This is a genomic window from Nocardia albiluteola, from assembly GCF_018860155.1.
Taxonomy (GTDB): domain Bacteria; phylum Actinomycetota; class Actinomycetes; order Mycobacteriales; family Mycobacteriaceae; genus Nocardia; species Nocardia albiluteola.
The window spans coordinates 111,831-166,167 of sequence record NZ_JAHKNI010000008.1; the positions used below are offsets into that span (position 1 = coordinate 111,831).

The following is a 54,337-nucleotide window of genomic DNA, read 5'->3' on the forward strand; positions in this document are numbered from 1 at the left end:
ACTCGCGCGTCGCGTCGGTCTCACCCCGGGATCGGTGTCGCGCATGATCGATCGGCTCGACGCGGCCGGCTGCATCACGCGAGTCAGCGATCCCGGGGATCGGCGTCGCGTATTGATCGAAACGACCGCCGAGAGCCTGACGCGCATCGCGGCCTACTTCGAAGGGCTGGCCGCTCGCACCCACGAGGACCTCGAGGTCTTCGGTACCGAGGAGCTCGGCTCACTGCTGCGATTCGTCGAACGATCCGAACGCAGCACCCTCGACGAGGTTACCCACCTACGCGACAACCCAGCCAAGCAAAACCCCCAGGAAACCACATGACAGTACGCATGGACCCGACCAAGAGCCAGCGGACAGGACACGCAGGACTCGCTTGGCACGCCCCGAATCTCGCCGGTGCCGAGACACTGGCGCTGAGCAGCCCGGATTTCGAACATGAACACGCAATCGCGACCGTGCACGCCGCGACACGGGTCGGCGGTGAGAATCTCTCACCCGCCCTGACGTGGTCGCCGGTCCCAGCGGACACGGCGCAGTTACTGCTGGTTGTCGAGGATCCCGACGCCCCCACACCCATGCCCTTCGTTCACTGCCTCGCGTTGCTCGACGCCTCGACTAACAGCCTGGCCGTCGGTGGCCTCGACGTCGCTGGCCCCGCCGAGGGCGTACGGGTTCTGCGGTCGGGTATCGGCAGCGGCTACTTCGGCATGGCGCCGCCGAAAAGCCATGGCCCACATCGATATGTATTCCAGCTGTTCGCGCTCGGTACTCCCCTCGCCGAGCGAGCGCACGGCGCCACGCTCGACTCCGCCAAGCCGCGCGACGTCCTCACCACTACCGGTCACGTCCTCGCCCGTGGTCGCCTCGACGGCTTCTACGGACGCAACTGACATGTGCCGGCGAACCAAGAACACGGTGAAGGTGAACCGCGCCAAGTCGAGGAGGCGCGCAATGACCGACTGTTGGCCCTCAACGCCAGTGCAGGTCTCCGATCAACGCCGTCTCCGCACCCCCGTCGGCAAAGATGACCTGACCGGTCACGAATCGGTTGTCCGCGCCGGCGAGCCAGCAGATGAGCTCGCCGACCCATTCCGGGCGCCCGGGAAAGCCGCCGAACGGTTGCGGCGCTGCGGTTTCCATGGCGGTGCGGGTGTCTTCGTTCGCGAGGATCCAAGCGGCCGCGGGTGTGTCGACGACGCCGGGCGCGACAGCGTTGAGGGCGATGCCGGCTCCCGCCCACAGGGGTGTCGGGGCAACCCTGCGTACCCAACGATTCAGCGCACGTTTGGCGATGCCGTAAGCACCTGCGGTGCCGCCGATGGATGGGTCCGCGACGACGTAGGCGACGGCGGCGGCTTCGTCGCCGTCGAGGCATGCTTGCACCACGCGCTCATCCGCGGGCGCCAGCGACGAGGTCGAGGACACGACCACGGCTCGGGGCGCCGCACTCTTCGCCAGCAGTGGCCGTAACCCTTCCAGCGTCGAGACAGCGCCGAAGTAGTTCGTCTCGAGGAGACCGGTCTTGCCGCCCCCGGCCACGGCGAGCACTGCGTCGATGGGCCCGCACTCGGCTACCTGGTCGATCAGCGCTTGCCGGCCCTCCGGGGTGGACAAGTCGGCCTCGATATCGGCGTCGCCGAGGTCGCAGCCGATGACCTTGGCGCCACGCTCGCGCAGCATCGTCGCGGTCGCCGCACCGATGCCCGAGGCGGAGCCGGTCACGACATACGTGCGCCCGGCAACCTCTGTGTACGTCATTGCTGTTCCTTCCGTGTGCAGGCCGATTACGCCTTCGCGTCAGGGCCGTTCACTCGTCGCGCGGTCGAAGAGTTCGACCAGTTCGGTTCCACAGAGGTCGGGGTCGAGACCAGCGGAAAGGAGCGGGACCACACTGTCGATGGAGGCTCGTAGCGCCGCTGCCATGACCTGCGGATCGAAAGCGCGGAAGCCTCCGGTGCGCTGGCCCTGCTCGAACAGACGGGCCAGCCGGTTCAGCGATTCGGTGTGGTGGCGCTCCCAGACGCCGTGACCGCCGTTGAGAAGGATCTGCTGGAGCGCCCGCACCTGCGGCAGGTTATCGGCGATGAACGCCACGTTCGCCCGGATGACGGCGGCGAGCAGTTCACGGGCGCCGGTCGCGGCCGCCAGGGTGGTCCGCGTGTGAGTGTCGGCGTCGGCGACGATCTGATCGGCGATGGCCGCGAACAACTCGTCCTTGCTGGAGAAGTGATAGGTGATCAGCCGCTTGCTGCTGAGCCCAGCCCTGTTGCAGATGGCCTCGAAGGTGGTGGCCTGGTAGCCGAGCTCGCCCAGCAGAGCGACCGCGGCACAGGTGATCTGTTGTCTGCGGGCCGCGGTCGCCGCCCGATGGATGGTCATGACGACTGCGCCTCCTTGCCGACCTCGGCGCAGCTGGCGGGCCGATCGCCCGGTGGCTCAACGAGGCGGGAAACTTCGTTATCCATATGGATAACATTATCCGCGCGGATAATATTACACAACAGAGCCCGGCCGCCGACGTCGAGGAATTCGAGATTGGTACCTGCGTACCAGCGACCCTAGTATTCAACGAGATTCGTTGTAGATACGTTGCGTTATGTAACGCCAAACGTAAACGTATTTCGAAGGCGGTCAATGGGGGGATTCTTCGATCCTGACCGCCGATAACGTTCACTTATCGGGGGTCAGCACGGAACGAATCGAATTGAGTCCCACCAAGATTCGTTTCGTGTTAATTCGTTCGATATGACGAAACCAACGCTACGATTTCCCGGTGACGACGATGTGCAACTACCCGGGCTGCTCCCGAACGATCACCCGCGGCGGCGGGCCCGGACGGCCCTCGGAATACTGCGACCACCCCGAGCACACCCGCTGGCGGGCCTGGCGGGAGCGCCAGCGCCTGCAACAGGAGGAAGCCCAGACCCCGGCCGCGAACGTCACTGTGACGCAACAGGGTCCGGTCACCGTCGCGCGGCTGCGCGCCGATGAACTGCTCACCCAGTTCCGTACGCTGGCCGAGCAGCTCGGCGGCACGCTCACCACCGCGGTCGCCGAACTGTCCACCCTCGCCGATCCGTCCGTCGCCGAGGCGCAGGTCCAGGCCGTGCAGGCCGAGGCCGCGCGCCGGATCGCCGAGGCCGATGTGGCCGCCGTCGCCGCCGAACAGGCCCGCCGCGAGGCCGAGCAGGCCCGGGCGGCGGCCGAATCTGCTGCCGAGGATGCTGCCGCGGCCGCCGAGAATGCCGAGGCCCGCATCGCCGAGGCCCTCGCCACGCGCGACGACGCGCTCGCTGAGGTCCAGCGCATCACCACCCGGGCCGCCGACGACGTATTCGCCGCGCGCACCGACGCCGAAGCTCAGATCCGCACCGCACGCCGCGAGGCGGCGCAGGATGTCGAGCGCGCTCGCGAACAGGCTGGCGAGGAGATCGCGTTGGCCCGACAGAATGCCGCCGCCGAGGCCGAGCGCACCAAACGCGAGGCCGCCCAGCAGATCACGGCCGCCGCCGCAGAGCGCGATCTGGCGGTGCAGCGCGCCGCCGACGCCGACCGCGCCATCGACCGCGCCGAGGCCGCGGTCGCCGACCGCAACCAGGCCCTCGCCGAATCCCGTGACGACCTCACCCGCACCCGCGCCGAAATCACCGCCGCCCGCGCCGAACTGGCCGACCTCCGCCGCGCCGCGGCCGCCGACCTCGCGACCCTGCGGGCCGGACACGCTACCGCCCTGGCCGCCGCCCACCAGGAATCCGCCGACCGCCTCGCCACCCTCGACGACGCCCGCGCCCAAACCCTCGCCCGCGCAGAACGCGCAGAACGCCTCGCCGACGAGCTGCTTGCCCAGGCCCGCCCCGGCGCCGCGGTTGCCGAGTGATCCCACCGCTGTACCACCAGCTGGTGCTGCTACGCACGCCCGCACAGCCGGAGCTTGCGGAGCGGGCGGCGAACGCCGCGGTGCTGGCGGCACAGGGCGGCGCGTTCGGGGGCTAGGCGGTCCGCGCTTCAGGCCCCGGGCCGAGGATCCAGCAACGGACGGATCAGTTCCGCTCCCTTATGGCTGAGCCAGTCGCGGAAGCTCAGCAATCCCGCGTGCAGTGCACGTAGTTCATCGATATCGATGTCGGGGACGCTGCCGTCGCCGCTGTTGATCAATTCGTAGCCGCGGGCGAATCGCTCATTGATGCGGCGCAGCTCCTCGATCGGGCGTTGGATGTAGGGGACCGACCGCCCGACGGCGGCGCCGACCTGAGCGGCGACCTCGGGCGGCGTCAGTGCGTCACCGACCAGTTCCAGTGTCCGGCCACGATAGTCAGCCGGACTCCGCAACGCGAGTGCGGCGAATGCGCCGATGTCGTCGAGCGCGATGAACTGCTGGCGCACATGGGCAGCGGCGGCGGTGCGCAGCGCGCCGTCTCTGATCCCGACCGTGGCGGACTGCGTGATCAGGTTCTCCATGAAGGAGCTCGGCCGCAGCACCGTGGCCGAGACGCCCGACGCGGCGATGTATTGCTCGATCTCCCATTTGGCCGGCTGCCCGCCCCGGTCGGCACCCAGCCCCGAGCTGTAGACAAGATGCGCCACACCGTATTTCAGCGCGGCATCGGTAATGTCCTTGCCCGCCTTCACCTCGTCCTGTTCCGGGGCCAGCCCCCCGGGGTGCACGCTGTACACCCCGTAGACGCCATCGATGCAGCGCTCGATCGTCGCGGGTTCCTCCAGCGAGCCCTCGATCACCTCCGCACCCGCGGCCGCCAGCGCCTGAGCCCTGACGCTGTCCGGACGGCGAGTCAACGCCCGCACCCGCCATCCGTCGGCGAGCAAGCGGTCCGCGACGGCCCCGCCCTGCTGCCCGGTCGCGCCGGTAACGAAAACAACCTGATCCATGCGTCCTCCGTGGTCGATCTGCGGGTAATCGGGCAGGCAGGCCGCGATAACCGGAGAGGTTTCTCCCCTTACGGACTATACGGAGAACTCTCTCCATTTTGCAACGCGCGGCCGCTACGATCGAGGAATGGATGACAACCCCGGGCCGGTCGCCAAGCCGCTGCGCGCGGACGCGCGCCGCAACCGCGATCAGGTGCTGGCCGTCGCTCGGGAGATGCTGGCGACCGACGGCTCGTCGGTGTCCTTCGACGAGATCGCGCGCCGCGCCGGGGTCGGTGTCGGCACCGTGTACCGGCATTTCCCCACGCGCAACGCACTGTTCGAGGCAGTCGTTCTCGGCCGCGTCGAGAAGTTCGCCGAGCGAGCACGCACGCTTTCGGCGGCCGGTACCGCACCGGCGGAGGCATTCGGCGGGTACTTCGCCCATCTCGTTGGCGAGGTCGCCCTCAACCAGGCACTGTGCGAAGCGGTCGACGGCGGTGACAACACAGCCATCACGATCCCCGGCCACCTCCTGGACGACTTCCATCGGTCGTTCGAAACCCTGCTCGCACAAGCGAAAGAGGCAGGGGCGATACGGCCCGATGTCGATATCGCCGACGTGCTGGATCTGCTCATCGGCGTGGCGGTAGCCGAGCGGCGCGCCCGATTGCGCGGCGCCCCGAACCAGCTGATCACAGTCGTGCTCGACGGGCTTCGCGTCCCATAACCGGCTACAGGACCCGCAGCCGCGGATCGCGTCAGTCCGCGCGGTAGGCGCGGATCGTGTTAGCCGCGGTGTTCGAGTTTCGGAGGTCTTCGAGGAACGTGTCGATGTGCACCGAAACCGGAGGAAGACCGGCCCTGGAATACCCTTTCGCGACGCAGGGTTATGAGTGCCCGACGGTCGCGGACGAGGCGCGGCAACTGAGAAGAGCGAGGACGGCATGTCGGCAGGGCGGATCGCGATCATCGGTGCGGGCAATATCGGTGCGACACTGGGTGGCAAGTGGATTGCCGCCGGGCATTCGGTGTTGTTCGGGGTCCGCGATCCAGAGTCTTCGAATGTCGCGGTCGTGCGGGAACGGCTTGGCGACGCCGAAATCGCCACGATCTCCGAGGCTCTCAGAGACGCCGACGTGGTACTGCTGGCGGTGACCGGAGCCGCGGTGGAGCAGGTGGTGGCCGATTACGGGAAACTGCTGGACCGCCGCATCGTCATCGATGCCACCAACCAACTCGTCAAGGGTGCGGCCGAAGCCACGGGCGAATGGGGCGAACGCAAGACCCTCAACAGTTTCGACATCATCCAGAAGCAGGCACCCGATGCCGCCCTCTACCGCGCGTTCAACGGTTACGGCTGGGAGGTGTTCGCCGAGCCGGTCTTCGGCGACCGGCGCGCCGACCTGTTCTACTGCGGGCCTGCCGAAAACCAGGTGCTCGTCGAGCAACTGATCACGGAAGTCGGACTGCGTCCGGTACGCGTCGGCGGCACGGAGGAGGTCGAAACCGTCGACAGCACCCTGGCCCTGTGGGCGGCGCTGGCGGTCTTCGAGGGCAAAGGCCGGGCGAACGTTGCTTTCGGTGTACTGGAACGGTAAGGACCCGTGATCGTATTGGTTAGATGAGCAGGTCGTCGGCTTCGGTGCGGCGGTAGATGACCCGGCAAATGCGTTTTTCTCCCTGTCAACATGCGGGATTCCGGTGGTTTTTCTTCGGGCAGGCGGTGTCGCTGTCGGGCAGCGCGATGGCCGACCGGTACTCCGGCGGACGGTGCTGCTGGTGACCACCGCGGGTTCGGCGCTCACCCAGGGCGGTGTCGCCGCGCTTTTGTTGACCGGACACGATTGGTTGCCCGCGGTGGCGTTGCTGGACAGGCGAATTCGCTGTTGGGTATGGCGCGTAACGCCACGAAGCGATGGACGATGCAGTCGCTCGAAGCGGCACCGCCGCGTCGACCATCGAACAGCTCATTCGCTCACTCGCCCAAATCAGCGCCTGCTACCCGATCCTGCTCGGCGGGCACGGCATCGACACATCAGCAGGCGACCAAGACTCGCATCGAGCTACCGACCTCGATACCGCTGCGCTTGTCGAACGCTTTGAGGCCCAGATTGTTCGCGGCCAGCGCGATCACAGCATCCGAAACGATCTTGCACCAGACATCTTGCGCCACGCGATATTCGGGGCAATCTCCAGCTCGTTACGCCCCGCGCTACAACACGGCTCCGGCGGTCGACTCACCTATGAGGACATCACTGAGCAGGTTGTCGCATTGCTCGTGAGGGGCCTGCAACCCTGAAGTCATACAGTCCGGTGCTTGGCAACCCAAACGGAAGACGGACTTCCAGGCCCTGGTCGAGGCACTCGTCGATGCGCAGACCGAGGGGTTGAGGCAGCGGCTACTGGCCGCCCTCGGCATGCCACCCGGGACTCGGATACTCGAAATCCCGCCCGGCCCGCTGGACTCGACGATCGATTGCGCAATGCGATGGAACAACCGATGCGGCACCGGCATTGCTCCACACCAGTGCACACATCTACCGGTCGTGCTCACGCTGCTCGGTAGTACGACGGAATCGATCCGCCGCCACGCGATATGGTCGGTGGGCAATGCGGGGCCGGGCACGGCGAATCTACTACGGGCGATGGGGGAGTTGGAGCCGTTGCGACGCCGGATGAGATTGGAGATGCTTGCCGAATACGGTTGGGACCAGATCGGCGCGAAGGATCTGCTGGCGCTTGAGCGGTTGATCCGGATGAAGCAGCGCGTCGAGACACCCCAACCATTGCGTCGGCAACAGTTGAACGGTGCCTGGTACGCGTTGCCGACCACCGATCAGGCCGCGGTCCTGGACGCACTCGACCTCATCGATCCGGTGCCCGCGACGATGCGTATGGGATTTGCTCCGTGGCAGGGGCAGGATTATTCGGCCGTCAACCCGTCCGGCTGCTTCAGTCCCCACTTCGGCGTCTTCGTCACCCCGGCCTTGGACGGCTGGACCTTGGTCCTGTGTAAGGACGAGATCCTGGGCGGGGACCGATCACCCTCGACCTCGCTGCAGAGCCGGTACCGGTTGTACCGGCGGATGGAAGATCTGAGCGAACGGTTCGGAGCCGCGCACCTGTTCGAGCTGGCCGATCAGGATTTCACCGAGAATACGTGGAGCCAGTGGTGTATCGCCCAGGACGGCCACATCATCATGCACTGCGTGTCGTGCGACGACGTGCGGGTCTACCGCTGCGAGGAAGACGACCCCGTGGATACGCTCGAGGAGTTGACCGAGTGGATTGAGGCCAACGCCCACACCGGCGAGCCTCGCCCCGAACAGGAGGTCCTCGCTCGGGCGGAGGCGTACGCGGCCATGCTGGACGAGCGCTGCGGAGACGACCGCCTGCCGGGGATCGAGGAACCGGAGTATCCCGCGGGGGCGGACCCCGGGCAGGATCTGCTGTTCGGAGCATGGATGGTGAGCCGTCGACTGTCGATAGACCTGAGCGGCCTCGGCCCGCACACCACGGTCGAGGGCACCGGGGTAATGGTGCTGCCGCGTGCACGCCAACACCCGCGTCACGGCATCCTGCCGATCTGAGACCCCGCGAATTGCGGTCGGTCCCAACAAAAGACTGGCCGCGCGGAACGGTCGGACCGTAGGGTGCCGCACATGGCAAGTCGCATTTCCGAATTGATCATCCCGTGCCTGGATGCCCCGCGGCTGGCGGAGTTCTGGTGCCAGGTACTGGATTTCGTCGTGCTCGATACCACCGACGGCGCGGTGGAGATCGGGCCGCGAGAAGGGTTCGGCGGACTGCAGCCCACCCTGATCTTCAGCCCCACCACCGAGCCCAAGGCCGGCCGACTGCGAATCCACTTCGATGTCAACGCCACCGACCGCGATCAGGACGCCGAACTCGAACGCCTCCTGGCGCTCGGGGCGCGCCCGGCCGACATCGGCCAGACCGGTGCGGAGCAGTGGCACGTCCTAGCCGACCCCGAGGGCAACGAATTCTGCCTCCTGCGGGCCCGCCTGAGCTGATCGGGATCACGCGCGGTCGAGTTCGAGACCGATTGCGCCGGTGAGCAGTTCACGAGCGCGCTCCAGGTCGATGGAGCCACTGTGCCAGCGTTCACTGAGTCCCTCGACGAGGGCGGTGAGGCGTTCGGCGGCAGCGGCGGGGTCGATGTCGGGGCCGATCGTGCCCGCGCCCTGCGCCTGCCCGATGAGCTCCGCGATGTCGGCGTTCCACGCGTCGGTGGTGGCGTGCAGGGCCTCGCGCAGGTCGTGGTGGAAGACGGCGCTGGCCCGCAGTTCACCCCAGGCGATGCTGGTTTCGCGGACCTCGTCGGTGTCCTGTAGTTCGAGCAGCAGCATGGTGACGATCCGGGTGCGGGGATCGTTCTCCGCGAGTGCGGGGTCGGTGTAGCGCACGGCGCGGTGATTGATGTGCTCGAGCGCCGCATGCAGCACCCCACCACGATCCTGGAAGTGGTAGTAGATGAGCGCGGTGGACACACCCGCCGCGGCGGCGAGCTTTTCCACGCGCAGCCCACGTACTCCATCGCGAGCGATGACGCGTACGGCGGCCTCCAGGATCTGAGTTCGACGATCGGACATGATTCCTCACAGTAGGGCGCAGGTGCGGCTACGCCGCGGGCTCCTGCTGGGTGGTGCAGTGGATTCCGCCGCCACCGGCCGCGATGGCGTCGATGTCGATCTGCACGACCTGACGGCCCGGGAACAGCCGCCCCAGGGTGGCCGCGGTGGCCGCATCGGTGTCGGAGTCACCGAATTCGGGCGCGATGACCGCGCCGTTGCACACGTAGAAGTTCACATAGCCGGCCGCGAAGTCGTCCCCGGCGCCCTTCACCCGGATGGTCGAGGGCCCCTCCAACGTCTCCACCCGCAGTGTGCGACCGCGGGCGTCCGTGGCCGAACGCAGGATGTCGAGGTGACGGCGGGTGACGTCGTAGTCGAATGACGTCTCGTCGTTGTCCAGGCCCGCGACCACGACGCCGGGCCCGGCGAAGCGGGCGTAGAAATCGGTGTGGCCGTCGGTGATGTCGTGCCCCGCGATGCCGGGCAACCAGATCACCTTCTCGATGCCCAGCAGGTAGGCGAGCTCCTCCTCGACGTCGTTCTTCTTCCAGCCCGGGTTGCGGTTGCTGTTGAGCACGCAGCTCTCGGTGATGATCGCGGTGCCCTCGCCGTCCACCTCGAGGGCACCGCCCTCCAGCACCAGATCGGTGCGTACCCGCTCGACCCCCGCGCGTGCGGTGACGAACTGCGCGACTCGGGCATCGCGGCTGTGTCGCTGCTTGCCGCCCCAGCCGTTGAAGTTGAAATCGACCCCGGCCCGCGCGCCGTCGCCGGTCACGAACACCGGGCCGGTGTCGCGCATCCACAGATCATCGATCTCCGCGGCGATCAGCTCGACGTTCGCACTCCCGATCAGACCCCGGGCCACATCCATGTCCGCGGTCCGCACCAGCATCGACACCGGCTCGAACCGGGCGATGGTGGTGGCGACAGTGGCGAGGTCGCGTTGCACCTGCGGTAGCAGGTCGGGGCCCCAGATCCGTTCGCTGGCGCCGAAGGCCATCCATGTCCGCGCGTGCGGACGCCCCTCCTCGGGCATCATCCACTTTCTCCCCTCGTGCCTGTTGCTGGTAGGCCCGCTCTGGTCGCCGCAAGCTGCCAGCAGCAGGCCGCCGATTGTGGCCATCGACTGCTGAACGAATGTGCGTCGCCGCATCTCGGGGGTCTCCTCGCGTGTGGACTGTGGACACGACCCTAATTCCTGACTGAAATTTCAGTCAAGATGGGAGTGTGTGACGTGGCCGACTTCCGCGTCACGAGGATCGGCGAGGCGAAGCTGGATCGCCGCAGCCTCGATAGGGTGACGCGGGTGGCGAGGATTGCGTTTCTGGGGTTGGGCCGGATGGGATCGGGGATGGCCGGGCGGATGGTGGACGCCGGGCACGAAGTGCGGGTCTACAACCGATCGGCGGGCGGTGTAGCGACTCTCGTTGCGCGCGGAGCTGTTTCCGCCGAGACGCCGCGGTCCGCGGTGCAGGATGCGGAAGCGATCATCTCCATGGTCGCCGACGACGACGCTTCGCGGGCGGTGTGGTCGGGGCCGGACGGGGCGCTGGCGGGTGCGCCCGCCGCGGGCGCGTTCGCGATCGAATGCTCCACGCTCTCGCGGCCGCATGTGCTGGAGCTTGCGAAAGATGCTGCCGCGCATGGGCTTCGGTATCTCGACCTGCCGGTCACCGGGCTGCCCGCGGCGGCCGCGGCCGGGAAGCTGACGCTGTTCGCGGGCGCTGACGCCGCAGACCTCGAGGCCGCCCGCCCGCTGCTGGAACCGTTGTGCACCAGCATCGTTCGCTTCGGAGAGGTGGGCGCGGGCACCGCGTACAAGCTGATGCAGAACCTGCTGGGCTCGATCCAGATCGCCGCGACCGCGGAGGCGCTGCGCACCGCCGAGCTGGCCGGCCTGGACCTGCCTACCGTCGTGGACGCCCTGTCCCGCGGCGGCGCGGCGAGCCCCACCGTCGTGCGGATCAGCAGGCTGATCCTGGAGAATATCCACGACCACGACATCGACTTCACCGCGGCCCTGCGCCTGAAGGACACCCGCATCGGCGTCGAGCTCGCCGAGGCGCTCGGCAACCCCGCCGCCCTCGGGCACACGGCCCTGGACATCTTCACCCGGCTGGTCGCGGCCGGGCATGGGGAGCTCAGCGAGACCAAGGTCATCGATCTGCTGCGCGAATGATCTCGCGGAACGAACCCGGCCCCGGGTGTTCGGGCCGGGGGTGGCAGTAATCCTGTGCACCGTCCGGCAGCGCGCTGGCACGGCAGCAACCCCCGCGCCAACCGGCGGCGGCGTCCGCGCGCGAGAGGTTGATGTGGCAGGCTCGTACGCATGGTGAATGGGCAGGTGGTCGGGCTGTGAATCGCGGAGTGCTGGTGACGGGGGCGTCGCGGGGGATCGGGCGGGCGATCGCGAAAGCGTTCGCGGACAACGGCGACCGCGTCGCGGTCCACTATTCTTCGCGACGCGAGGACGCCCAGGACACCCTGCACGATCTGAGCGGTGACGGCCACGTGCTGATCGGCGGCGACATCGGCGACCCGGCCGGGGCCGCGGCCGTGGTGGACTCCGCGGTCGTCGCGATGGGCGCGGTGCACGTGCTGGTCAACAACGCGGCGGTGAACCTGCCGCAGCCGCTGGCCACCATCGACTACGACGGGTGGCAGGACGCGTGGCGCCGCACCGTGGACGTGAATCTGCTCGGCACCGCGAACGTATCCTACTGCGCGGCAAGGCATATGATCGACCGAGGGATATCCGGGCGCATCGTCAACGTCGGTTCCCGCGGCGCCTTCCGGGGTGAGCCGGACCATCCCGCCTATGGCGCCACCAAGGCCGCGGTGCAGGCGCTCGGGCAGTCCCTGGCGGTCGCGCTCGCCCCCTTCGGGATCGCCGTCGCCTCGGTCGCGCCCGGATTCGTCGCCACCGAACGGGTCGCGGACCGGGTGACCGACGCCGTGCGCGCACAGAGCCCGTTCGGACGTGTGGCCGAACCGGCCGAGATCGCCGCCGCCGTAAGGTATCTCGCCTCGCCCGAAGCTGTCTGGAGCTCGGGGGCGGTGCTGGACGTCAACGGGGCGTCGTACCTGCACTGAGCGCGACCAGCACTCGCATCGCCGAACGGCACACGGTCGCAGCGCCATTCCCGGCGGGGCGACCGTAGCGGCATTCGGTGCCGAGTTCGTTCCCGAGCCGGGTTCGTACATCGCCGAACTCTTCGGCCACGCCGACTGACGCCGGCCTCGGGGAACATCGGTACAGCGGTTGGCGCGTCAAACGATCGTTTACCGACAGCGACAGAGTGCGGCAGCTGCGCTCGAAGTGCTGTGCGTGCGGGGTGTCCGAGGTGTCGGTTCGCCAATCGTCGACCGAGGGTGCCGGAGGTCCGGTGGAAGTCCCCGGACCGCACTCGGGTGCGGTGCAGCCGAAGAGCTATTGCCGCCGCTGGTCTACCGGACCTTCGCACAGGCGCGCATCTGTTCGGCCAGCCGTCCGAGTTCGGCGACCGTTGCCGGGGAGGCGTTGCTGAGCCCGCTGTTCACGGCGGTCGGGCTGCGCAGGAAACGCCGCAGCAGGGCCACGAGCAGCCCTTCCGGCAGGGTCTGCAGTGCAGCGAACGCGCGGGGGACCGGCGACGTCGGCATGGCGGCCAGGTTCTGCCGCACCAGGTGGAGCATGCCGCGGACCGCGTCGGGGTCGTGGGCCAGCGCCACCGGGCCGCCCGCCGCGCGCACCTTCTGCCCGAGTGGCACCTCGAACGCGGCGTGTGTCTTGAGCCAGGCATCCATCCGCGGCTCGGCCTTGGCGTTGATCCCGGCGGTGCGGAACTCCCGGACGATCCGTGCCAGTCGCGGGGTGGTCCGGCCGTCGGGTTCGCCGATCGGCATCGGGACCCGGCTGGTCATGAAGGTGGTCGCGCGGGGGCGGACCACGTCGCCGTCCATCGTGCCGGCGACCGTGGGGAAGCCGAGCAGTACTCGCTCGTGGCCGATCGCCTCGCCTAGCGGCTCCGCGCCAGCCGCCCAGTTGTGCAGGAACAGCACGTCGCCTTCGAGGCCGGCGAGCGACTCCAGCACCGCGCCGACCTGATGGGTGCGCACGAGGACGGCGGTCAGGTCGTACCCGCCTGCCGGGTGCTCGACCACCGGTACCGGTACCCGCCTGACGGCAGCGCCGTCTCCGTCGGCGAGCTGCACGCCGTGCCGGCGCAGCGAGGCCAGGCGCTCGCCCCGGGCGAGGAGCGAGACGTCGAGCCCGGCTTCGTGCAGGCGGGCGGAGAACAGGCTGCCGCAGACCCCGGCGCCGTATACGAGCAGTTTCATGACAGCCTCTTCCGCATGAGTCATACGTTCGTTTCAATCGAACGTTTGTATAGTACGACATATGGCGCTACCCGATACCCGGACCAAGATCCTCGACGCGGCCGAACACCTCTTCGCCGAGCGCGGCTATCGCGGCACCTCGGTCCGCGCGGTCACCGACCTCGCCGGAGCGAACCTGGCCGCCGTCGGCTATCACTTCGGCTCGAAGGCGGAACTCCTGGCCGCGGTCGCCCGCCGCGTGACCGAGCCCATCACCGCCGCCCAGAGCGCCGGGCTCGACGAACTGCTCGCCCGGACTGCGGACCCGCAGGTCGCCGAACTGGTGGAAGCATTCGCAGGGCCGCTCTTCGACGAGATGCCCGCTGGCAGTGAGAGCGGAGCCCGGACGTCCCGGCTGATCGTGACGATCCTCAGCGACCCGGCCGAGGAAGCGCGCAGCTGGACCGGCCCGGACGAGGACGCGGTACGTGAGCGCTACCTAGCGGCTTTCGCGCGCGCACTGCCCAGCCTTGCCCCAGAGGAGCTGGTGTTCCGGATGCGGGGGATCTTCGCCGTGACGGCCGTGGACCGCGTCGAGGTCTACCACCGGCCCTCCCTGGCCTGCCCGACGGTGACGGCGGGCGAGGAGGCCCGGCGCTGGGCGATCACGTTCCTGACGGCAGCAATGAGCGCACCACCGACCCGGGCCGGTCGGTAAGTCTGGGACTTGCACCGCGGGGCAAAGACAGCACACCGGAGGCCGGCCAAGGCGAGGGCCGCAAGCGAGCGAAGCTCCCAGCCGGTGTGCTAGCCGACCATGATCGATCCCAGCGCCAACCGCTGCACCAATGTTCCCCGAGGCCGGACACGCGCAACCTCGCACGTCGGACCCTCTTGCGCCACCACTACTCAGTGTTACTATTTACTGGTAATCAGCAACACTAAGTAGTGCGAAGGTGGTTCATGGGCAAACAGATGACCGAAATGCTCAAGGGCACGCTCGAGGGCATCGTCCTGGCGATCCTGGCCGTGCGGGCCGCATACGGGTACGAGATCACCGCCTGGCTACGCGAGCAGGGCTTCGCGGACATCGCCGAGGGCACCGTCTACGCCCTGCTGGTCAGGGTCGAGAAGAAGGGGCTGGTCGACGTGGAGAAGGTCCCGTCGGAAAAGGGCCCGCCGCGCAAGGTGTATTCCCTCAACGCGCGGGGACAGGAATATCTCGACGAATTCTGGGGGACCTGGAGCTTCCTCTCGGAACGTCTCGAACAGCTCCGCGAAGGAGGCAGATAGATGTCGACACAACACACTCCGGCGATCCACGTGCAGGGGCTGGAGAAATCGTTCAAGGACCTGAAAGTGCTGCGCGGCGTGGACTTCGATGTCGCACCCGGGAGCATTTTCGCACTGCTCGGCTCCAACGGCGCGGGCAAGACCACGGTCGTGAAGATCCTGTCGACGCTGCTGAAGGCCGGCGCGGGAACGGCCAGGGTCAACGGGTTCGACGTCGCCGCGCAACCGCAGGAGGTGCGCGAATCCATCAGTCTCACCGGGCAGTTTGCCGCTGTCGACGAAATCCTCAGCGGCCGTGAGAATCTCGTGCTGGTCGCACGGCTGCGGCACCTGAAGAACCCCGGCGCGATCGCCGACGGGCTGCTCGGGCGCTTCTCGCTGACCGACGCGGGCGCGCGCAAGGTGTCGACCTACTCCGGTGGCATGCGCCGCCGCCTCGACATCGCGATGAGCCTCATCGGGGACCCGCCGGTCGTCTTCCTCGACGAGCCGACCACGGGCCTGGATCCCGAGGCGCGTCTCGAAGTGTGGCAGGCCGTGCGGGACCTCGCCGGAAAGGGCACGACGGTGCTGCTCACGACGCAATATCTGGACGAGGCCGAACAGCTCGCGGATCGGATCGCGATCCTGCACGAGGGCCGGATCCTCGTCAACGGCACCCTCACCGAGCTCAAGGCGCTGCTGCCGCCGGCGCAGGTCGAATACGTCGAGAAGCAGCCCACCCTCGAGGACGTCTTCCTCACCCTCGTCGGCGCCGACGGCAAAGCGGCGGCACCGGCAGTCACATCCACGGCACAGACCATCAAGGAACACCGATGAACAGACACTTCTTCGGCGACACCGCCGTCCTGCTCGGGCGCACCCTGCGTCACGTCACCCGCAGCCCGGACACCATCATCACGACCGTCATCACGCCGATCGCCATGCTGCTGCTGTTCGTGTACGTGCTCGGCGGCGCGATCAACACCGGAATGCATTCGTATGTGAAGTACATGCTGCCGGGCATTCTGCTCATCACGGTCGCCTCGGGCATCGCCTACACCACATACCGGCTGTATCAGGACAAGAGCGTCGGCATCTTCGAGCGCTTCCAGTCCATGCCGATCGCACGATCGTCGGTGCTGTGGGCGCACGTGCTGACTTCGCTTGTCGCCAACATCATTTCGCTCATCGTCGTGGTGCTGGTCGCGGTGCTCATGGGCTTCCGCTCCGGCGCGGGAGTGCTGGCCTGGCTCGGGGTCGCGGGCATCATGGTCCTGTTCACCCTCGCGCTGACCTGGGTCGCGATCATCCCCGGCCTCACCGCCAGCACCCCGGACGGCGCCAGCGCGTTCTCCTACCCGCTGATCTTCCTGCCGTTCATCAGCTCCGCATTCGTGCCCACCCACACGATGCCCGGCCCGGTCCGCGCCTTCGCCGAACACCAGCCGGTGACCTCGATCGTCAACACCATCCGCGCGCTGTTCACCCAGCAGCCCGTCGGGACCGGCATCTGGACCGCGCTGGCCTGGTGCATCGGCATCCTGGTCGTTGCCTACCTCGGCGCGAACGCCATCTACCGCCGCCAGATCTCCTGAACCGAAATGGCCCCGCCCCGGTAGTCCAGGGCGGGGCCATTTCGGTTCGATGCCGTTGCGGGACAATCGATTTCGGCGGGGTGGCGCGCTACGATCCAGGGGTCGCGACGCCGGAGACGGGCTCGGGGACCGTCGGTGTTCCGGGTGGCGGATTCGCGGTAAGTACCACCCGGGCGCCATCGGCGGGAATGTGGGTGATGTTGCGGATGCGGCCGCGCTCGGAGTGCGCGCCCGGCGGCAGCGACAGGGTGTAGCGCGACAGCACCTCGCGCAGGACGACGGTGCCCTCCATCAGCGAGAAGCCCGCGCCGATGCAGCGGCGCACCCCACCGCCGAAGGGCAGCCAGGTGTTCACTGCGACGCTCCCGTCCAGGAACCGGTCCGGGCGGAATCGATCCGGTTCGGGATGACGCTGCGGATTGCTGTGCGCGAGCAGGATCGAGGTCGCCACGACCGTGCCGCGAGGCAGGTCCCAGCCGCCGATCGTCATGTCTCGGGTCAGTTTGCGGGCCACGCCGCCGATGACGGTGCGCCGGCGCATCGCCTCCTTGAGCACGGCCTCGAGATATTTCTCGTCACCCTCCCGGGCGGCCCGGCGCGCCCGATCCTGAATATCGGGCGCGGCGGCCAATTCGTGCATGGCCCACGCCAGCGCCGAGGCGGTCGTCTCGTGGCCCGCGAGCAGCAGGGTGACCAGCTGATCGCGCAGCTCCGCATCGCTCAGCGGAGTGTCCGCCGAATCGTCCCCGGCTCCGGCCGCCAACAGCCTCGAGAGCACATCGGCGCCGGGAGCGGACTCGGAATCGGCACGGCGGCGGTGGATCTCGGCGTAGAGCAGCTCGTTGATCCCGTCCTGGTTCTCCCGCATCCGCCGCCACGGACCCACGGTCTGCAACCGCGGCCAGATGCCGCCGAACAGCATCAGCGGATTGATGTCGACCAGCCGGCGCAACCGCGGGGTGAGCTGATCGCGGCGCTGCCGGTCGCTGACGCCGAACACCACGCGCATGATGACCTCGAGGGTGAGCTCGTTCATCGCATCCAAGGTCGGCAGGGTCTGCCCCGGCTGCCAGCGACTCACCCGCGCCGCCGCGATCTCCTCGACCAGGGCCCGGTAGCCGCGTAGCGCCGAGGCCCCGAACGCGGGCATCAGCAGCCGTCGCGCGCGGGCGTGCTCGGCCTCGTCGGTCAACAGCAGCGAATGCTCGCCCATGACCTGCCCGAGCACCCGATTGCCCTCCCCGGCATGCAGATCCGCCGGATCCCCGGCGAAGATCTCCCGGATGTGATCGGGCCGGGAGAACACCACCAGGTGCTCGGCATAGGGCGGGGTGAGCCGGAGGGTGAACACATCACCGAAACGCTCGGCCTGTGTGGCCAGGAACCGCGCCCGCCACTTGGCGTACACCAGCGTCTGCAGCAGCCGCGGCAACCGCGGGCCGGGGGGATACGCGGTGTTCACAGCTGCCTCCTGACCGGACGCCACGGCGGCGTGACGACCGGAACCCTGTCTATCACGGGCCGCCCACGATCCGCGACGTGCCTCGGAAGGATATTCGGGCAATTTCGTGGCGAAGTAACCGCTATCGCGAATGTCCTGTTTTTCGCGATCTCAGCGAAAGTGTGGCGCATAAAGCGCAAATACTAAGCAACTAGCCTGTGTTGCTCATATCATGCTGCTATGCCCACCTTCCGAGTGACCGGCCGCGCCGACAATTTCGTCGGAGACGCCTGGCAAGCCGCATTCGCGATCGGCTGTGCATCGGTGGCCCTCGGGGTGGTGATGATGGTGTGGCCCGGCAAGTCGGTGCCGCTGGCGGAGCTACTCTTCGGCGCGGCGGTACTGCTGACCACCGCCTGGCAGCTGGTGGTGACGTTCCGGGGCCGTATTCGCCCGGGACTGAAGGTGCTGGAATTCTTCACCGCGCTGCTGGCGGTCCTGCTGGCGGTGTGGTGCGTGCAGAGCGGTGACTGGGTGTCGCTGGTCGCGCTGTGGGTCGGCCTGGCCTGGGTGATCCGCGGCATCGTGCAGGCCACCGTCGCGGTGTGGTCCGACGCCCCGGTACGCACCTACGGCCAGGAGGTGGTCGGCGTGCTGACCATGATCGGCGGGCTCGCGGTCATCGTCTGGCCGATCGACACCCTCGACGCGCTGGCGGTGGTGGCCGGTGTGATTCTGATCCTGTTGGGCGCCAGCGAGATCCGCATCGCCTCGCGAATCGACCGGCCCGCGCCGGCCGCCGGCCCCGTGACCGTGCACGGGCTCCTGCGGTCCCACTCCTGACCGCGGCCCGTACCGTCGAGGCATGGCAGTCATACACCACACCACGCTGAGTCCGTCCAAGGTCGAGCTGCTGCACGCCTGGCTGCCGGGCCGGGCGTGGTTCCGCGGCGGCGATATCCTGGATCTGGTGCGGGCCGGGGGATTCCGGCTCGACGATCCGGCAGGGGAGGTGGGCATGGAGTTCTACCTCGTCACCGATACCGGCACGGGCACCACCTATCACGTGCCGATGGCCTACCGCGGCGCGCCGCTCGACGGTGCGGACGACGCGCTGATCGGCACCACCGAGCACGGCGTGCTCGGGCGGCGCTGGGTGTACGACGGCGCCCGCGATCCGGTGCTGGCCGAGCAGGCGCTCGAGCTGCTGGCCGGGCGGGCCCAGGCCCAGGACCAGGACGTCAGTAGCGCACCGGCAGCGCCGGTCTATCTCGTCCCCGCCGAGGTCGGTACGCCGATCAGCCTGCGCATCAACAGGATTCCCGTGGAGGACGGGGAGCCGGACGGCCGGCGCGGCCTGGTCGGGTGTTCGTGGCGAACTCCCGAGGGCGGCGTGCGGCGGGGTATCCTGCTGGAGGCGGTCGCCGTGCCCGGAAGGACATAGGAAATGGCAAGCAGGGCAACACTGTTCACATTCATGGCGGTCGCCGCGACGGCCGCGCTGGCCGGATGCTCGTCGACCACCGCGAGCGGCCCGGCGACAGTGTCGCCGAGCACGTCGGCGGGCCCGGGCACCACCACGGCTCCGCCCGCATCCTCCGCATCGCAGAGCACCGAGCAGAGCGCACCCTCGCAGGGCTCGGCCGCGACGGAGATGTCCCCGTGCGCCGACGGGCAACTCGTGGTCAGCGCCCAGAGCATGGGTGCGGCGATGATGCACCGCGGCCTGCAGCTCAGCTTCACCCTCGCCCCCGGCGCGGCGGCCTGCACACTCAGTGGCTACCCCGGCGTCGATACCGGCGCGGGTGGACCGGTCGTGCATGCCCAGCGCACCATCGGGAATCTCGGGGCCAGCGTGTCCCAGGTGGTCGTCGTGCAGTCCGGCCACCCCGCCCGCGCCGTGGTCGAGGCCAGCGCCATGGGCCCCAACGGCACCGAATGCACGAACTACTCCACCCTGCTGGTCACCCCGCCCAACGTCACCCAGTCGCAGACCGTGACCTTCACCCTGCCCGGCTGCGAACTGCAGGTGCATCCGGTCACCCCGTAGGTCAGTACTTGGCCGGCACGCGCACCGACGGACACCTTCGCCGGATAACTGTCGCGGGTGCGGCAGGCGCGCCCGGCCGTCGCGCGCTGCGCGGTGGCACACCGACGATCTCGACGTCCGGTCGTGCGCTCGGGTCGGACGCAGCCGGCGATCTGGGGTTTCGGTAGTAATCGCCGAAAAAGCAACGGATATGCGTAATCTGTTGGTAGAGAGCTAGTTTCGTGCTCGGGATGCGTGTTCGGGCTGGTAGTGCTTGGCTTGGCGCTGATGTGGCTGGTCGGCGTGGTGCAGGTCGGGGTTCGTGGCGACGCGGGTGTTCGCGGACGAGGAGTTCGCGCGTCTGCGGGAGTTCCCGGAGATCAGCCGCGCAAACTCGACCGCGCGTCGGACGCCCGATGCCGGTCAATCCCCCAGCGTCCCACTGATGTTCAGGTAGAAGCTACGTAACGTCACCGCGGGCTTCCTGCTGCGGACCCGGATCCGAACCACCGCATCCGGCGCATTCGCGGCGACGAGAATCTGGGTCTCCACCATGCGCGACCGTGGTGAGTCCGACAGTTCTCCACGTGCGACAACCGCTCCGTCGCACTCTATTTCGAGCAGATCGGCCTCGGCGTCCTCGTCCGTCCGTGCCCACGCGAACAGTCGATAGGCGATGCCGGGCGCGAGACCGCCGCCGCCGAGCCGGACCGTCACACCGTCGGCGGCGATCAGCGGAACAACGTCGCCGGTCCGCCCGAAGACGTCCTGGTCACCACCCGAGATGCTGACACGGTCCCACGGCAGTGGTGAACCTGCGCTCAGCTGCACACCGGCCCGATCGTGGCCACCATGGAGGGACGCGGACGGCGGCCCGCCGTAGCGATGCGTCCAATCACCGATCATCGTCCACCGCACGCCGAGTGGGTTCAGTACCGAACGGGCATAACGGTATTCACCAGTCACGAGTCCGGTCAGGAAGTCGGCCATGGTGCCGTCGTACCTGGTCCAGATCGCGGGGCCGTGCAGATGCGCGAGCACCGTCCAACCGTCGGGATCCGCACCCTCGGTGACCCAGAAGAACATGTCGCCGTTGGTACTACCGCCCCACTGGAGCAGACCTCCCGGCTCCGGATAGCCGAACAGCGGATTGCCGTCCTCGTCGTCCTCGTGGAACACGCCGTTGGCGATCAGGTCCTGCGCGTTGTCGATCAGCGACATGAGCCGAACCTGACCATTGGTCCGCCGCGACGCCGGATACAGCACATACAGATCGCCGATCCTGCCGTTGCCGTAGTTGTCGATGAAATCCCGATAGTCCGACGGCAGCCGGACTCCACAGGCCGATTCGATGTCGTCCCACGGCGGCGGCACCGCTGCGGGCAGCGGTGACGGCGCCATGATTCCCCTCAGCCGGGCAACCGACTCGCGCATTCCCGAACTCCTTCCGAAATCCCTTTCGCCACACAGTCTGCCAACTGCTTCGGGGAGGCTTCGGGGTAGGTCCGAAGCGCGTCATGACGGTGGTGTCGAAGAAGCCGGTGATGGCGGCGATTCTGTCCGCGGCCCGCTCGCATCGCACTGGTCTCCTCACCGCTGCCGTAAATGAGTTCATCAAGACGGCAGAAATCCTGGAGCTGTCACGAGCCGCAAAGTAGATCGGGAGTCCACCGGGACCGTGTCGGTTCCTGTCGTGCGCGACAGGCGTCGCGGCCGGTAGGTTGTCGCGCATGGGGACGAGTGTGACGGTGTTCAAAGCCGTGCTGACCGACCATGACCCGGAGGTTCGCAGGTCGCTGCTGGAGGCGCCGATCGCGGAGTACGACGCTGATACGCTGCGCGGAATGTTGCGGGCGGCGCAGGAGGTGTTGGCGGATGAGAGTCTGTTCTACGCGTGGCCGGATTGTGCACTGGTGCAACACATGCTGGATCCGGGATTGTTGCGGACCAGCGAGCTCCGGACTCGGCTGACCGATACCGACGCCGGAGTCCGGCGCGGTGTCTGGCTCACACTCTGCGACCGCATGTATATGCTTCACCGGTCGAGCGACTATTTCCAGGTCGCCCTGGAGGTTTTGGCTGATGAGGCCTATGCCTACGCGTGGCCGGACTGTATCGCGGTGTTACGCGGGTTCAAGGACTGGCATTCGGTACTCGTATTCCAGCTGATTGTGAGGGTATTGCTCGCTGACTCGGCCAACGGTCTCGGAGCACGGTTGGCGAGTGCCATCGGCCTGCCGAACGAGATGTATCCGCCGCGGTTGCCCGAACCGGTGCCCGAGTCGGGCTCGGTGTGTTGCGGGCTCTGCATGTCGGGGCAGGAACAGCGCGAGATATCGGCGGCACGATGCCGACAGGTGGCCACTCTGGTGACAGTGTTGTCCAGCCCGGTGGAAGCGCTGCGTCGATTGGCAGCGAAGAAGTTGGTCAGGCTGGGGCCGGGTGTCGCCGGGGTGCTGCGACAGGTCCGGCGCACTCGGGTCCCAGGCAGGCGGGCGGCGCTGTATGCACTGGCCGAGATCGGTTGGGACGAGGTCGATCCATCGGATCGAGCCGTGGTCCAGCGCGCGATCCGGGTCCAGCAGCTCGGCGAGATTCCCGAACCCGTGCCCGAACCGCACGGAACCTGGTACGCCGTGCGCACCACCGATCGCGCGGCTGTCTTGGCCGCGTTCGACCTGTGCGATCCGGTCGAGGTATCGATGCGCGTGGGGTTCGCTATGTGGAACGGCAGCGAGAATCGGGAACTGAGCTATCGGGAAGTGTTCGTCACGCCCGCGCTGGACGGCTGGATCTTGGTGATGACCGCTGAGGAGATGCTCGACGAATCGCACGAGGACGCCCACCGCCGCTGCGTCGAACTGAGCCGCCGGTTCGGGGCCGCTCACTGGTACAACGCGCCCTCGGACTTTGAGACCTCCGGCTGGTGTGTCGCTGAAGACGGCGTCATCGTGCGGTACGTCCACTCTGACGATGAGCCCGATGGCATGGAGATCGGGCCCGGTGCATGCGACACGGACGAGTTGCACGCCTGGCTGACCGACCGCGACCAGGGCCGGCGCGAGCCGCCACCCGCGCACACCCCTCGAATACCGGACGGACTGCAATACCGCCTGAGCCAGATTCAGAGGTCCGGCATCGATCCAGGCGAGCAAATTCCGGCGGACGTTGCGGCCGCGGAGGCTGTCGCTCGCGACGGGATCCCGCGCCGACACATCGGACTCAACATTGCGGATATCGCGCGCCGATTGTCCGTCGGCCCGGAAACCCTCGGCCCAGGGACAAGGGTCGAGGGCACGGGCGTGCTCGCCGTGCCCGCCGCCCCGCACCCGTCCAAGCGCTACGGCGCACTGCCCTGGTTTGTGGCCATGTGACGCGAGACCCTGCGCGGGCCGAGAACACTCGTTGTTTTTCGGCGATAACTACCGGAACCTCGATCTGTGCTGCGGTTGGCGAAGCTGCGCCGCTAGCGCGACTCGCCGGATTCCGCAGCGCCGCCGGCTATTCCATTCAGCAGGGCCGTGAGGCCGAAGGTGAAGTGGTCGTCGGGGGACCGGTCGGGAGCCGCGGCGATGCGACGGGACAGGTGGGGGTGCTCGCCCGCGGACAGGACGCGGAGGAGGTAGGGGGCAACGGTCTCGCGCCAGCGGCCCTCGCTCAGGCCCGAACGGCGGTGGGCGCGTTGCTCGGCGAGTTGGCGGGTGGTGGCGCCGAAGACGTAGGCGCCCACCGCGTCGACGATATGCGTGGCCAGAGCGATATCGGAGGTGAACTCGGCGGCCGCGGCGAGCACACCCTCCTGCTCGCGGAGGGAGTTGGGGCCCAGCGCCGGGCGGCCCGCGATCTCGGGGCCCAGCCAGGGGTGGCGCAGCAGCGTAGCGCGTAGGTGCCAGGCGTGGGCGGCGAGATCCGCCCGCCAGTCGCCGGTCGCCGAGGGCGGTGCGACCTCGCCGCGCACGCTGTCGATCATCAGATCGATCAGATCGTCGCGGCTGGTCACGTACCGGTACAGCGAGGCGGTGCCCGAGCTCAGGTCCGCGGCCACGCGGCGCATCGAAACCGCCTGCAGTTCTTCGGAATCGGCGATGGCGACAGCCGCCGCGACGATGTGTTCGATGCTCGGACCCCGGCGACGCGGGACGCGCGGTTCGCGGGCCCACACCAGGGGAGGCTCCTGCTCGGGCACATCGACTCCTCATCTGATGACACTGGCGGGAAGCCCGCTCTTATGGATACAGTGTATCCGATAGCGAACACTGTATCCATAAGGGGTTGTCATGTCGGAAGAGCGAGTGCCGGTCCTCATCGTCGGCGGCGGCACCGTCGGTCTGGCCGCGGCGCTTTTCCTGACCACGCACGGCGTCACGCCACTGGTGCTCGAGCGGCAGCCCGGCGTCTCGATACATCCGCGGGCCACCGGAATCGGCCCGCGCACCATGGAGTTCCTGCGGCAGGCCGGTCTCGAGCGGGCGGTGAACGACGTGGCCGTGGACATGTCCGCCGGAGGGCGAGTGAAGGTCTCCGCGCGCAGCCTCGCGGAGGTCGATCTGGCGACCGCCCCCGTGCTGTCGGTGACCGAAAATGACTGGGGCAGTGCGGATCCGAGCCCGGCGCGGATACGCGGGGTGTGCCCGCAGCACCGGCTCGACGCGGTACTGCTGCCCGCCGCGCGGAGTAAGGGTGCGCGCGTGCGGTTCTCGGCCCGGATGGTGGACTGCGCGATCGAATCCGAGGGCGTCACAGTCACACTCGATACCGGTGAGGTGATCGCCGCGGACTATCTGATCGCCGCCGACGGTGTGCGCAGCACCGTGCGCGAGCGGCTCGGCATCGGCGTCGGCGGCCCCGGCCCGCTGGGGGAGCCCGCCACCAGCATCCTGTTCCGTGCGGACCTGACCCCGTACACGCAGGGGCGGACATTCGTGAACTGCACCATCACCCACCCGGACGCCCCCGGCCTGCTGGTGACCGTGGACGGGGAGAAGGAGTGGATCTTCCACGCCGGCACCGACTCCGAGTCGACCGGCGGCGCCGCCGAAGTCGCGGTCGAACAGTGGCAGGAGGTGATCCGCACGGCGGTAGGGGATCCCGCGCTGCCGGTGGAGGTGCGCAGCGTGCTGCCGTGGCGCCCTCGCGGACAGCTTGCGGACCGATTCCAGGCGGGACGCTCGGTCGACACGGCCGCTGAGCACGACGCGGGACGCTCGGTCGGTGAGGCGGCTGAGCACGGCCGGGTATTCCTGGCCGGCGACGCCGCACACGCGGTCCCGCCGCTGGGGGCGTTCGGACTCAACACCGGCATGGCCGACGCGCACAACCTCGCGTGGAAACTGGCCGCGGTGCTGCGCGGCGACGCCGGACCCGCGCTACTGGACACCTACACCGCCGAGCGTCGACCGGTCGCGGCAATGACGCTGGAACAGGCCATGATTCGCCTCACCGACCCCACGCTGCACTGGGACGCACACGCCGTGGACCGCCGCGCGGCCGCGGGCGCCCTGCACGCCCTCGTGGTGCACCTGGGCTACCGCTACGACTCGGCCGCGGTGATCGAGTCGAGCCCGGCCCTACCCTCGACCGAGGACGTGATCGCGGACCTGGACGGCACGCCCGGCTCGCGCCTGCCGCATCGGTGGCTTGCGGGCGGGACCTCCACGCTGGACCTGATCCGGTCGCACTGCACGGTGATCGGCGGGAACCATCGCTGGATCGCCGCGGCTTCCGATGCGGCCGCGGAGTTGGGGATCCGGGTCGACTCGCACGCGCTTGCCTTGGCGGACAACGCCGTTCGCGAGTGGTTCGATACCGTCGGCATCGGCCCGGATGGTGCGCTGCTGGTTCGTCCCGACCAGATCATTGCGGCGCGCATCCCGTCCGCGCCGCCCGCCCCGGCCAGACTCCTCCGGCAGTTGCTGACCCGGGCTCTCGCCAGGTAATCGGTCGGATATTTCGAGTGGGTCATCGTCTCCGCCCGGACGGCCGCCGCGGACCCGTTTCGCTCGGCGATATTGTCGCGCCGCGCCGGGCCCTCCTGGTCGGGTCTCGGTCGGCGATGCCCGCGACCGGGCCGACGAACGCGACGTGCCGCCGGGAGTGCAGACTCCCGGCGGCACGTGCGTGCGCGAATAGTACTGCGCCAGTGGTTATTCCACTATGTTGTCGGCGAAGCTGAGGTCGCGCCGGATCCCGATCCCGATCCGGAGCCGGAGGGCTGGTTGGTCTCCAGGTCCGTCTTGATCCACGCGATCGCGTCGACCAGGGTGAGGTTCGCGCCGGATGCGTTCTGGCCCAATTGCGGCCAGCCCGCGCCGTTGGGACCGCGCAGCTGATCCCAGATGTCGCATACCTTCTGATAGAGATCGGCCTGCTGGGCGTCGGTGAGTGCCATCAGCCACCCTCCTCCTGTTCCTTGTCCTCCGAGTAATGTGGCCAGATCCGAGGCACTGCCCCGGAATGCGTCGGCGTCGACGGTCATGCCGGCGACCGAGGCCTGGTCGGTGAATTGCCAGATCACCGGATTGCCGCCGCCGTAAGAGGCCCAGCCCTCCCCCGAATCGCCGCCGGCGTTCGCGTAGATCTGGGACGCGTAGCCGGTGCCACCCGGATACGCCGAGGACACCAGCCCCGGCACCTTGGACAGGTCCGGGGAGCCGATCTGGCTCCAATACCACTGCGGGATATAGGACAGCGCGACCGTCACACCCGCCGCGTTGAAGGCGTTGACCAGTGCCCAGTAGTCGTTGATGTTGCCCGAATTGTTCTCGAAGTCGATCATGCAGACGTTCGGGCCACCGTTGGCCTGCCAGTTCTGCACCTGCGAGGCGGGGGAGTCGGAGGCAATCGCGTAGTGGTATCCGATGATCGCGATACCGGCCTGCGCGGCCGCGGACTGGTTGGCCGCCCAGGTGGGATCCTTGTAGTAGTTGCCCTCGGAGACCTTGGCCTCCACCCAGGAGAAGCCCTCCTTGGCAACCTCACCCAGGTTGATGTTGGCCTGATAGTTTGAAATGTCTATGCCGAACAGCGTCATCGGACGACCTCCGCGTCGATCAGGTGCCCGGGCGCGGTCATGACCCGCTGAGCAGCGAGGTGAGATCCGCGGCGCTGCCGCGGAATGCGTCGGCGTCGACGGTCATGCCGGCGACCGCGGCCTGGTTGGTGAACTGCCAGATCACCGGATTGCCGCCGCCGTAGGACGCCCAGCCCTCACCGGAATCGCCGCCGCCGTTCTCGTAGAGCGTGGAGGCGTAACCGCTACCGCCGGGGTACGCCGAGGAGACCAGGCCGGGCACCTTCGACAGGTCCGGGGAGCCGATCTTGTTCCAGTACCACTGCGGGATATAGGACAGCGCCACCTTGATGCCCGCTGCGTTGAACGCGTTGACCAGTGCCCAATAGTTGTCGATATTGCCCGAGTTGTCCTCGAAGTCGATCATGCAGACGTTCGGGCCGCCGTTGGCCTGCCACGTCTGGACCTGCGAGGCCGGATCGTCGGCGGCGATGGCATAGTGATAGCCGATGATCGGCAGATTCGCCTTCCCTGCCGCGGCCTGATTGGCGGCCCAGGTCGGGTCCTTGTAGTAGTTGCCCTCGGAGACCTTAGCCTCCACCCAGGAGAACCCCTCCTTGGCAACCTGATCCAGGCTGATGTTGGCCTGATAGTTCGAAATGTCTATGCCGTACAAGGTCATTCGTCGATCTCCGTGTCAGTCTGGTGTCGCAGCGTTGCATGCACCGGTGGGTAGCACAGTCTCGAACAGGGCCACCCTATGCCACGCATACGCACTGTGATGCTCGGCGGCAGCACACTCGGCTCACTTCTCGCGGACCATTCCGGCCGGATCGTCAGACGGCGGCGTTGCTCCCCGGTGCGGACAACTCCCCATGAAACCCACTAGCGCCTCAGCTGAATTCGGTCACGATCGTCGCTTGCCCGGCCGCCCCGCGGCCGCCGTTTGCTTGCAGTTCAACGAACCGAGTGTTGCATGCAGGGACTCTCACCCGCAACCCAAGATTTGCTGTCCGTCAACGGGATACGAGCCCTCGGCGAGCAGGCGTCCACTCACCATCATGTCGAGCACGATCCCGACCCCGGCGTGCCGTTCCTGAACGTACAGGGCAAACTCCTGGCCCAGGTGTTCGGTGGCGGCCGGACCGATGAGGAAAGCTGAGCGGATGCGGAACGCGGTGACGATCGGGCAGGCGGCGGCGTTCGTCGGTGTCACCGTCAAGACGGTGCGGCACTACCACAAGCTCGGCCTGGTCGCCGAGCCCGAACGCGACGGCTCCGGCTTCCGCCGGTACGGATCGGCCGAGCTGTCGCGGCTGGTACAGGTGCGGACGCTGGCCGCCGCCGGCGTGGCGCTGGCCGAGATCGTGCCGATGCTCGACGCCGACACAGCCGCGTTCGCCGACGCGCTGGACGACGTCGAGCGACAGCTCACCGCGCGGATCGAGGAGTTGGTCGCGCGGCGCGACACGCTGCGCCGGCTCGCCGACGGTGACCGCGCGCTGCTGGGCGATCGGGCGGCGGCGCTGCTGGAGCGGATGTCCCGCCTCGGCTTTCCGGCCGAGGAGGTGGCATCGACCAGGGAGGGCTGGGTGCTGGCCAAAGCCCTTGTTCCAGAAGGCTTCGAGGAGTACCTGAAGCACCTCGACCACGCGCTGGACGATCCCGGCTACGTCGCCATGATTCAGCGCGCGGCTCAGGCCGCGGCCTGGGAGCCGGACGACCCCCGCATCGACGACCTCGCCACCGCCATGGCCGAGCACTACCTCGCCAACCCCGAACACCTGAAAATCGTGACAGGCCTGCAGGCCCGCACCGAGCCCGCGACGCGATACCGGCTGATCGCGCACCACGGCGAAGAGCACGGATCGGCCGCGGCCCGGGCGCTGGCACTGGTCGAAGCCAAGCTCCGCGCCGCGGGCGTTCGTATCCCCGCACCATAGACAAGCACCAATGTCATTGCCCCGCAGGTTGACTCGGATGACAGGCACTTCGGACGACAGGTACCAGTGCAGGTGCCGAAGACCTCGGGTCCGGCCCGCCACGGCGGGCTGGAGTGCCTCGTCGCGCAGGGTGAGCAGGCATCAGCGCGGCCATGCTGTGCAGATATCGTGCCCCCGGACTCGCTGCCGGGCGGGCGGTTCGACGATTCGAATGGCGACGTCACAGAGGGACCGGGAGGTAGCTGCACTCCCTTCCCCTTCAACATATATCGCGCCCGGGGGCTTGCGGCAAGGCCCGGGGGATCGTGCAGAATCTCCGGCCGAAGCCAGTACCTGCGGAAATCGCTGATCATGTGACATTCGCGCGCCTCGGCGGCGCGGAGGTCCCGCGATGCGAGCATGTGGCGCGGAAAGTGCGGGTGTGTGACGGATCGTGTGGGGCCGGCGGAATGGCAACCGGTGAAAGGGTGGTTCATGTACGACGTAATCATTGCGGGCGGGGGACCCAGCGGCGTGATGCTCGCCGGCGAGTTGCAGATGCGGGGCGTGCGGGCGGTAGTGCTGGAGCGGGAGTCGGAGCCGACCAGGATCGTGCGGGGCATGGGCCTGCACGTGCGCAGCCTCGAGATCATGGACCAGCGTGGGCTGCTGGACCGGTTTTTCGCGGTGGGCACGCGGCATCCGGTCGGCGGCTTTTTCGCGGGCATCGTCAAACAGCAGGAGGTGGGACTGGATACCACCTACCCGTTCGTGCTGAGCGTTCCGCAGACCGTCACCGAACGCCTGCTGATCGAGCATGCGCGCGAGATCGGCGTCGAGATCCGCTACGACACCGAGGTCGTGGGGTTGCGCCAGAACGATGACGGGGTCACCGTCGAGCTGGCGAGCGGCGGTGAATTGCGCTCGCGCTACCTGGTGGGCTGCGACGGCGGGCGCAGTACGGTGCGCAAGCTGCTCGGGGTCGGCTTCCCCGGTGATCCCGCTCGGAACGAGTGGGTGCTGGGCGAGGTGTACCTGACCGAGCCCGCCGACGCCGTGCTCGCCGTGGTGCGCGAAATCTACAAGACGCGCAAGGGATTCGGCGCCGGTCCGCTCGAGGACGGGGCGTTCCGCGTCGTCGCGCCGGCGGCGGGGGTGTCCGAGGACCCGACGGTCCCGCCCACGCTGGAGGAGATGAAGCAGCAGATGCGCGCGATCACCGGCACCGATTTCGGCATGCATTCGCCGCGCTGGCTGTCTCGCTTCGGCGATGCGACGCGGCTGGCCGAGCGCTACCGTGTCGGGCGGGTGCTGCTGGCCGGGGATGCGGCGCACATCCATCCGCCCCTCGGCGGGCAGGGCCTCAACCTCGGCATCCAGGATGCATTCAACCTGGGGTGGAAACTCGCCGCGGAGGTCGCGGGCTGGGCGCCGGAGGGACTGCTGGAGAGCTATGAGACCGAACGGCGCCCGGTGGCCGCGAGCGTGCTCGACAACACTCGCGCGCAGGGCGAGCTGATGTCGCCGGAGCCGGGGCCGCAGGCGGTGCGGCGGCTGATGTCGGAGCTGATGGACTTCGAGGAGGTGAACCGGTACCTGATCGAGAAGGTCGTCGCGATCGGCATCCGCTACGACTTCGGGCAGGGGCACGGCCTGCTGGGCCGGCGGCTGCGGGACGTGACCTTGAAGCAGGGCCGCCTCTACGAGCTGATGCGCACCGGCCGCGGCCTGCTGCTCGACCGGACGGGTGTGCTCTCGGTGGCGGGCTGGTCGGAGCGGGTCGACCACGTCATCGACGTCAGCGCGGAGATCGATGCACCCGCGGTGCTCCTGCGTCCGGACGGCCACGTGGCCTGGGTCGGAGACGATCAGCAGGAGCTGCTCGCGCAGCTGCCGAGGTGGTTCGGCGCTCCGGCACGGTGAGCGCGCCCGCTCGGCCACAGGGAGCGCGAGCAGGGATTCGGCACGTGGCGACGTGACGCCTTCCGGCGGGCCCGGTATCCGGTTACCCCTGCATGCGGACCGGAATCCGGATAGCCTGCGTGCATGGGGAGTGCGCAGATTTCTCGACTGTCTCTGGCAACGGGGGTAGCGCCGGCGGTGATCGAGGCGCTCGGCGAGCTCGAGGACGCGCAGTACGCGGTACTGCGCGAATCCTTCGAGCGCGCCCGGGCCACCCGGGCGCGCGAGCTGGATCGGGCCATCGACAACGGGCTGACGATGCTGCCCGCGCTGGTGCGCCCCGTCGCCCGGCGAGTGCTCTTCTCGTAGGGGAGTCGTCGTGACGAGTCTCGAATCGCGCGCCGAGGTCATCAAGCTGGCGCGGGAGCTGCAAACCGAGCCGGAACGGCTGGATTTCCTCGAAGGCGCTGCGCCCGAGGCGATCCGGGCGTTCCGGCGCAGTGTCCACCAGCGCCTGGACGCGCCGCATCGGCCCATGTTCCGGCGGATCGCGAAGGTCGGCGCGCTGGTACCCGGCACGCTCGCGGTGCGCATCGCCATGCGGTACTACGGCCCGATGTTCGTGGGCATGGTCGCCACCGAGGTGCCGCCCGCGCGCGCGGCCGACCTGATCGGTTCCGTGCCACCGGAATTCATCGCCGATGCCGCGCCGTACGTGGATCCCGAGGCCGTCGGGCCGATCGTGCGGGGGCTGCGGACCGAGGCGATGCTTCCCGCGATGCGGGAAATGCTGCGCCGCAAGGACTACGTGACGCTGGCCCGCTTCGTCTCCGCGGTCTCCGACGAGCTGATCCTCGAGGTGCTGCCGTCCATCGAATCGGGCGCGGACCTGCTCATGATCGTCCTGAATTCCGAGATCAGCGATGTCGCCGGGCATTTCGACATCGTGCTCACGCGGGTGGACGACGATCGGATTCGCAGTCTGGTCCAGGCGGCCGCCGACGCCGGGCTGTTCGCCGAAACGCTCACCTTCCTGCAATTCCTGAGCACGCCGGCGCGCGCCCGCATCGCCGACGCGGCCGCCGAGCTCGGCCCGGCGGTCCTGACCGCCATGATCGACGCGGCTCACCGCGAAAATGCCTGGCCCGAACTGCTATCCGTCGCTGCTGCGCTCACCGAGACCCATCTGAGCGCCTTCGCCGCCGCCGACGCCTGGACCGAACAGGCCCTCACCGGATTGATTGCGGCGGCCGACCAGCACGACCTGTGGGACGCGCTGATCCGCGTCGTGGCCGCTATGCCCCCGGATCGCCTCCGTGTCTTCGCTGAACTCCCGGCGTGGGACACCGCGGACACCGCCGCGGTGTTGGCGGCCGCCGAGCGCTCCGCCCACGGAGACCGCTTGGCCGACCTTGTTGCCCGGCTGCGCGCCTGACGCACCGCCCAATTCGCGGGCCCGTCGGCGTCAGTATCGGTAAGCAAGCCGAACGCGGCCCGCGGAAGAAAGAAAGGCGAGGATGCATGCCGATGGAGCTGGATACGATGGAACTGATCGCCCGGGCCCGGGCCGGCGACCACGATGCGTTCCGCGACCTGGTCGACATGCACTCGCACGAGTTGCAGGTGCACTGCTACCGCATCCTCGGGTCGCTGCAGGACGCCGAGGACGCACTCCAGGAGACCCTCGTGTCCGCCTGGCGTAACCTCGGCGAGTTCGGGGAGCGGTCCTCGCTGCGGACCTGGCTCTACAAGATCGCGACCAATCGGTGCCTGAGCATGTTGCGCGCCGACAGCCGACGCCCCCGCATCGCGCCCCCGCCGCGGGAGGCCGCGATGCCCGAGCCCACCGGCGCCGGGGAGGCCCCGCCCTGGCTGGAGCCGTATCCCGATGTCCTGCTCGACCACCTCGTCGACCAGCGCCCCGGCCCGGAAGCCCGGTACGAGACCACCGAAGCCATTTCCCTGGCCTTCATCACCGCCCTGCAACTGTTGCCCCCGCGTCAGCGCGCCGTGCTCGTCCTGCGCGACGTCCTGGGCTACCACGCCGCCGAGGTCGCCCGCATGCTCGATGCCACTCAGGAATCGGTGCACAGCGCCCTCAAACGCGCTCGCGCGACCGTCGACAACCACCTCGCCGACTCCAGCGGCACCGGCACCGGCGGTCCCGCACGCCAACCCGACACCGCCGCCGAACACCGGCTCGTCGCCCGGTTCACCGATGCCATGGAACGCGCCGATCTGGACGCCCTGATCGAACTGCTCGTCGCCGATGTACGACTCTCCATGCCCCCGGCCATGCTGGAATACCGCGGCATCGAATCAGCCCAGCGGCTTCTCGCCGCCGTCGTCTTCGTGCCCGGCCGCACCTACCGCGTGGTACCGACCCGCGCCAACGGCCAGCCCGCCTTCGGCGTGTACCTGGCAGACCCTTGCGCCGGTGTCTTCCACGCCTACTCCCTCCTGGTCATCGCCACCGCCGGCGATACCATCACCTCCCTCACCGGCTTCCACAACACCAGCATCATGACGCGCTTCGGACTGCCTCGAACCCTCCCCGAAACATAGTGACGGACTTCTGATTCCACCCGCCGTCCCGCGCCCGAAGAGTGCGGGGCAGCCTGGATCTGCGCGCTCGCCGACGGCGGCCACTGCACCGGTACCTCGCCGAGCGCATCGGCGCGCTCCCCGGCGTGCACCGCGCCGAGACCGCGATCGTCACGCAGTGGATCAAGCGGGCCGGACCGCTCGTCGCCTCCCGAGCCTGAGCGCGGCTTGCTTTCAAGCGCACTCGAAGCTTTAGCGTCGGGGCCATGACCACGACGAACGAGACGAAGACATGGATCATCACGGGCGCGAGTTCGGGCCTCGGCCTGGCGCTCGCCGAGGCGGCACTCGCGGCCGGCGAGCATGTGATCGGGACCGCGCGACGGGCCGACCGGTTCGATGGGCTCGAGGCGCGGTACGGGGATCGATTCCTCGCCGTCGAGCACGATGTGCGCGACACGGCGGGAACGGCCGCGGTCGTGCAGCGGGCGCTGGAGGTGTTCGGTCGCGTCGACGTGCTCGTCAACAATGCCGGCGCCGGACAGGTCGGTGCCGCCGAAGAGATCACCGATGCCGCGCTGCGGGCCATGCTCGAGCAGCACCTGTTCGGCCCGGCCGCCTATGTGCGTGCCGTGCTGCCTCACCTGCGGGAGCGCCGCTCGGGCGCGATCGTGCAGATGAGCAGCCAGGGCGGGCGGATGTCGTTCCCCGCCGTCGGCAGCTACTCGGCAGGCAAGTTCGCGCTCGAAGGCTGGTCGGAGGCGCTCGCGGGCGAGGTCGCACCGTTCGGCATCCGCGTCCTCATCGTCGAGCCCAGTCGCTTCCGCACCGCGTTCAACGCCGCCGACGTGCTCAACACAGCGCAGCAGAACTCGATCTACGACGAGACCATCGGCGCGGTGCGCGCGAACATGGCCGAGGCCGACGGCGTCCAGGAGGGCGACCCGGCACGCGCCGCCCGGGTGATCCGCGACATGCTCGACACCCCCGGCGCGCCGCTGCGGCTCCCGCTCGGTGCCGAGGCGGTTCGCAACCTCACCCGCGTCTACCGTAGTGCGCTCGACGACGTCGAGAAATGGGCGGCGGTGAGCGAGTCGGCAGACTTCCCGGGCATGCGGCCCGCGGTGCGCGCGTTCTGACCGCCGTACGCTGTCAGCCATGGCCACCGAAGCGCTGATCGAACGCATCCTCGCGGCTGGCGACGGGCCATCCACGTCGGCGATCGATGCGCTGCACCAGCTGCTCGACGACGCCACGATCGAGGACTCGGCGAAGCCCAAGGGTGTCGCCGAGGCCGCCCGGCTCGTCGGGCTGTCGGCGCACACCCTCCGGTACTACGAGCAAGAGGGACTCGTGCGGCCCGCTCGCAACACCTCCGGGTACCGCGAGTACTCCGCGTTCGACCTGCGCCGCCTCGTCTTCCTCACCCGGATGCGCCTGTCCGGCATGACCATGACCGACCTCAAGCGCTACATCATGCTCGTCGAGCAGGGCCCGAGCACCATCCCGGAACGCCGCCGCATCATGCTCGACCAGAAAGACCGAATCACGCGGCAGATCCGTGAGCTCGGCCTGGCGCTGGAGACCACCGAGTACAAAATCCGCGTCTACGACGGACACCCGGAAGGCTGACGCCCGCCCTCTGTCCAACGGGCCGATGTGAGCGTGTTTCATAGGTGTTCGCCTGTGAAACAACCAGCGCCGACGGCGCCAACCTGCTGCGATCACGTTTCATGGGTTGTTGCCGTCTCGGTGGGCCCATCGGATGCTGGTGTCCCGTTCGAGACCGGCGGCCTCGTCCCGGAACCCGGACAGCACCAACCGGTGCGAAGCGCGCGTGTTTCTGTCCAGTTTCCTGGACACTTGACGTGTCCGAAATCCCGTCGCGCGGACCGGAGTTCGGGTGGCGTGCCCGGCCGGGGAGGCGAGGACCTTTTCGCGCCAGTGGAAGGCCCAGCGGATGCGGTTGGCGCAGTTGATGTGTCCGGTGCAGCCGTCCAGCAGGATCTTCTCTTAGCGGGCGGTGACCGACCAGGCGGTGCTTCTCTATCGAGTTGTGACTTGTTGATCGCCTCGATCGAAACCAGGCGCGCTACTTCCGCGGCGGAAGTAGCGGGCCGGCATCGTCATCGAAACCGTCTTAGATCCGTAAACCTGCCCCCGGGGACCGTGGTGCTCGAAAGGGTTGGCATTGAAGGGATCAGCGGTATTGCGCGAAGAACTCGGTGATCTCACCGGACATCAGCGCGGGTGCGACGTGGTGCAGCTCCGCCCTGGCCTTCTCGAAGTAGTGCCGGATCGCGGAACCCGCTGTGCCGGTGAGCCAATGGATCGCGATATTGGTCAGGACGAACTCGTCGTCCAGATCCGCGCCGAGCAGCTGGCTGTTCCAGCCGACCAGACCGGTCGGCGAATCCATCAGCGCGTGTGCCAGTGTCTGCGGCTGCTGGGACTGCAGGATATTGAAGCCCATCTTGTTCTTGACGAACCAATCCAACGTCGCCAGTGGAAAACTGGTAGGCGCATGCACCGACATCGCGAAAACGCCTCCGGAGTGGAGGATTCCGCAGCGAAGGTACGTCCGGCCCCGTGTCTTGTAACCATGGATTCGAGACAACGCGGAGTCGGGCGGTACGTCGACTGAACTGCTGGTCAAGCCAATGTCGTTGTTTTCGCGCGATTACTACCGGAACCCCGACCTGCGTTCGCGCGTACCACCGGCGCCTCTTTGCCGGAATGGGTTCGAGGGCAGTGCCTTTCGGTGGGGTCGTGAGCATTCGAGCCTTGACGGCGGCGGGTGGGGGATCTATCTTCAGAATACGGAATCGGATTCCGGTTCCGAATGTGAAAGGAGTTTCGATGGGTTCCCTACGGGTCCGGGCGGTGCCGCGGTCGCTCGTCGGTGCGGTGCTGGTGAACACCATGGTCGGGCCGCTGCTGGCGGATCTGGTGATTCCGGATGTCGCCAGGCAGCATCTGCGCAATCCGGGATGGCCGCCGCATGCGAAGTTCCACGATGCGCAGTACATCGGGATGGGAATGCTGACGGGGGCGATCGGATTGCGGATTCTGTTGCGGCGCAAGGGAGATCCGCGGGCACAGTTCTATCTGGCGGCGGCGCTGGGGTCGGTGACCTGGCTGGGGATGTGGGGTGCGCTGCTGTTTCCCGGGACGGCGGCGAAGGATCCCGAATTCGAGTGCACCGGACACAAGGTCCTGGGGATGGACCTCCAGCTGTTCATCGCGCTGGTCATGCTTCTCGGGCTGTCGGGTGCGGTGGGCCTGGAGCGGACCCGGCCGCACCGGATCGCGGGATGAGTGAGCCCGTCCCGATCGGCGAGGCCGCGCCCACCCGCAAGCGGCGCGATGCGGTGCGCAATCGCGATCAGGTGCTCGACACCGCGGCCGCCCTGTTCGCCGCGCGCGGCGACGAGGTCCAAATGGCCGACGTGGCGCGCGCCGCGGGGGTCGGGGTCGGCACGATATACCGGCATTTCCCGACTCGCCGCGCGCTGATCGCAGCCGTGGCGCACCGGCGATTCGCGGAGATCATGGCGTACGCACGCCGCTCCAGCATGCCGAATCCCGATGTGCGCCAAGCGCTGACGGACCTGTTTACGCATATCGCCCAGGTGCACGAGCGCGGGCGCGCACTGTCCGGCGCCATCGAATCGGTCCTCGGCGACACCGAGCCCCGCGGTGAGATCCGAGCCGAGTTCGCCACGCTCGGTGCCGAACTGCTGGCCCGAGGGCACGCCGATGCCACCCTCCGCGCCGATGCCACGGTTGCGGACCTCTACATGATCGTCGGGGCCGTGGCCGCGGTCGCCCGCGGCGGATTCGGCGATTGGCGGCGTTTCATCGAACTCGCCCTGGACGGGCTGCGGCCCACCGACGTGATCCCGTAGTATGTGCTGCGTACTACGTGGCGCGAACTACGCAATGTGTACTAGCCTGCTGGGAAGGGCCGAACTGCGAGCTCCCCTCCCTCGCAGACGGCTGACCCGCAGCCCTGACGCACACGAAATCCCGTTTCCCGCAACCGAATAGAAAGCTCGAGATGCGACTCGCCGATCCCGTCTATGCGCTCTACACCCGTCGACTGCGCCGCCGGCTCGATGGCGCATCGTTGCCGCGCCACATCGGGCTGATCATGGACGGCAACCGCCGCTGGGCCCGCAAACAAGGGCTGCCCGATACCCGGATGGGGCATCGATACGGCGCCGAGCATGCGGAGAACGTGCTGCGCTGGTGCGAAAGCCTCGACATCCGCCACGTCACCGTCTTCCTATGTTCCACGGAGAATCTGCAGAACCGGCGCAGCGATGAGATCGAATTCCTCATGCGTGTGGTCGAGGACCTGGTCACCGACCGGCTCGGACGTCCCGATTCCCGGTGGCGACTGCATATTGCCGGATCGCTCGACCTACTGCCGGACACCACCGCCGCAGCGCTGAAACAGGCGGTCGAGACCACCCGCGCCTGCGCCACCGGCGCACACGTCACGCTCGCGATCGGTTACGGCGGCCGTCAGGAAATCATCGACGCGTTCCGCGATCTGCTCTACGAAGGTGTCAGCCACGGCAAGACGATCGGCGAGATCGCCGACAACCTGACCGTCGACGACCTTGCCGCACATCTCTACACCGCTGATCAACCCGATCCGGACCTGGTCATCCGTACCAGCGGCGAACAGCGCCTGTCCAACTTCCTGCTGTGGCAAACCGCTTACTCGGAACTGCATTTCTGCGAGGCATATTGGCCCGCCTTCCGCGAGATCGATTTCCTGCGCGCACTACGCAGCTACGCCGACCGCCACCGCAGATACGGCGCCTGAGGCCGGAACAGCTAGCGGTTGGGCCATATCCGCCCGACTTTCGGCGGTGTTACTACCGGACGCGGGTATTGCCTCGTGTGGCGCGATTCTTACAGGCACCCAGTCTTGATGAACTCGAGCAGGTCAGTGCTGAGCTGATCCATATGGGTCAGGTGTAGTCCGTGGGAGGCGTTCTCGTATACCTTCAGCTCGCTGCCCGGGATGAGCTCAGCGGTCAGTTGCCCGCACAGGTTCAGCGGGTTGAAGGGATCGTCGGCGCCGTGCACGACCAGTGCGGGCACGTCGATGGCGCGCAGATCGTCGCGGTGGTCGGTCTCGGTGACGCTGTGGCTCAGGCCCAGCATGGCATTGGTGGCCACCGAATTGGCGTCAGCCACTGTCCAATCGATCAGCGCCTGGGAGATGGTGTTCTCGGGCAGTCCGACACCGAAAAAGGGTTCGGAGACGGCGCGGATCCAGCCTGGGACATCATTTCGCCACATGGTGCGCAGGGCATCGAAGCTTTCGGGCTCCATGCCGAGCGGGTTGTCCTCGGTCTTCGTCATGTACGGCAGCGCTGAGGAGACCAGTGCGATGCGAGCGACCCGCTCGGAGCCGTGACGTGCCAGATAGCGCACGATTTCGGCGGTGCCGGTCGAGTGCCCGACCAGGGTGACCTCGCGCAGGTCCAGTTGCTGCAGTACGGACTGCAGATCGTCGGCGAGAGTGTCGAAATCGTATCCGCCCCAAGGCTGTTCGGAGCGGCCGTGGCCGCGGCGGTCGTAGGCGACGGTCCGCAGCCCCGCCTCGGCCAGGCGGACCATTTCGTACTGCCACATGGCTGAGCTCAGCGACCAGCTGTGCAGGAAGACCACTGGAGTGCCCGTACCCCAGTCCTTGTAGAAGATGTTCACGTCTGCGGCGACGGTGAGGTATGGCATGGGAGGGCCTTCCTGCTGGAGCGGTGGATCTCGGTGATCTCGAGATGAGTCTGTTGAATGATGTGATGATGAGCGACGAAGCGCCGCAGCGGATTTCGAGTGGGCAGCGGTGCTGCCCGTGATCGCCGGTCCGGTGGCCGCCACCGTCGTCGCGGCGGCCACCGGCGGGCCCGGGTCACTGGCTCAGGCGCCCGCGGGCACCTTGTCCAGGAACCCGAGCACCTGGGTGATCCGGCCGTCCGCGCCGATCACCGCGACATCGAATCCGATGACCAGCGGCTCACCACCGGGACGCCCGAGGTGCCAGGTGAACCGCGCGATGTCATGGTGGGCGTCGACCGGTCCGCCGAGGCTGAACTCCAACCCCGGGAACTGCCCCTGCACCGCCGCGATGGTGGCCTCCAGACCGGCATGCCCGGCGACCGCGACCAACGGATCGGTGTAGCCGGCATCCTCGGCGAACACACTGGCGACCAGTGCCTTGCGCGCCTGCGGCTCGGTCGCGTTCCAGGCCGCCAGGTAGCCCTCGACCAGCTCGTTCACGTCGCTCATTGCCTTCTCCTTCGTAGTGCTTGCTGCGTTGTGAGCACTACGTTATGGAGATCCGAACCCCCCGGAATCTGTCGCACTTAGGTACCGCCTACCGGCGTCTGCACCAGCCGCCGCGCCCCGGCCACGACCCGGAACGGACCCACCCGCCGGGCGCCGGCACCCCGACGCCGATGCCGGCAGGGGGTCGAGATTGGTAAGGACCCGTATTCAACTGGTCTGTATTCCCCGGAACCCCTCTGCAACCACATCCCCGACCTGCAGGAACTCCGCGCCTCCGGACGCATCCCGGGGCAGCTCACCTCCGGCTGACCGCTCCCGCTACTGGCCGTTCCGATCCAGTACGGAGGCCTATCTGCAGCAGCGGCCGCAGACGGGATCGCCAGAGCGCATCTAAGATCCGCTCCATGACGTCACGAAGGTCGTATGCCTCGTAGGTCCCCGCGCGTGGTACGCGCCACCCTGACTGGTCGTTCGGGTTGCCCCTCAGTAAGCACGTTGCTGATCAGCGCCTGCCCCGGACCACCGATTTGCAACGCCGTGCACACGTACCTCTTTGTTGATGGCCTCGACTTCATCGCCCGCAGCAACAGCGGCGCGGGCGGCGGCCACCCGAGCCAGCTACTCAGGCCGGGAGGACCGCTCTATCCGACTGAGCAAGGCCGGACCGTACAGGTAACCGAGCAAGATGAAGCGTCCAGCGGCTCCTCGGGAGTCGAAGTCCGGGTCAAACTCCGAGGCCAGACTGTCATCTGGAGCGATCTGATGTACCCCGGCGCCGACGACCGGGTCGTTGAGGAAGTCCGCTTCAACCTGAGCCAGTACCTAGCCGAGATCGAGCGAGGCTACTGGCGTTGGGGCAGCGCCTGTCTGGGCGTGGTGGACCGCTCATCGCGGGGCCGGCACATCGGCGTCGGTCACCAGTCGCCAACCTGATCTTCAACAACCCATCGGAGCGGCGGCTCGTCCCGGGGCGAGTTACGCCAAAGGCGTCGCAGGGTGGGTATCGGGTGTCGCGAAGTGCTGCGCGGCGTCGTGATCGTGGGTGGGGACGATCGTGACGGTGTGCCGCACGCGGTGCAGACGGTGCAGGGTCCGGAAGGTCTCGTCGCGGTCGTCGTCGGCCAAACCACCGGGGTAGCTGGACTTTTGGCGGAGCGTGTCGATCTGCAGATGGTGCCATGCCGCATCGCCTGCCAGCAGTACCCAGCCACGCGGGGTATGCGCGAGGATCCCGACGCTGCCGGGGGTGTGGCCGGCCAGATCCACCAGCAACACGCTGCGGTCGCCGAACAGATCGTGGCTGCGCGGGAAGGTCAGCACCGGTGGGCCGTCCAGGTCGTAGCGGACCACGGTGCGTTCGCGCAGGGAGTCGCGCACGCCGCCGACGGGAGCCACCGGTTCGGAGGTAATCCACCGGTACTCGACGCTGTGCAGATGCACCGGCAGATCCGGCAGATCGAGCAGGCCGCACACGTGGTCCCAGTGTGCGTGTGTCGGCAGGGCGAAATCGAGTGCGGGCAAATCCGGCTGGGCCCGCAGGGCGGTGATCGTCGCGACGGTGTCCGACGGCGGCCGCACGGCCGTGCGCAACACGGCGGGCAGTTGTGCGATGGCGCGCTGTTCGGCATCGAGACAGTAGCTCGGATCGACGACGAAACATGCCTCGGGATGCCGGATGACGAAGGAGGTCAGCGCATTCTCGATCCGGCGCGGTGAGAACACCCCCTCCACGACGGCGGCCGTCGGCACCGAACGCGGCACCTGCGCCAACGCGGTGACGGTGACCTTGCGCTCGGGATCAGGTAGCCCGGCGTCGGTGATCGACCGCAGGAACCGCTCGTCGGCTCGGCGCGGGCGCACCGCGCCGTAGACCGAACCGATTGCGGCGGTGCAACATTCGAGCAGGCTGGGAGAGCGTACTGGATCAGACATGGCGACACGGTAATACTTAAGGTCGACATGAAGTAAAGGGGCGAATCGTGACCACGGACGAGGTGATGAAAATCGGGGACGCGGCGGCTGTGCTCGGCATCGAGGCACATGTACTGCGGCATTGGGAATCGATGGGCGTACTGGTACCCGGGCGCACCCCTTCGGGGCACCGCAGCTACGACGGCCAGACTCTCGACCAGGCCCGCGTAATCCGGACGTTGCAGCGGACCGGCCTGTCTCTCGAACAGATCCGCGAACTGGGCGTCAGCACCCGGGACGAACGCGTGGCGCGGGTGGCCGCGCGCCGCGCCGAGGTACGCGAGCGCATCGCCCTGCTGCAGGCCACCGACCGTTTCCTGGATCATCTCGCCGCGTGCCGGCACCCCGTCATCGCCGAATGCCCGCAGTGTGCGGAGTTCGTCGCGGCCGAGCACCCCATGAGCCGATTCCCGGCTCAGCCGTGACAGCTGCACCGGGCCCGCGGGACGGGCCGGGGTGCGCGTCGTAGCTGGTAGGCCCAGATGCCGAGTCCGATGGTCATGGCTATTGCTCCGGTTGCCGATACTGCGGCCCAGCCGGATTCGCGGTATCCGGCCGCGCCGACAACGACTCCGAGGATGCCACCGAGTGTGTAGACGGTCATGCATGTGGAGGCGAGGCGTGATCGGGCGTGTTCTGTCAGTCTGTAGACGACGCTGGCATTGAGCAGGTGGGTGCCACGAACGGCCACGTCCAGGATGAGGATTCCGGCGATGAGCCAACCCAGGTGGTGTCCTGCGACCCACAGCACGACGAACGAGGCCATTCCGGCAGTGAGCAGCACGCCGGTGGCTGGTTGCTGCCATCCGCGGTCTGCGATCGGGTGCGCCTCGCCGAGCGAGCCGGCGGTCCCGAGCGGTGACCCCGGCTCGGTCCCCACCGGAGCGGTGGTTTCCGCCTCCTCGGCCGTGGCGGCCACGTCCTCTATAACCACAGCCGAGCAGTGACAGCGTGACCGGTTCGCCCGGGCGTCGGCAACAGGTTGCGCACCTGTCCGCTGAGCAGGCTCAGCATCCGAGGATCTCCACCACTGGTCGTTGCGGATCGTAGGTGGCCCACCCCGGGTCCCCGGTTCTGGCGAACGCAACCCAGGCAGCGTGTATCTGAGCCGCGAGGCCGGCCGGGGCAGGATTTGGGCCGAGCAGGGCTGTGTCGCTGTGCAGGCACGGCTTGTCGGCAACGTCGAACACGAAAGGCAGCTCGACGGTGTGGGTGGCACCGAGTCGTCCGTGCAGGGCCGTCGAGCGGTACCCGAACGAGTAGACATGTGTGCGGCCGCCCGAGATCCGCGCGTGGACCTGCGCCATGCGCGCCGTTCCGGCCCCGAACAGAGCCTCCCCGAGCATGGCGGAACGTAGTTCGCCCGTTGTCGCGTCGGGCCGTGCTGCGCGGTGCGCGGCGATGGCGGTGATCGGGTCCGCGTGCACCCGTGCGGCGATGGCGAGCACGTCGGCCTCCGTGGAGGACTCCAGCTTGCCCTGCGGTACAAGGTAGAGGTGCCCCTCCTCGGTGTTGGTGCCGATGAGCAGGTCGACGTCGGCTGCGGGGCCGTTGGCGAGACCGTCGGCGGGCTGGACCGGCAGGACCACGCTGAACGGGCTGAGCCCGACCAGCGGGTCCGTGGCGGTGCTGGTTTGCAGGTCGAGGCCGGCCAGTGCGGGCAGGATCTCCAGGAAACGCTCGTCCGGAACCCCGGCGAACGCCTCGGCGGTCGGTTCGACGCCCAGCGCGGTGGCCGCCGTGGCAGTGACCCGCTGCGCCTGCTCCGGGGTGAAGGCACCTGTGCCGCTGCCGCTCTGGATGATCGCCCGCCGGAACAGGCCATCGGCCTCCGGTGTTGCGAGCAGCGCGCCGGTGAGCGTGGCTCCTGCGGACTGGCCGAAGAGTGTGACATTTTCCGGGTCACCGCCGAACGCTGTAACCGTGTCCCGCACCCAGTCGAGTGCGGCGAGCACGTCGAGCAGCCCGCGGTTGGGTGGCGCGCCGGCCAGGTCGAGGAAGCCGGGGATGCCGAGGCGGTAGTTCACCGTCACGAGGACGACGCCGTCACGGGCGAAGGCGCTGCCGTCGTAGAGCGCGGCGCGGGTCGAGCCGGTGACGAAACCGCCGCCGTGCACGAAGACCATCACGGGTCGTTCGCCGCCGTCGGCGGCAGGCGTGCGAATGTCGACGGTCAGGTATTCCTCGCCTCGTACCCAGCCCGGCCCGAAGTAGGGGGTCATGTCCAGCGGGCCGAAGTCGCGGGTCGGCTGGGGGGCGGTCGGCGAGGGCTGCGTGCCGTCGCGGACACCGGACCAGCCCGGGTGCGGCGCGGGTGGAGCGAAGCGGCCGGGACCGATAGGGGCTGCTGCGTAGGGGATCGCACGGTAGAGTTCACCGGCCCCGTCGCGGACGCCGCGCACGGCACCGGCTGGAGTTTCGACGACCGGGGCTGCATGCTGAGGCATGGGAAACGCTTTCTTTCTGGGGGACATCAGGAGATGCGGGAGAAGCCCGCCCACTCCTTGATCGCGAACTTCGACCCGGTGCGCTCGACCTGCGCGGCGCCTTGGCCGCCGAAGTGTGCGGGAAAGACGAGCGCGTTGTTCTCTGCAGCCCAGCCGAGCAGCTTGTGCCGGGTAGCCCGGGACTCGGCCGGGTCCTCGCAGAAGCAGGAGTTGGTCTCCGGCTCCACGATCTGCAGCGGGGTGTGCACCAGATCCCCGACGAACAGTGCTCGATCGCCGCCGGACTCCAGGGTGAGCACGGACGAGCCCGGGGTGTGCCCTGGAGCCAGGTCGAGCCGCAGGTTCTTGTCGATCCGATACGACCCATCCCACAGGTGGGCCAGCCCCGCCTGGTGGACCGGCGTGACGCTGTCCTCGAAAACGTTCTGGTTGCCGCGGCCGAACACGGTTTCGTATCCGTTGACCGGGTTCCAGAACTCGAAGTCCCGTCGTGTCATCAGGTATGTGGCGTTTGGGAAGGTCGGCACCCAGGTTCGGCCGTCGAGCCGGGTGTTCCAGCCGACATGGTCGATGTGCAGGTGTGTGTTGACCACGATGTCGACCTCTTCGGGCCGCATGCCGGCGGCCGCGAGATTGTCGAGATAGTTCGTGTTCATGCGGCTCCACACCGGCGCGTAGGGCCGATCCTTGTGGTTGCCCACGCCGGTGTCGATGAGGATTGTGCGGCCCTCGCTGCGCAGCAGCCAGGACTGGATGGCCGAGTGACACTCGTCGGCCTCCTGGTTCCAGAAGTCCGGAACCAGCTCGTCGCGGTGCTCGTCCCACGAGCCGTCAGGGCTGTCCGGGAAGAACTGGCCCGGAGTCATCTCGACCGAGCCGTAGAACTCTTTGATGCGGGTGACGGTGACGTCGCCCAGGGTGATCTGCTCCATGTGATCCGTCCTCGGATTGGGGGCACGTGGCCCGATGTGATCGAGTCTGTGCACGAGGATTCGCACGAGCCACTCCCGCGTTGTCCTATCCCTGGCGGGGTGTGGCTGCGGTCGGGCCGCGCTGCGGATACTGGAGAAATGGATGGACCCGGACCACTCGGCGATTTCCTCCAAGCCCGACGGGCGCGGCTGCGACCGGAGGACGTCGGCTTGCGCGAAACCGGACCTCGCAGGCGGGTCGCCGGGCTGCGTCGCGAGGAGCTGGCCCAGCTGGCGGGGGTCAGCGTCTCGTACTACACGCGGTTGGAACAAGGACTTTCCCGCGGGGCCTCGGCCGAGGTACTCGACGCGATCGCCCGCGCTCTGCTGCTCGACGACCACGAGCGCCAACACCTCGACCGGCTCGCCCACGCCGCCCGCCGCACGCCCCGGGGACGCCGTCCACGGCCCGAGAAACTCGCCGACGACACACGTGACCTGCTGCGCGTCGTCGACGGCGTCCCGGCGATGGTGCTCGGCCGGCGCACCGACGTGCTGGCATGGAATTCGCTCGGGCATGCCTTGCTCGCCGGGCATCTGGACTTCCGCAGCCCGGACGACCCGGCGCTGCGGCCGAATATGAGCCGGATGCTGTTTCTGGACCCGCACTGCCGCGAGCTGTACGCGGACTGGAAGCGCAAGGCCCGCGCGGTGGTCGGCAACCTGCGCATCGCCGTCGGCAAGCAGCCGGAGGACCTGCTGCTCGCGGAACTGATCGGCGAGCTGACGATGAAAAGCCCAGAGTTCGTGGCGCTTTGGGGCGACCACCGCGTAATGCCCTGCGATGCAGCGTCCTACCAACTGCATCATCCCGTCGTCGGCACAGTGACAGTGACACAGCAGACCCTGTCGATCGCCCGTGCACCGGACCAAGTACTCATCGTGTGCACAACTCCCGCCAGGTCTCCCGCCGAGGAAGCCCTCACACTGCTCCGGCAGTGGTGTCAGGGTGGGTCGGAAACGATGGCCGTCGACCGCCACCTCGAACACGACAGCCATCCGTAGCACCGGCCACAGTAGACGAATCACCCTGAGCGAGAAGCTACTTGCGGCTAGAGGCAGCTCGAGTATTCCGCTGTCCGCACCGGCCTACTCACCACCTCCCGACAGCTTCGGATTCCGGAGCCGACGTGGGCGTATCGGCCGCGCGGCAGGGGTTTTCGCGTGCCGCACGAAAACCGGTGTTGCGGCTCATCCGGTTCCGGCGATGCCGTCCCGAAGGGCATTGAGGCCGAAGGCGAAGCGGTCCTCGGGGGAGATGTCGGGCGCGTGCAGGATGCGGCGGGACAGGTGGGGGTGCGCGCCCGCGGCCAGGACGGAATGCATGTAGGGGGCCGGACCTGGCCGACTTCACCATCGATGACGCCGGGCGGCCGTCGCTCGAGCAGTCTCGGGCGGCGCCGCCCACGCCGTCGGCGCAGGCCCTGGCGGTGCGGGTCGGCCTCGCCACCGCCGACGTCCGTCTCGCGTGACCTGCTGCGCGTCAGTCCGGCAGCCAGTGCAGCTCGTGTGCCAGGGTTTTGGCGACGGTACGGATGCGGCGGTGTAGTGGTGACTGCTCGCGCGGGAGGACCAGGTGGATCGTCAAGGTGGGTGCGCCCTGCAGCGGTCGCCACGTGATACCGGCCGGGGCTGTCGTGACCGCGGCTTCACCGGCCGGGGCGAGGGTGAGCCCGTCGCGTAGGTCGCGCTGAGACATGTCGAAAGAGACTGCGGGCGTGTGGAATCGAGGGTTCGGTCGGGTGTCGCGGAACAGTGCGGCCAGCTGATCGTGGATCACGGGGTTGGCCGTACGGTCGGGGAGTCGCAGCGGATACGCGGCCGCATCGGCGATCTCGATCTCCGGGTGTTCGGCCAGCGGATGGTGCTGTGCCAATTGGACCCCGACGCGCTGACGCCGCAGCAGGAACCGGCGCACGCCACGACCCGGCTGTTCACCGCGGGTGATCCCCGCGTCGATGCGGCCGTCGGCGACCGCGGGGGAGATCTCCGGTGTCGCCATCGGGACCGCGCCGACCTCGAGTCCCGGGCTGCTGCGAATGAGCCTGTCCACCAGGGCCGGCGCCGTCTCGGCCCCCGTGCTGAGGCTGTATCCGATGCGCAGCGTGCCCAGTTCACCGGCCCCCGCATTCCGGGCGGTGTCCCATGCCCGGTCCAGCGCCGCCAGCGCGGGCGGCGCGGACTCCGCCAAAGCCGCACCCGCCGTGGTCAATACGACGCTACGCGTGTTGCGAACCAGCAGGCTCGTACCGAGTTCCGCCTCCAATCGGCGCATCCGGGCACTGAGTGCGGGCTGCGCGATACCGATCCGTGCGGCGGCGCGGGTGAAGTTCAACTCCTGCGCCAGCACCAGAAAGTACCGCAGGCTCACCGTATCCGGCGCCACATGCCCTCCCTGCCAATTGATAACGATCCGTTCTGAGTCTATCGCGTTCCGGTCTTTCCCTCCTCCACACATCAAGCCCTAACCTGCACATATGACGATTCAACTGACCGCGGTAGATGCAGGAGGCAGCCATGCATAAGCTGGTGGTCCTGTATCCCAAGCCCGTCGACCCCGACCACTTCCGCAACTACTACGTGACCAACCACCTTCCACTGGTCATGAAGTGGCCCGGCCTGCTTGCGTGGCGCTACAGCTTCGACGTGGCGGCGAAAAGGGGAGAATCGCCGTATTTCGCGGTCTTCGAAGCCGACTTCGCTGACGCCGCCGCGCTGGCCGCGTCGCAGGCGTCGCCGTACGGCCAGCGGGCGGCCGCCGATGTCGTCAACTACGCCACCGGCGGTGTGGTTGTCATCGACTATCCGGTGCAGGACGGCACCGTCTGAGGCAGGGTGGGCCGATGTCCTGGCCGGAAGTCACGATGGTTGATGCGTGCGTGCGGCGCGACGGCCGGGGCGGCAGCCCCACAGCCGTCACCGATGACGACCCGGCGGCGACGGACGCGGACCGGCGTGCGGTCGCCGCTGCGGCCGGCACCTCGCACGCGGCGTTCCTCGGCCCGGGGCGGACGCCGGATGGTGGCCGGCCGGTCCGGTTCTTCACCGCCACCGCCGAACTGTCCGGCTGTGGCCACGGCACCGTTGCCGCGCAGGCCGTCCGGTTGACCCGCACCGCGCTGGGCGAGTTGAACGACCGCCAACACACCGGCGGGCGCACGTTCGACACGGTCGCGATCCGCCGCCCCGCCGGCATCGAGGTGTGGTTCGACCAGGGCCTCGTCGCGCTGCGTCACCCGGCACCGGACGAGCGCGCCGCGATCGTCGCCGCGCTCGGGCTCACCGCGGACGACCCGCATCCGACCGACGCGCCACGGATCGCCGCGCCCGGCGCACCGCGGATGCTGGTACCGGTCCACGACCGGTCGGCGCTGCTCCGAGTCCACCCACACCTCGGCAGGCTGACAGCGGCGTGCCGGCGGTACGGGCTCCTCGGCTGTTTCGTGTACGCACCGCCGGTGGGCGACCGACCGGGTGCGGCGCGGATGTTCGCGCCGGCGATCGGTGTCGACGAGGACGTCGCCAACGCCAACAGCACCGGTTGCCTGGCCGCCCACCTGCTCGACACGACAGGGGCACAGACGGTCGCGATCGAGGTGGAGCAGGGTGACACCCTCGGTCGACCGGCCAGCGTGCTCGCTTCGGCCCGACGCGGGCCGGCGGGCATCACGACCCGGGTCGGCGGGTTAGCGGTCGTCCGCGACGGACACCGAGGCGACAACTAGACCGTCCTCTTCTGCGGGGTCGCCGTAGTATCGGCCGAACTTCGGGCGGATATGGCGTAGCGGGTTGGTAGAGCAGGGTTTTCGCGTTCGGGCTGCGGGGTCGGGTGGTTGGTGCTTGGCTTGGCTGCCAATGAGGGTGCTGGCCGTGGCCAGTGCCGCGACCCCGAACCTGCCACACTGGGGGTTCCCGTGCGCGGTGCGACCCGCTGTCCCCGCTGCCTACTGGACCGTCCAGGCCCCGGTGAGCGTCTGCACCGCCGAACCGTCGAGGTCGGCGAGTTTCACCCCCGCGAAGGTGCGGGCGGCATCGGAGGTGAGCATCCGGAACGGCGGCCGCTGTGCCGCCAGCAGCTCGACCATCCGCCCGGCCACGTCCTGCGGAGTCTGGGCGTTGGCGAAGGCACTGCGGGTGCGGGCCAGGTAGGCCGACAGCGCGGGCGCGTACGGTCCTGCCTGCTCGAGCACGGTGTCGGTGATCCCGACATTACTGACGAATTCGCTGGCCACCGCGCCCGGTTCGACCACACTGACGGCCACACCGACCCGCGCCGCGACCGGTGCCAAGGACTCCATGAAACCTTCGACCGCGAATTTGGCCGCGCAGTATGCCTCGTTGAACGGTTGCCCCACGACGCCACCGACGCTGGTGACGGTCACCACCCGCCCTGCACCGCGGCGCAGCAGCGGCAATGCCGCCTTGGTGACGTTGAGGACACCGAAGAAGTTGACCTCCATGACCGCGCGTACATCGTCGAGGCTTTCCTGCTCGAGCGTGCCGAGGTGACCGGCGCCGGCGTTGTTGACCAGCGCGTCGAGACGATCGATCCCGGCCAGGCACGCCGCGACCGAGGCCGGGTCGGTCACATCCAAGGCCCGGACATCGACGGCCACCCCGGCCTGCTCGGCCGCGGCCAGCAACGCGGCCGCTTTGGTGGTGTCCCGCATGGTGGCCATCACCTGCCAGCCGCTCTGCGCGGCGGCGACGGCGGTGGCCAAGCCGATACCGGAGGAGGTACCGGTGATCAGGACGGTCTTGTTGCTCATTCTCCCAACCCTTCATTGGTTACGAATCATAATGATTATTGAACATAACTATGTGTCATAATATTCCATTTTGTCAAGCATCTTGATAGACAGGAACCTGTGATGAATAGTTCGCAAGACCCGGCCGACGATGTCGTGGGCCTGTTCGCGGCCATCAACCGCCGCTACGCCCAGGAATCCGAAACCGCGGCGGCCGTTCACGAGCTAACCCCGCTGCAGGTCAAGGCCCTGCTCGCGGCACAAGATCCGGTCCCGATGCGCCGCATCGCCGACCACCTGCATGCCGAGCCCTCCAACGTCACCATGATCATCGACCGCCTGGAAGACCGAGGCCTGGTCGAGCGCCGCCCCGCACCGGGTGACCGCCGCGTCAAACTCGTCGCCGCCACCCCCGCCGGGCTGGCCATAGCGGCCGACCTGCGCGCTCGCATGCCCTTCGCCGCAGCCCCCCTGGCCCGGCTCACCACCGAGCAGCGCCAGTCCCTGCGCGAGCTGCTGCAACTGGTCCTGAATGCATGATCGCGCGGCCACCCGGCTCGCATCGGCCCCACCTGGGGCCGCCAACGCCGGAGCACCGAGTTCAACACCACGGGCGTCGCCTGGGCCAGCGACTGCCGAGATTGATCCGCGGCCGCACCCACGGACCGGTGTTCGTGACCCACCGCCGCCCCGGGCTCGGCAAATACCTCGCCGAACGCGACATCTGCTCCGACACCGGACTCGCGCGGCTGTCCTACGACCAGGCCCGCGACCTACTCGATGCAGCCACCACCACCGATGGGCCAGGCACCGGCTGGGACCTCCACGAACTCCGGCACTCCGGGCTGACACACCTCGGCGAATCCGGCGCGAGCCTGCTCGAACTGATGGCCAAGTCGCGACACCGCAAGGCCGAGAACCTGCGCCGCTACTTCAAACCATCCCCGCAGGCGATGCGCGAACTGACCAGCCTCATCGGCCCCGGCGCGTCCCGGACCCACTGACCAGCAGCTACGCCATATCCGCCCGAAATTCGGCCGATACTACGGCGACCCCTCTGCGATCCGCGAATGGGGCGGGGGCTGTCCGCTGCGGTCGAGCGTTGGCACCCGGTGGCGGCCCGTCAGCGGGACGCGGTGTCGAGGGCGCGGCTGAGTGTCCATCGGGAGACGCGCAGCTTGGCGGCGATGGCCGTACCTTGGCTGCACCCCAGGAAGGCCCTCGGGCGAGCGCAATTCGACCCAGGTCCGACTGGATGACCATCCGGCCGGGTGCTCGCATGCATCAGATGCGTCTGCGCACGATGTGCCGCGGATACCCCGAACAGTGACAGCGCCGCATCGCGCCCTGTCCGCGGATCATGTCAGCGAGGAGACGTTTCGCGCACGCTCGATCAGGAGGCTGGTTTTCCGCGCGGCTATTGCTGCGGCCCCTGCGGAGTGGATGGTGGCTGGTAGACGGTCGGGTCGGCGGCGTGCGGCGAGCCCGCATCGGACGCATTCGGCTGCGGGAAGGGGCTGCCGGGCTGCGGCGGGGGATTGGTGCCGGGCTGTTGGAGAATGGTCTGCTGGTTGTCCGGGGTGCTGGCAGGCTGATGCATGACCGTCGGCTGGTTGCCGGAGTCCTGGAGTGCGGCAGGGGGATTGGGGTGTTGCAGCGGCTGCGGGGGCGCACCGAATGCACCGGGCGGTGGCACGAACTGACCCGGCTGAGCAGGTGCTGGTTGCGGTGCCGCGAACCCTGGGTGCTGTTGTCCCGGGAAGCCCTGGGGCTGGTAGGCGGGCTGCTGAGGGAGACCGGCCGGATGGCCCGGTAGTTGTTGCTGCGGAAAGCCGCTGGGCTGGGAGCCGGACGGTTGTTGCTGCGGAAAGGCGCCGGGCTGCGGTCCCAACGGCTGCTGCGGAAACCCACCGAGCTGACTCCCGAGCGGTTGTTGCTGGGGAAAGCCGCTGGGCTGGGAGGGCGGTTGCTGCTGGGGGAATCCGGCGGGCTGTTGGCCGGGGAATCCCATGGGCGGTTGCTGTCCGGACGGCGCCTGTGGCTGCGGCGGCCAGCCCGGCTGTGCCGATTGCGGTGTCGCTGGCTGCGCGGCGCCCGATTTCGCGGCATCCGCGCGGGACGCGATGTACAGCAGCACAATGGCGGCAACCGAGACGAGCGCACCCGGAATCGACAGCCAATGGCCGCGGTGAGTCAGGCTGTAGTAGCCGTAGCCGAGGAAGCTGTCCAGCAGGGTGAAAACCTGACCGCTGAACGTCGCGCCGATGGCCAGGGCAACGGTGATGCGTGCGGCCACCAGATTGCGGTTGGTGAATGTCTGCACCACACCGGTGATGGCCGCGGCGGCCATGAGGATCCAGCCCACCACCGTCCAATCGGTCAGCCAGTGGGCGCCGTCCGCGGCGAACATGCGGCCGATATCGATCAGCAGCGCCAGCAGCCCCAGTCCGGCGGCGCACAGCGCGGGCACATTACGCGGACCCGCAGGCTTGGGCGTCGGATACGGCGAATACGTCTGTCCGGCAGGCGAACCCGGCTGGGCGGGCCACCCATAGCCCGGAGGCGGTGCCGAGGGCATCGGCGCGGGGCCGGGCTGGTACGGGTTGGCCACGGCGAAACTCCTTGCTGCAAAGCTGAAATGTCTGAAATCCGAGCATCGACCAGCCTATGGGATCGATGCACGGTCGGCAGCACAATCCCCTGAGTGAGCTGGGCGTCCGCCGCACCGTCTATGCTTCGGCCTCGCCTCGGACGCGGATCGAGTTGGTGGAGTCGAACATCCGGACGCGACCGAATCAGCTTGGCGCGACGGCGGTGAACGTCTGCGCGGAGACGATCGGGCGCCACCACAGTGGCATGGGGGCACGGAACCGCGCCGACCGGAACATATCCGGTCGGCGCGGACTGCACAGCTATTCGCTCAACGCGCTAATTGCGGTACCGGAACAGGATTCGGCCGCGCGTGAGGTCGTAGGGGCTCAGCTCGACGAGTACCCGGTCCTGCAGCTGGATTTTGATGTAGTTCTTCCGGATCTTCCCGCTGATGTGGGCGAGTACCTGGTGCCCGTTCTGCAGTTCGACCGTGAAGTTGGCATTGCGGAGGCACTCGATGACGGTGCCCTCGATCTCGATTCCCTTCCCGTTGTTACTCATCCCAGCACCAGTTCCAGGTTGCTGTTCACGCGCTGGGCACCGATGCTTTCGAAAAGCGCCGTAGCGGCGGCATTCGATTCGTTCACTTCGGCTGTCGCCCTGGGTATCCCGCGCTGGTGCAGGGCGCCCAGCGCGTGCGCCAGCAGCGCACGCGCGATGCCCCGGCGCTGCTGATCGGCCCGCACCGCGAGCAGTCCGATCCGTGGCAGGCGGGTCACCTGCACGACGCGGATCAGCCCCACGTAGCGATCGGATTGTGCCGCCACCGCATACTTCGACGGATCCACCAGGGTGTCGCCCCCGGTGCGCGGCATCACCTCGGCCGGCATGTTCCGCCAGCCGACGCTCGCCTCCACCTCGTCGCGAATCGCCCGATCCGCCTCGCGCAGTGGGCCTTCCGCCGCGGCGCCAGCGGCCACGATCGTCGTGTCCGGCGGCGGGACCACCGCCGCGAGCCCGGTCGCCTCCGGATCGGTCGGCACCAGGTATTCCCATTCTCGGCGCCGGATGGTGAAACCGGCACTCTCCCAAAGGTTTACCAGATCCCGATCGCCCTCGTCGACCACCGTATACAGGGGTCTCGGCAGGCCTGCCAGCATCGCGGCGGCGAGCGGACCGAAGGCGTCGTCCAGCCACGAGTCGATGCTGACGAACAGCCGGCCGTCGGGCCGTGGCGACACATCGCCCGATCCGATCGGCAGACCGTGATTCACCGCCTGCCACTGCGTCTCGGAGACGCGTGTGATGACGGTGGTGTGTCCGGTGGAACCGGACGTGAAATGTACAGAGTTCAAGCTTATCGCCCTTTCGGAGCAGCCTTGGATGACAGGCGCTCCCGGCGACAGCTAGATCGTTCGCCCAACCGTGACGTCGAGAGGGAGCTCCCACTTCGATACAACGTTCATGGGTCTCACCTCCTCGCGTGCTGTCACGGTTCGGCTCACGCTATCAACTAGGACGCGATCGCGTCCAACCATTTTCTCGCCGCCGACGATAACGCCGGTTGGCTCCGGTGGTCACTGCTGGTCGTTCTGCGGCATGGGCGAGAGACGTTTCGGCGGCGCCTGCACCGGATCGGGCGGCGGCGGTGCCGAATCGGGTTCTGCCGCGACGAGATTCGCGAACGGAACGGCATAGGGCTGGTCGTCGGCGCCGCGGTGCCGCGCCGGTGGTTGTTGCGCGGGAATCGGTTCGGAATCGACCGGGGGCGGAGTGAGGAATCCGCCGGGCTGCCGCAGCATGGGCTGACGGCCC

Annotated in this window: 63 protein-coding genes (2 of these 63 only partly in view); 38 read left to right on the plus strand and 25 right to left on the minus strand. The window is 68.1% G+C overall.

The window, feature by feature from the left end; genetic code table 11:
* Window positions 1-322: the 3' portion of a MarR family winged helix-turn-helix transcriptional regulator gene (locus tag KO481_RS23845; protein ID WP_215919837.1), read on the plus strand. It extends 173 nt beyond the left edge of the window; 322 of the gene's 495 nt are visible here — the last part of the coding sequence; its start codon lies off the left edge, out of view; its stop codon occupies window positions 320-322.
* The gene (locus KO481_RS23850; RefSeq protein ID WP_215919839.1) at window positions 319-891 is read left to right on the plus strand and encodes a YbhB/YbcL family Raf kinase inhibitor-like protein; all 573 of its coding nucleotides are present in this window, start codon (window positions 319-321) and stop codon (window positions 889-891) included. The genes KO481_RS23845 and KO481_RS23850 overlap by 4 nt, the downstream gene beginning before the upstream one ends.
* 79 nt (window positions 892-970) lie before the next feature.
* Here KO481_RS23850 and KO481_RS23855 read toward each other — a convergent pair whose 3' ends face one another.
* Entirely contained in the window at window positions 971-1,759 is a 789-nt protein-coding gene (locus KO481_RS23855) for an SDR family oxidoreductase (RefSeq protein ID WP_215919841.1), read from the minus strand.
* 39 nt (window positions 1,760-1,798) lie between these two features.
* Window positions 1,799-2,380, minus strand: a complete 582-nt coding sequence (locus KO481_RS23860) for a TetR/AcrR family transcriptional regulator (RefSeq protein ID WP_215919843.1) — start codon at window positions 2,378-2,380, stop codon at window positions 1,799-1,801.
* 403 nt (window positions 2,381-2,783) lie between these two features.
* Between KO481_RS23860 and KO481_RS23865 the strand changes: the two genes are divergently transcribed.
* A complete protein-coding gene (locus KO481_RS23865) occupies window positions 2,784-3,878 on the plus strand; it encodes a coiled-coil domain-containing protein (protein ID WP_245401470.1) in 1,095 nt (364 codons plus the stop codon).
* A gap of 128 nt (window positions 3,879-4,006) precedes the next feature.
* Here the strand turns inward: KO481_RS23865 and KO481_RS23870 are convergent, their stop codons facing one another.
* Window positions 4,007-4,888 carry an NmrA/HSCARG family protein gene (locus KO481_RS23870; RefSeq protein ID WP_215919845.1) on the minus strand — a complete coding sequence of 294 codons (882 nt, stop codon included), beginning with the start codon at window positions 4,886-4,888 and terminating at the stop codon, window positions 4,007-4,009.
* Between the two features lie 127 nt (window positions 4,889-5,015).
* Between KO481_RS23870 and KO481_RS23875 the strand changes: the two genes are divergently transcribed.
* The 5 genes from KO481_RS23875 to KO481_RS23895 all read left to right on the plus strand — a co-directional run bounded on the left by KO481_RS23875 (window position 5,016) and on the right by KO481_RS23895 (window position 8,904).
* A complete protein-coding gene (locus tag KO481_RS23875; RefSeq protein WP_215919847.1) occupies window positions 5,016-5,597 on the plus strand; it encodes a TetR/AcrR family transcriptional regulator in 582 nt (193 codons plus the stop codon).
* 217 nt (window positions 5,598-5,814) lie between these two features.
* Window positions 5,815-6,468: an NADPH-dependent F420 reductase gene (locus KO481_RS23880; protein ID WP_215919849.1), complete on the plus strand. Its 654-nt coding sequence runs from the start codon at window positions 5,815-5,817 to the stop codon at window positions 6,466-6,468.
* 317 nt (window positions 6,469-6,785) lie between these two features.
* Window positions 6,786-7,169, plus strand: coding sequence for a hypothetical protein (locus tag KO481_RS23885; RefSeq protein WP_215919851.1), 384 nt, complete (start codon window positions 6,786-6,788; stop codon window positions 7,167-7,169).
* 346 nt (window positions 7,170-7,515) lie between these two features.
* Window positions 7,516-8,460 carry a hypothetical protein gene (locus KO481_RS23890; RefSeq protein WP_215919853.1) on the plus strand — a complete coding sequence of 315 codons (945 nt, stop codon included), beginning with the start codon at window positions 7,516-7,518 and terminating at the stop codon, window positions 8,458-8,460.
* Between the two features lie 72 nt (window positions 8,461-8,532).
* Window positions 8,533-8,904 carry a VOC family protein gene (locus KO481_RS23895; protein WP_215919855.1) on the plus strand — a complete coding sequence of 124 codons (372 nt, stop codon included), beginning with the start codon at window positions 8,533-8,535 and terminating at the stop codon, window positions 8,902-8,904.
* A 6-nt stretch (window positions 8,905-8,910) separates the two neighbouring features.
* Here the strand turns inward: KO481_RS23895 and KO481_RS23900 are convergent, their stop codons facing one another.
* A complete protein-coding gene (locus tag KO481_RS23900) occupies window positions 8,911-9,483 on the minus strand; it encodes a TetR/AcrR family transcriptional regulator (protein WP_215919857.1) in 573 nt (190 codons plus the stop codon).
* Between the two features lie 28 nt (window positions 9,484-9,511).
* Complete coding sequence (locus KO481_RS23905; RefSeq protein ID WP_215919859.1) at window positions 9,512-10,621, minus strand: agmatine deiminase family protein; 1,110 nt, start codon at window positions 10,619-10,621, stop codon at window positions 9,512-9,514.
* A gap of 153 nt (window positions 10,622-10,774) precedes the next feature.
* Between KO481_RS23905 and KO481_RS23910 the strand changes: the two genes are divergently transcribed.
* Both KO481_RS23910 and KO481_RS23915 read left to right on the plus strand, forming a co-directional pair.
* The gene (locus tag KO481_RS23910) at window positions 10,775-11,647 is read left to right on the plus strand and encodes an NAD(P)-dependent oxidoreductase (RefSeq protein WP_215919861.1); all 873 of its coding nucleotides are present in this window, start codon (window positions 10,775-10,777) and stop codon (window positions 11,645-11,647) included.
* Between the two features lie 176 nt (window positions 11,648-11,823).
* The gene (locus KO481_RS23915) at window positions 11,824-12,561 is read left to right on the plus strand and encodes an SDR family NAD(P)-dependent oxidoreductase (protein ID WP_308166759.1); all 738 of its coding nucleotides are present in this window, start codon (window positions 11,824-11,826) and stop codon (window positions 12,559-12,561) included.
* Between the two features lie 354 nt (window positions 12,562-12,915).
* Here KO481_RS23915 and KO481_RS23920 read toward each other — a convergent pair whose 3' ends face one another.
* On the minus strand, window positions 12,916-13,788 hold the full coding sequence (locus KO481_RS23920) for a ketopantoate reductase family protein (RefSeq protein ID WP_215919865.1): 873 nt from the start codon (window positions 13,786-13,788) through the stop codon (window positions 12,916-12,918).
* Between the two features lie 61 nt (window positions 13,789-13,849).
* On the opposite strand from KO481_RS23920, the gene KO481_RS23925 reads away from it, so the two are divergent.
* The 4 genes from KO481_RS23925 to KO481_RS23940 all read left to right on the plus strand — a co-directional run bounded on the left by KO481_RS23925 (window position 13,850) and on the right by KO481_RS23940 (window position 16,637).
* Window positions 13,850-14,485: a TetR/AcrR family transcriptional regulator gene (locus tag KO481_RS23925; protein WP_215919867.1), complete on the plus strand. Its 636-nt coding sequence runs from the start codon at window positions 13,850-13,852 to the stop codon at window positions 14,483-14,485.
* A 245-nt stretch (window positions 14,486-14,730) separates the two neighbouring features.
* The gene (locus KO481_RS23930; RefSeq protein WP_215919869.1) at window positions 14,731-15,060 is read left to right on the plus strand and encodes a PadR family transcriptional regulator; all 330 of its coding nucleotides are present in this window, start codon (window positions 14,731-14,733) and stop codon (window positions 15,058-15,060) included.
* Complete coding sequence (locus tag KO481_RS23935; protein ID WP_215919871.1) at window positions 15,061-15,879, plus strand: ABC transporter ATP-binding protein; 819 nt, start codon at window positions 15,061-15,063, stop codon at window positions 15,877-15,879.
* The gene (locus KO481_RS23940) at window positions 15,876-16,637 is read left to right on the plus strand and encodes an ABC transporter permease (RefSeq protein WP_215919873.1); all 762 of its coding nucleotides are present in this window, start codon (window positions 15,876-15,878) and stop codon (window positions 16,635-16,637) included. Before KO481_RS23935 ends, KO481_RS23940 begins: the two co-directional genes overlap by 4 nt.
* An 88-nt stretch (window positions 16,638-16,725) precedes the next feature.
* Here the strand turns inward: KO481_RS23940 and KO481_RS23945 are convergent, their stop codons facing one another.
* A complete protein-coding gene (locus KO481_RS23945; RefSeq protein WP_215919874.1) occupies window positions 16,726-18,099 on the minus strand; it encodes a cytochrome P450 in 1,374 nt (457 codons plus the stop codon).
* Between the two features lie 219 nt (window positions 18,100-18,318).
* On the opposite strand from KO481_RS23945, the gene KO481_RS23950 reads away from it, so the two are divergent.
* The 3 genes from KO481_RS23950 to KO481_RS23960 are packed head-to-tail and all read left to right on the plus strand — an operon-like array spanning window position 18,319 to window position 20,128.
* Window positions 18,319-18,921, plus strand: coding sequence for an HdeD family acid-resistance protein (locus tag KO481_RS23950; protein WP_215919875.1), 603 nt, complete (start codon window positions 18,319-18,321; stop codon window positions 18,919-18,921).
* Between the two features lie 22 nt (window positions 18,922-18,943).
* The gene (locus tag KO481_RS23955; RefSeq protein ID WP_215919877.1) at window positions 18,944-19,522 is read left to right on the plus strand and encodes a maltokinase N-terminal cap-like domain-containing protein; all 579 of its coding nucleotides are present in this window, start codon (window positions 18,944-18,946) and stop codon (window positions 19,520-19,522) included.
* 3 nt (window positions 19,523-19,525) lie between these two features.
* The gene (locus KO481_RS23960) at window positions 19,526-20,128 is read left to right on the plus strand and encodes a DUF4232 domain-containing protein (RefSeq protein WP_245401416.1); all 603 of its coding nucleotides are present in this window, start codon (window positions 19,526-19,528) and stop codon (window positions 20,126-20,128) included.
* A gap of 402 nt (window positions 20,129-20,530) precedes the next feature.
* Here KO481_RS23960 and KO481_RS23965 read toward each other — a convergent pair whose 3' ends face one another.
* Window positions 20,531-21,541, minus strand: coding sequence for an SMI1/KNR4 family protein (locus KO481_RS23965; RefSeq protein ID WP_215919879.1), 1,011 nt, complete (start codon window positions 21,539-21,541; stop codon window positions 20,531-20,533).
* 83 nt (window positions 21,542-21,624) lie between these two features.
* Here KO481_RS23965 and KO481_RS23970 point away from each other — a divergent pair, with 83 nt between their 5' ends.
* Together KO481_RS23970 and KO481_RS23975 are read left to right on the plus strand one after the other, a co-directional pair.
* Window positions 21,625-21,765: a hypothetical protein gene (locus KO481_RS23970; RefSeq protein WP_215919881.1), complete on the plus strand. Its 141-nt coding sequence runs from the start codon at window positions 21,625-21,627 to the stop codon at window positions 21,763-21,765.
* Window positions 21,766-21,837: 72 nt separating this feature from the next.
* Entirely contained in the window at window positions 21,838-23,481 is a 1,644-nt protein-coding gene (locus tag KO481_RS23975) for a hypothetical protein (RefSeq protein ID WP_215919883.1), read from the plus strand.
* A 92-nt stretch (window positions 23,482-23,573) separates the two neighbouring features.
* Here KO481_RS23975 and KO481_RS23980 read toward each other — a convergent pair whose 3' ends face one another.
* Window positions 23,574-24,293, minus strand: a complete 720-nt coding sequence (locus tag KO481_RS23980; protein WP_215919885.1) for a TetR/AcrR family transcriptional regulator C-terminal domain-containing protein — start codon at window positions 24,291-24,293, stop codon at window positions 23,574-23,576.
* 91 nt (window positions 24,294-24,384) lie between these two features.
* Here KO481_RS23980 and KO481_RS23985 point away from each other — a divergent pair, with 91 nt between their 5' ends.
* Window positions 24,385-26,043, plus strand: a complete 1,659-nt coding sequence (locus KO481_RS23985) for an FAD-dependent monooxygenase (RefSeq protein ID WP_215919886.1) — start codon at window positions 24,385-24,387, stop codon at window positions 26,041-26,043.
* Between the two features lie 215 nt (window positions 26,044-26,258).
* Here KO481_RS23985 and KO481_RS23990 read toward each other — a convergent pair whose 3' ends face one another.
* Both KO481_RS23990 and KO481_RS23995 read right to left on the minus strand, forming a co-directional pair.
* The gene (locus KO481_RS23990) at window positions 26,259-27,137 is read right to left on the minus strand and encodes a GH25 family lysozyme (RefSeq protein WP_215919887.1); all 879 of its coding nucleotides are present in this window, start codon (window positions 27,135-27,137) and stop codon (window positions 26,259-26,261) included.
* Between the two features lie 37 nt (window positions 27,138-27,174).
* On the minus strand, window positions 27,175-27,798 hold the full coding sequence (locus tag KO481_RS23995) for a GH25 family lysozyme (RefSeq protein WP_215919888.1): 624 nt from the start codon (window positions 27,796-27,798) through the stop codon (window positions 27,175-27,177).
* Window positions 27,799-28,092: 294 nt separating this feature from the next.
* Here KO481_RS23995 and KO481_RS24000 point away from each other — a divergent pair, with 294 nt between their 5' ends.
* From KO481_RS24000 to KO481_RS24035, 8 genes are all read left to right on the plus strand, one after another.
* The gene (locus KO481_RS24000) at window positions 28,093-28,278 is read left to right on the plus strand and encodes a hypothetical protein (RefSeq protein WP_215919889.1); all 186 of its coding nucleotides are present in this window, start codon (window positions 28,093-28,095) and stop codon (window positions 28,276-28,278) included.
* Between the two features lie 4 nt (window positions 28,279-28,282).
* Window positions 28,283-29,059, plus strand: a complete 777-nt coding sequence (locus tag KO481_RS24005; protein WP_215919890.1) for a MerR family transcriptional regulator — start codon at window positions 28,283-28,285, stop codon at window positions 29,057-29,059.
* Between the two features lie 474 nt (window positions 29,060-29,533).
* Window positions 29,534-30,961 (plus strand): rifampin monooxygenase, encoded by a 1,428-nt coding sequence (gene rox, locus KO481_RS24010; RefSeq protein ID WP_215919891.1) that lies wholly within the window; start codon window positions 29,534-29,536, stop codon window positions 30,959-30,961.
* A gap of 123 nt (window positions 30,962-31,084) precedes the next feature.
* On the plus strand, window positions 31,085-31,309 hold the full coding sequence (locus KO481_RS24015) for a hypothetical protein (RefSeq protein WP_215919892.1): 225 nt from the start codon (window positions 31,085-31,087) through the stop codon (window positions 31,307-31,309).
* Between the two features lie 10 nt (window positions 31,310-31,319).
* Window positions 31,320-32,375, plus strand: a complete 1,056-nt coding sequence (locus KO481_RS24020) for a hypothetical protein (protein ID WP_215919893.1) — start codon at window positions 31,320-31,322, stop codon at window positions 32,373-32,375.
* 92 nt (window positions 32,376-32,467) lie between these two features.
* Entirely contained in the window at window positions 32,468-33,505 is a 1,038-nt protein-coding gene (locus KO481_RS24025) for a sigma-70 family RNA polymerase sigma factor (protein WP_245401417.1), read from the plus strand.
* Between the two features lie 245 nt (window positions 33,506-33,750).
* Entirely contained in the window at window positions 33,751-34,623 is an 873-nt protein-coding gene (locus tag KO481_RS24030) for an SDR family NAD(P)-dependent oxidoreductase (RefSeq protein ID WP_215919897.1), read from the plus strand.
* A gap of 19 nt (window positions 34,624-34,642) precedes the next feature.
* Window positions 34,643-35,116, plus strand: a complete 474-nt coding sequence (locus KO481_RS24035) for a MerR family transcriptional regulator (RefSeq protein ID WP_215919899.1) — start codon at window positions 34,643-34,645, stop codon at window positions 35,114-35,116.
* 568 nt (window positions 35,117-35,684) lie between these two features.
* On the opposite strand, the gene KO481_RS24040 is transcribed toward KO481_RS24035, so the two are convergent.
* Window positions 35,685-35,981, minus strand: coding sequence for a hypothetical protein (locus KO481_RS24040; protein ID WP_245401418.1), 297 nt, complete (start codon window positions 35,979-35,981; stop codon window positions 35,685-35,687).
* Between the two features lie 362 nt (window positions 35,982-36,343).
* On the opposite strand from KO481_RS24040, the gene KO481_RS24045 reads away from it, so the two are divergent.
* The 3 genes from KO481_RS24045 to KO481_RS24055 all read left to right on the plus strand — a co-directional run bounded on the left by KO481_RS24045 (window position 36,344) and on the right by KO481_RS24055 (window position 38,321).
* Entirely contained in the window at window positions 36,344-36,802 is a 459-nt protein-coding gene (locus tag KO481_RS24045; protein ID WP_245401419.1) for a DUF6640 family protein, read from the plus strand.
* Window positions 36,799-37,392 (plus strand): TetR/AcrR family transcriptional regulator, encoded by a 594-nt coding sequence (locus KO481_RS24050; protein WP_215919901.1) that lies wholly within the window; start codon window positions 36,799-36,801, stop codon window positions 37,390-37,392. The genes KO481_RS24045 and KO481_RS24050 overlap by 4 nt, the downstream gene beginning before the upstream one ends.
* Before the next feature lie 152 nt (window positions 37,393-37,544).
* Window positions 37,545-38,321, plus strand: a complete 777-nt coding sequence (locus KO481_RS24055; protein ID WP_215919903.1) for an isoprenyl transferase — start codon at window positions 37,545-37,547, stop codon at window positions 38,319-38,321.
* Between the two features lie 89 nt (window positions 38,322-38,410).
* Here the strand turns inward: KO481_RS24055 and KO481_RS24060 are convergent, their stop codons facing one another.
* Together KO481_RS24060 and KO481_RS24065 are read right to left on the minus strand one after the other, a co-directional pair.
* Window positions 38,411-39,241, minus strand: a complete 831-nt coding sequence (locus KO481_RS24060) for an alpha/beta fold hydrolase (RefSeq protein WP_215919905.1) — start codon at window positions 39,239-39,241, stop codon at window positions 38,411-38,413.
* Window positions 39,242-39,424: 183 nt separating this feature from the next.
* A complete protein-coding gene (locus tag KO481_RS24065) occupies window positions 39,425-39,793 on the minus strand; it encodes a nuclear transport factor 2 family protein (RefSeq protein ID WP_215919907.1) in 369 nt (122 codons plus the stop codon).
* A 495-nt stretch (window positions 39,794-40,288) separates the two neighbouring features.
* Between KO481_RS24065 and KO481_RS24070 the strand changes: the two genes are divergently transcribed.
* Window positions 40,289-40,726: a hypothetical protein gene (locus KO481_RS24070; RefSeq protein WP_245401420.1), complete on the plus strand. Its 438-nt coding sequence runs from the start codon at window positions 40,289-40,291 to the stop codon at window positions 40,724-40,726.
* Between the two features lie 42 nt (window positions 40,727-40,768).
* On the opposite strand, the gene KO481_RS24075 is transcribed toward KO481_RS24070, so the two are convergent.
* Complete coding sequence (locus KO481_RS24075; protein ID WP_215919909.1) at window positions 40,769-41,725, minus strand: MBL fold metallo-hydrolase; 957 nt, start codon at window positions 41,723-41,725, stop codon at window positions 40,769-40,771.
* A gap of 47 nt (window positions 41,726-41,772) precedes the next feature.
* Here KO481_RS24075 and KO481_RS24080 point away from each other — a divergent pair, with 47 nt between their 5' ends.
* Window positions 41,773-42,189, plus strand: coding sequence for a MerR family transcriptional regulator (locus KO481_RS24080; RefSeq protein WP_215919911.1), 417 nt, complete (start codon window positions 41,773-41,775; stop codon window positions 42,187-42,189).
* On the opposite strand, the gene KO481_RS24085 is transcribed toward KO481_RS24080, so the two are convergent.
* The 3 genes from KO481_RS24085 to KO481_RS24095 form a co-directional block, all read right to left on the minus strand.
* The gene (locus KO481_RS24085; protein ID WP_215919913.1) at window positions 42,180-42,698 is read right to left on the minus strand and encodes an MFS transporter; all 519 of its coding nucleotides are present in this window, start codon (window positions 42,696-42,698) and stop codon (window positions 42,180-42,182) included. The genes KO481_RS24080 and KO481_RS24085 overlap by 10 nt on opposite strands.
* A gap of 73 nt (window positions 42,699-42,771) precedes the next feature.
* On the minus strand, window positions 42,772-44,211 hold the full coding sequence (locus KO481_RS24090; protein WP_215919915.1) for a carboxylesterase/lipase family protein: 1,440 nt from the start codon (window positions 44,209-44,211) through the stop codon (window positions 42,772-42,774).
* Between the two features lie 26 nt (window positions 44,212-44,237).
* A complete protein-coding gene (locus KO481_RS24095; RefSeq protein WP_215919917.1) occupies window positions 44,238-45,143 on the minus strand; it encodes an MBL fold metallo-hydrolase in 906 nt (301 codons plus the stop codon).
* A 138-nt stretch (window positions 45,144-45,281) separates the two neighbouring features.
* Here KO481_RS24095 and KO481_RS24100 point away from each other — a divergent pair, with 138 nt between their 5' ends.
* Window positions 45,282-46,187: a helix-turn-helix domain-containing protein gene (locus KO481_RS24100; RefSeq protein ID WP_215919919.1), complete on the plus strand. Its 906-nt coding sequence runs from the start codon at window positions 45,282-45,284 to the stop codon at window positions 46,185-46,187.
* 186 nt (window positions 46,188-46,373) lie between these two features.
* On the opposite strand, the gene KO481_RS44010 is transcribed toward KO481_RS24100, so the two are convergent.
* Together KO481_RS44010 and KO481_RS24105 are read right to left on the minus strand one after the other, a co-directional pair.
* Window positions 46,374-46,508: a hypothetical protein gene (locus KO481_RS44010; RefSeq protein ID WP_281066175.1), complete on the minus strand. Its 135-nt coding sequence runs from the start codon at window positions 46,506-46,508 to the stop codon at window positions 46,374-46,376.
* Between the two features lie 157 nt (window positions 46,509-46,665).
* Window positions 46,666-47,568: a LysR family transcriptional regulator gene (locus KO481_RS24105; protein WP_215919921.1), complete on the minus strand. Its 903-nt coding sequence runs from the start codon at window positions 47,566-47,568 to the stop codon at window positions 46,666-46,668.
* Window positions 47,569-47,699: 131 nt separating this feature from the next.
* On the opposite strand from KO481_RS24105, the gene KO481_RS24110 reads away from it, so the two are divergent.
* Together KO481_RS24110 and KO481_RS24115 are read left to right on the plus strand one after the other, a co-directional pair.
* Window positions 47,700-48,011 carry an EthD family reductase gene (locus KO481_RS24110; protein WP_215919923.1) on the plus strand — a complete coding sequence of 104 codons (312 nt, stop codon included), beginning with the start codon at window positions 47,700-47,702 and terminating at the stop codon, window positions 48,009-48,011.
* A 14-nt stretch (window positions 48,012-48,025) separates the two neighbouring features.
* Window positions 48,026-48,907 (plus strand): PhzF family phenazine biosynthesis protein, encoded by an 882-nt coding sequence (locus KO481_RS24115; RefSeq protein WP_215919925.1) that lies wholly within the window; start codon window positions 48,026-48,028, stop codon window positions 48,905-48,907.
* 219 nt (window positions 48,908-49,126) lie between these two features.
* Here the strand turns inward: KO481_RS24115 and KO481_RS24120 are convergent, their stop codons facing one another.
* Entirely contained in the window at window positions 49,127-49,951 is an 825-nt protein-coding gene (locus KO481_RS24120; RefSeq protein ID WP_215919927.1) for an SDR family NAD(P)-dependent oxidoreductase, read from the minus strand.
* Window positions 49,952-50,053: 102 nt separating this feature from the next.
* On the opposite strand from KO481_RS24120, the gene KO481_RS24125 reads away from it, so the two are divergent.
* On the plus strand, window positions 50,054-50,470 hold the full coding sequence (locus tag KO481_RS24125; RefSeq protein ID WP_215919929.1) for a MarR family winged helix-turn-helix transcriptional regulator: 417 nt from the start codon (window positions 50,054-50,056) through the stop codon (window positions 50,468-50,470).
* Window positions 50,471-50,598: 128 nt separating this feature from the next.
* On the plus strand, window positions 50,599-50,934 hold the full coding sequence (locus KO481_RS24130) for a site-specific integrase (protein WP_245401421.1): 336 nt from the start codon (window positions 50,599-50,601) through the stop codon (window positions 50,932-50,934).
* Window positions 50,935-51,347: 413 nt separating this feature from the next.
* On the opposite strand, the gene KO481_RS24135 is transcribed toward KO481_RS24130, so the two are convergent.
* From KO481_RS24135 to KO481_RS24150, 4 genes are all read right to left on the minus strand, one after another.
* On the minus strand, window positions 51,348-52,541 hold the full coding sequence (locus KO481_RS24135) for a hypothetical protein (protein WP_215919931.1): 1,194 nt from the start codon (window positions 52,539-52,541) through the stop codon (window positions 51,348-51,350).
* Between the two features lie 317 nt (window positions 52,542-52,858).
* The gene (infA, locus tag KO481_RS24140) at window positions 52,859-53,083 is read right to left on the minus strand and encodes a translation initiation factor IF-1 (protein WP_215919933.1); all 225 of its coding nucleotides are present in this window, start codon (window positions 53,081-53,083) and stop codon (window positions 52,859-52,861) included.
* Window positions 53,080-53,877, minus strand: a complete 798-nt coding sequence (locus tag KO481_RS24145) for a GNAT family N-acetyltransferase (protein WP_245401422.1) — start codon at window positions 53,875-53,877, stop codon at window positions 53,080-53,082. Before KO481_RS24145 ends, infA begins: the two co-directional genes overlap by 4 nt.
* A gap of 222 nt (window positions 53,878-54,099) precedes the next feature.
* Window positions 54,100-54,337: the final stretch of a hypothetical protein gene (locus KO481_RS24150; protein WP_215919935.1), read on the minus strand. The gene runs 2,165 nt beyond the window's last position; 238 of the gene's 2,403 nt are visible here — the last part of the coding sequence; its start codon lies off the right edge, out of view; the stop codon is at window positions 54,100-54,102.

Bases quoted from the DNA above. Each gene is read 5' to 3' on its own strand.
- KO481_RS23850 (WP_215919839.1), top strand. From the start codon at position 319: ATGACAGTACGCATGGACCCGACCAAGAGCCAGCGGACAGGACACGCA.
- KO481_RS23855 (WP_215919841.1), bottom strand. From the start codon at position 1,759: ATGACGTACACAGAGGTTGCCGGGCGCACGTATGTCGTGACCGGCTCC.
- KO481_RS23860 (WP_215919843.1), bottom strand. From the start codon at position 2,380: ATGACCATCCATCGGGCGGCGACCGCGGCCCGCAGACAACAGATCACC.
- KO481_RS23865 (WP_245401470.1), top strand. From the start codon at position 2,784: ATGTGCAACTACCCGGGCTGCTCCCGAACGATCACCCGCGGCGGCGGG.
- KO481_RS23870 (WP_215919845.1), bottom strand. From the start codon at position 4,888: ATGGATCAGGTTGTTTTCGTTACCGGCGCGACCGGGCAGCAGGGCGGG.
- KO481_RS23875 (WP_215919847.1), top strand. From the start codon at position 5,016: ATGGATGACAACCCCGGGCCGGTCGCCAAGCCGCTGCGCGCGGACGCG.
- KO481_RS23880 (WP_215919849.1), top strand. From the start codon at position 5,815: ATGTCGGCAGGGCGGATCGCGATCATCGGTGCGGGCAATATCGGTGCG.
- KO481_RS23885 (WP_215919851.1), top strand. From the start codon at position 6,786: ATGGACGATGCAGTCGCTCGAAGCGGCACCGCCGCGTCGACCATCGAA.
- KO481_RS23890 (WP_215919853.1), top strand. From the start codon at position 7,516: ATGGGGGAGTTGGAGCCGTTGCGACGCCGGATGAGATTGGAGATGCTT.
- KO481_RS23895 (WP_215919855.1), top strand. From the start codon at position 8,533: ATGGCAAGTCGCATTTCCGAATTGATCATCCCGTGCCTGGATGCCCCG.
- KO481_RS23900 (WP_215919857.1), bottom strand. From the start codon at position 9,483: ATGTCCGATCGTCGAACTCAGATCCTGGAGGCCGCCGTACGCGTCATC.
- KO481_RS23905 (WP_215919859.1), bottom strand. From the start codon at position 10,621: ATGCGGCGACGCACATTCGTTCAGCAGTCGATGGCCACAATCGGCGGC.
- KO481_RS23920 (WP_215919865.1), bottom strand. From the start codon at position 13,788: ATGAAACTGCTCGTATACGGCGCCGGGGTCTGCGGCAGCCTGTTCTCC.
- KO481_RS23925 (WP_215919867.1), top strand. From the start codon at position 13,850: ATGGCGCTACCCGATACCCGGACCAAGATCCTCGACGCGGCCGAACAC.
- KO481_RS23930 (WP_215919869.1), top strand. From the start codon at position 14,731: ATGGGCAAACAGATGACCGAAATGCTCAAGGGCACGCTCGAGGGCATC.
- KO481_RS23935 (WP_215919871.1), top strand. From the start codon at position 15,061: ATGTCGACACAACACACTCCGGCGATCCACGTGCAGGGGCTGGAGAAA.
- KO481_RS23940 (WP_215919873.1), top strand. From the start codon at position 15,876: ATGAACAGACACTTCTTCGGCGACACCGCCGTCCTGCTCGGGCGCACC.
- KO481_RS23950 (WP_215919875.1), top strand. From the start codon at position 18,319: ATGCCCACCTTCCGAGTGACCGGCCGCGCCGACAATTTCGTCGGAGAC.
- KO481_RS23955 (WP_215919877.1), top strand. From the start codon at position 18,944: ATGGCAGTCATACACCACACCACGCTGAGTCCGTCCAAGGTCGAGCTG.
- KO481_RS23960 (WP_245401416.1), top strand. From the start codon at position 19,526: ATGGCAAGCAGGGCAACACTGTTCACATTCATGGCGGTCGCCGCGACG.
- KO481_RS23965 (WP_215919879.1), bottom strand. From the start codon at position 21,541: ATGCGCGAGTCGGTTGCCCGGCTGAGGGGAATCATGGCGCCGTCACCG.
- KO481_RS23970 (WP_215919881.1), top strand. From the start codon at position 21,625: ATGACGGTGGTGTCGAAGAAGCCGGTGATGGCGGCGATTCTGTCCGCG.
- KO481_RS23975 (WP_215919883.1), top strand. From the start codon at position 21,838: ATGGGGACGAGTGTGACGGTGTTCAAAGCCGTGCTGACCGACCATGAC.
- KO481_RS23985 (WP_215919886.1), top strand. From the start codon at position 24,385: ATGTCGGAAGAGCGAGTGCCGGTCCTCATCGTCGGCGGCGGCACCGTC.
- KO481_RS23990 (WP_215919887.1), bottom strand. From the start codon at position 27,137: ATGACGCTGTTCGGCATAGACATTTCAAACTATCAGGCCAACATCAAC.
- KO481_RS23995 (WP_215919888.1), bottom strand. From the start codon at position 27,798: ATGACCTTGTACGGCATAGACATTTCGAACTATCAGGCCAACATCAGC.
- KO481_RS24000 (WP_215919889.1), top strand. From the start codon at position 28,093: ATGCAGGGACTCTCACCCGCAACCCAAGATTTGCTGTCCGTCAACGGG.
- KO481_RS24005 (WP_215919890.1), top strand. From the start codon at position 28,283: ATGCGGAACGCGGTGACGATCGGGCAGGCGGCGGCGTTCGTCGGTGTC.
- rox (WP_215919891.1), top strand. From the start codon at position 29,534: ATGTACGACGTAATCATTGCGGGCGGGGGACCCAGCGGCGTGATGCTC.
- KO481_RS24015 (WP_215919892.1), top strand. From the start codon at position 31,085: ATGGGGAGTGCGCAGATTTCTCGACTGTCTCTGGCAACGGGGGTAGCG.
- KO481_RS24025 (WP_245401417.1), top strand. From the start codon at position 32,468: ATGGAGCTGGATACGATGGAACTGATCGCCCGGGCCCGGGCCGGCGAC.
- KO481_RS24030 (WP_215919897.1), top strand. From the start codon at position 33,751: ATGACCACGACGAACGAGACGAAGACATGGATCATCACGGGCGCGAGT.
- KO481_RS24035 (WP_215919899.1), top strand. From the start codon at position 34,643: ATGGCCACCGAAGCGCTGATCGAACGCATCCTCGCGGCTGGCGACGGG.
- KO481_RS24045 (WP_245401419.1), top strand. From the start codon at position 36,344: ATGGGTTCCCTACGGGTCCGGGCGGTGCCGCGGTCGCTCGTCGGTGCG.
- KO481_RS24050 (WP_215919901.1), top strand. From the start codon at position 36,799: ATGAGTGAGCCCGTCCCGATCGGCGAGGCCGCGCCCACCCGCAAGCGG.
- KO481_RS24055 (WP_215919903.1), top strand. From the start codon at position 37,545: ATGCGACTCGCCGATCCCGTCTATGCGCTCTACACCCGTCGACTGCGC.
- KO481_RS24060 (WP_215919905.1), bottom strand. From the start codon at position 39,241: ATGCCATACCTCACCGTCGCCGCAGACGTGAACATCTTCTACAAGGAC.
- KO481_RS24065 (WP_215919907.1), bottom strand. From the start codon at position 39,793: ATGAGCGACGTGAACGAGCTGGTCGAGGGCTACCTGGCGGCCTGGAAC.
- KO481_RS24075 (WP_215919909.1), bottom strand. From the start codon at position 41,725: ATGTCTGATCCAGTACGCTCTCCCAGCCTGCTCGAATGTTGCACCGCC.
- KO481_RS24090 (WP_215919915.1), bottom strand. From the start codon at position 44,211: ATGCCTCAGCATGCAGCCCCGGTCGTCGAAACTCCAGCCGGTGCCGTG.
- KO481_RS24095 (WP_215919917.1), bottom strand. From the start codon at position 45,143: ATGGAGCAGATCACCCTGGGCGACGTCACCGTCACCCGCATCAAAGAG.
- KO481_RS24100 (WP_215919919.1), top strand. From the start codon at position 45,282: ATGGATGGACCCGGACCACTCGGCGATTTCCTCCAAGCCCGACGGGCG.
- KO481_RS44010 (WP_281066175.1), bottom strand. From the start codon at position 46,508: ATGCATTCCGTCCTGGCCGCGGGCGCGCACCCCCACCTGTCCCGCCGC.
- KO481_RS24110 (WP_215919923.1), top strand. From the start codon at position 47,700: ATGCATAAGCTGGTGGTCCTGTATCCCAAGCCCGTCGACCCCGACCAC.
- KO481_RS24115 (WP_215919925.1), top strand. From the start codon at position 48,026: ATGTCCTGGCCGGAAGTCACGATGGTTGATGCGTGCGTGCGGCGCGAC.
- KO481_RS24120 (WP_215919927.1), bottom strand. From the start codon at position 49,951: ATGAGCAACAAGACCGTCCTGATCACCGGTACCTCCTCCGGTATCGGC.
- KO481_RS24125 (WP_215919929.1), top strand. From the start codon at position 50,054: ATGAATAGTTCGCAAGACCCGGCCGACGATGTCGTGGGCCTGTTCGCG.
- infA (WP_215919933.1), bottom strand. From the start codon at position 53,083: ATGAGTAACAACGGGAAGGGAATCGAGATCGAGGGCACCGTCATCGAG.